This window comes from Halodurantibacterium daqingense, assembly GCF_042666235.1.
GTDB lineage: Bacteria > Pseudomonadota > Alphaproteobacteria > Rhodobacterales > Rhodobacteraceae > Halodurantibacterium > Halodurantibacterium daqingensis.
The window spans coordinates 222,345-279,158 of record NZ_JBHTFQ010000001.1 but is presented as its reverse complement, the minus strand read 5'-3'; the positions used below and the strand labels follow the sequence as shown (position 1 = coordinate 279,158).

The window sequence follows — 56,814 nt, the reverse complement described above, 5'->3', positions numbered from 1 at the left end:
ATCATCTTTCAGGACAACAACCTGTTCCCCCATCTGAGCGTGGCGCAGAATGTGGGGCTTGGGCTGCGGCCCGACCTGCGGCTTTCGCCCAGGCAGCGGGCAGAAGTTGCGCAGGTGCTGGAAAGGGTGGGCCTGGCCGCCTTCGCAACCCGCAAGCCTTCGGATCTGTCTGGGGGCCAGCAAAGCCGGGTCGCGCTTGCGCGCGTGCTGCTGCGCGCGCGTCCGATCCTGCTGCTGGACGAACCCTTTGCGGCGCTTGGCCCCGCGCTCAGGGCCGAGATGCTGACACTTGTCGAGGATCTGGCCGGCGACGGCGGGCTGACGGTGCTGATGGTCACCCATGACCCGCAGGATGCGCTTCGGCTCTGCCCGGAGACGATCCTGGTGGACGAGGGGCATGCCCTGCCCCCGGGGCCAACCGCGGTACTTCTTGCCGATCCGCCGCCGGCGCTGCGCCGCTACCTGGGAAAATGAAAAGCGCGCCCCGAAGGGCGCGCCCGTCAGAGGTTCAGTGTTGACTCACTTCGCCTCGGCCTTGGTTTCCCGCTTGATCTGCATCCAGAGCCGCTTGTTCGTGAGATAGAGCAGAACAGTCAGCACCGTCAGGAACAGCACTGCGGTAAAGCCGGCCTGCTTGCGCGCCATCATCTTGGGTTCGGCCGTCCACATCAGAAATGCAGCCACGTCCTTGGACAGGGCGCGCGCGTCATTGGGGCTGCCGTCGGCGAAGGTGACAGCCTCGTCGTAGATCGGCGGCGCCATGGCGATCCAGCCGCCGGGGAAGGCGGTGTTCTCATAGAAGACCGTGCCGGCCTCTTCCTTCTCTTCGCCGGTATAGCCGTAGAGCAGCGAGGCGATATATTCCGGCCCGCCGATGCCACGGAACAGCTGGTTGATCCCCAGGCCGTAGGGGCCGTGGAAGCCGGCACGCGACTTGGCCATGAGGCTCAGGTCCGGTGCGGTTTCCAGGCCCGATCCCGGGAAGTGGTCGGTCGCGGCGGCAGGGCGGAAGTCGTCGATTTCCGAATCGTAGACCTCGAAGTTGGCCGCATAGGCGCGCACCTGATCTTCCGGTAGCGCCGGCCCGCCTTCGTCACCCAAGGTGCGGAAGGGCACATGTTTCAGCCCGTGACAGGCGGCACAGACCTCGGTGTAGATCTGCAGGCCGCGCTGCAACTGGTTCCGGTCATAGGTGCCGAACGGGCCTTCGAAGGGGAAGTCGAAGTCGATGACATGGCCTTCCTCACCGGCAGCCTGGGCGCCGCCCGCCGTGAGGGCCAGCGCGGTCAGCGCGGTGAGTGCAAGTTTGCGGATCATCTCAGCGTGTCCTTTCTTTCACTCGGCCGGAGTGGCCCGGGCGGCAGAGGCACCCTTTTTCTTGGAGTTCGCGAGGATGAAGTCTTCCTCGATCGTGGCGGGCGGGGTCAGCGGTTTCTCGATGACACCAAGCAGCGGCAGGATGACAAGGAAGTAGGCGAACCAATAGGTCGCGCCGATCAGCGAAATCCAGGTATAGATCCCCTCGGCCGGCATCGCGCCGACCCAGGTCAGCACCACGAAATCGACCACCAGCAGCCAGAACCACCATTTGAACATCGGGCGATAGCGGCCCGACCGTACCGACGAGGTGTCAAGCCAGGGCGTCAGCGCCATCACCGCAATCGCGCCGAACATCGCCAGAACACCGAAGAACTTGGCGTCGACGAGCCCGAAGGTGATGAACTGGGTCAGCTGCACGATCCAGACGTCGCCGGTAAAGGCGCGCAGGATGGCGTAGAACGGCAGGAAGTACCATTCCGGCACGATATGCGACGGCGTGACCAGCGGGTTCGCCTCGATATAGTTGTCGGGGTGGCCAAGATAGTTCGGCATGAAGCCGACGATCACGAAGAAAACCACCAGGATAACGCCCAGCGCGAAGAAATCCTTGAGGATGTAGTAGGGCCAGAACGGCACGGTATCCTTCTCGGCCTCTTCCTTCGAGCTGCGCCGCACTTCGACACCGGTCGGGTTGTTGTTGCCGGTGTGGTGGAAGGCCCAGACGTGCACGATGACAAGCGCGGCGATCACGAAGGGCAGCAGATAATGCAGCGAGAAGAAGCGGTTCAGCGTGGCATTGTCCACCGCCGGTCCGCCCAGAAGCCAGGTCTGAAGGCTTTCACCGATCCCCGGAATCGCGCCGAACAGGCCGGTGATCACGGTCGCGCCCCAGAAGGACATCTGGCCCCACGGCAATACATAACCCATGAAGGCCGTTGCCATCATCAGCAGATAGATCAGCATGCCGATGATCCAGGTCACCTCGCGCGGGGTCTTGTACGACCCGTAGTAGAGGCCGCGGAAGATGTGCATGTAGACGGCAAAGAAGAACAGCATCGCGCCGTTCTGGTGCAGATAGCGGATCATGTGCCCGCCGTTGACGTTGCGCATGATGTGTTCGACGCTGGCAAAGGCCAGATCGACATGCGGCGTGTAATGCATCACCAGCACGATGCCGGTCACGATCTGCAGCGCGAGGCAGAACATCAGCACGATGCCCCAGATCCACATCCAGTTCAGGTTCTTGGGGGTGGGCAGCATGATCGTGTCGTAAAGCAGCGCCACGATCGGAAGGCGACGGTGGAGCCACTTTTCGCCGCGCGTCTTGGGCTCGTAATGGTCGTGGGGAATCCCGCTCATCTGTTTCTCCCTCAGCCCAGCTGGATGGTGGTATCGTCGACGAATTGCGCGACGGGAACATGCAGGTTCTCGGGCGCGGGACCGCGGCGGATACGGCCCGAGGTATCGTAGTGCGACCCGTGGCAGGGGCAGAACCAGCCACCGAAATCACCCGCGGCATTGCCCAGCGGCACGCAGCCAAGATGGGTGCAGACGCCCATCATCACCAGCCATTCGCCGGCTTCATCAAGCGACCGGTTGCGGTCATCGGCAGGGGCGTCGCCGATGTTGAAGTTCCTCGCATCACCATCCATCAGGTCGCCCAGCGGCACGCTGCGCGCATCGGCAATCTCGGCTTCGGTCCGACGGCGGATGAAAACCGGCTTGCCGAGCCACTTGACGGTGATCTGGCTTCCCACGGCGACGTCGCTTACATCGACGAAGATCGAGGCCAGCGCCTGAACGTCCGCCGACGGATTCATCTGATTGACAAGCGGCCAGACGGCGGCACCAACCGTCACGGCCGCCGCGCCTGCCGTGGCGTAATACAGGAAATCCCTGCGAGTGCCTGCGTTATCTTCTGCGTGGGACACGAGAATACTCCCTTCCATGACCTGATCCGTCGGCCAATACGATGATAAGGCCACAGTTGCCTGCCGCCTTCCCGCGCCGGTTCTAGCCTTGGGCGGCTAAGCCGTCCAGTGGACATTTCGTCTTTCCTGCCCATGTGTGGCAAGCCGATTGTCGCAGCGAAACCGGCATCGGGATCATTGCGGACGGGTTGCCTGCATCGCAGGCCGGCCCAGAAAGCCAGCGGCCCAATCCGCAAGCCCTTCGCGCCCGCTGCGCCAGACGCGGTCCGCGTGGCGCAGATCAAGATAGCCCAAGGCACAGCCCAGCGCGATCTGCCCGATATCCAGCGGCCCTGCCAGATGACTCAGCCAGCGACCTTCGAGCGTATCCAGTGCCCTGTCGATCTTGCGCCATTGCCCCTCGACCCAGTCGGGCATCCGAAGCGGCTCGGGGCGCAGGCGCGATTCGTAAACCATGAGCAACGCCGCATCCATGATCCCATCGGCTGTCGCCTCGATCGTTAAGCTGTCCCAAAGGCGCGGTGCGGCCGGGTAAAACCCGCTTCCCGCCCGATCATCCAGAAACCGGCAGATCACCCGGCTGTCGTAAAGCGCAGGGCCATCATCGCGCACCAGGGTCGGGATCTTGCCAAGCGGGTTTTCCGCCAGTGGCAGGTTGGCCGGATCCAGCGGGCTGCCACTGGCCCGCTGCAGGGTCATGTCCTGCTCCAGCCCAGCCTCTTTGGCCAGGACCAGCACCTTGCGCGCATAGGGGGAATTGTCCGAGAAGTAGAGGATCATGGCGCCGCTTTCCGAAAGCGGATACGGCCAAGACCTGCGGCGTCAATCTCCAGCCCGGGGCCCGACGTGCCGAGCCGAACCACCCGCCGAAAGCGCGCGGCAAGATTGATCTGATCCTCGTGCGGGGCCTGATGCAGGCTGACGCCCTCATCCACGCGGTCCAGCGCATCTTCGTTGCGCTGATCCAGATGTCCCGGTCGCACCGAGCGGGACACGGCATAGGCCGCAAGCACGACGGCGCCATAGCGCAGCGCGATCCCGGCAATAGGCAAGACAGGCAAAGGCATGGCGTTCCCCTTTCCGCGCCAGATTATGGCGCGGGCGCGGTGCTGTCCACTGATCTCACTCGGCGGCCATGACCCCAGCCGGTTCAACGCGGACCGCCGCGAACTTGAACTCGGGGATCTTGCCATAGGGGTCGAGCGCCGGGTTCGTCAGCACGTTGGCCGCGGCTTCGACATAGGCGAAGGGGACAAAGACCATATCCTCGGCCACGGCGCGGTCGGCCCGGGCCATGATCGTGATCTCGCCCCGCCGGGTGATCAGGCGCACCATGCCGCCCGCTTCCACCCCCAGACGCCGCAGCGTCGCGGGGTGAAGGGAGCAGTTCGCCTCGGGCTCCACCGCGTCGAGCACCCGCGACCGGCGGGTCATCGACCCGGTGTGCCAGTGTTCCAGCTGCCGCCCCGTGGTCATCACCATCGGGAATTCGCTATCCGGCACCTCATCCGGCGGAATGATGGCGGCGGGGGTAAAGCGCGCGCGCCCCTCGGCCCTCGGGAAGCCATCGCCAAAGACGATCGCCTGCCCCGGATCGCTGGGCGAGAGGCTGGGATAGGTCACCGCGCCGTCATTCACCAGCCGGTCCCAGGTGATGTTGTCGAGGCTGCGCATCCCCCGCGCCATCTCGGTATAGACCTCGGACGGGTCGGTGTACTGCCAGTCGAGGCCAAGCCGGCGCGCAAGTTCCACCGTGATCTGCCAATCCGGAAGGGCCTGCCCCGGCGGCCGCACCGCCGCCCGCGCGATCTGCACCTGCCGGTTGGTGTTGGTCACCGTCCCGGCCTTTTCATAAAACGCCGCCGCCGGCAGGATCACATCCGCATAGTTCGCGGTTTCCGTCAGGAAGATGTCCTGCACCACAAGATGGTCGAGCTTGGCCAGCGCCTCGCGTGCATGCGTCACGTCCGGGTCGGACATCGCCGGGTTCTCGCCAAGGATATACATGCCCCGGATCGTGCCTTCATGCACCGCATCAAGGATTTCCGTGACCGTCAGGCCCCTTTGCGCCGAAAAGTCGCCGCTGCCCCAGATTTCGGAGAACCGGGCCCGCACCGCGTCATCCGTCACCGTCTGATAATCCGGCAGGAACATGGGTATGAGGCCCGCGTCGGACGCGCCCTGCACGTTGTTCTGCCCCCGCAGCGGATGCAGCCCCGTCCCCGGCCGCCCCACATGCCCGCACATGAGCGCGAGGCTGATCAGGCAACGGGAATTGTCAGTGCCATGGATGTGCTGAGAAACGCCCATCCCCCAGAAGATCATTCCGGCCCGCGCGGTCGCAAAGTCCCGCGCCACCTGGCGGAGCGTTTCAGCCGGGATGCCGCAATGCTCGGCCATCTTTTCCGGCGCGAACTGCGCCAGATGCGCTTTCTCGGCCTCCCAGTTCTCGGTCCAGGCGTCGATGTATTGCTGGTCGTAGAGCCCTTCCTCGACGATCGTCGCCATGATCGCGTTCAGCATCGCCACGTCCGCGCCGGGGCGAAACTGGAGCATGTGCGTCGCGTGCCGCTTCAACGCCTGCCCGCGCGGGTCCATCACGATCAGCTTGCCGCCGCGCTTGGCGAACTGCTTGAAGAAGGTCGCGGCGACCGGGTGATTTTCGACCGGATTCGCGCCGATGACGATGGCGACGTCGGCGTTCTCGATCTCGTTGAAGGTGGCTGTCACGGCGGCGGAACCGACGTTTTCCATCAGCGCCGCGACCGAGGACGCATGGCAAAGCCGCGTGCAGTGGTCGACGTTGTTATGGCCGAAGCGCTGGCGGATCAGCTTCTGGAACAGATAGGCCTCTTCGTTCGTACATTTGGCGCTGCCAAAGCCCGCGACTGACTGGCCGCCATGGGTTGCATCCAGCCGGGCAAGGCCATTCGCGGCCAGGTCCAGCGCCTCTTGCCAGTTCGCCTCGCGGAAGTGGGTCCAGGGGTTGGCCGGATCGACGTCCAGCCCCTTGGGTGGCGCATCGGACCGCCGGATCAGCGGGACGGTCAGCCGGTGCGGGTGGTGGATGTAGTCAAAGCCAAAGCGGCCCTTGACGCAGAGGCGGCCTTCGTTCGCGGGGCCGTTGATGCCGTCCACGTGGGTGACGCGATCACCCTTGATCTTGAGGCTCACCTGACACCCCACGCCGCAGAAGGGGCAGACGCTTTGCACTTCGCGGTCGAAGTCGCGGCTGTCGCCACGTTCCTCGGCATCAAGGATGGCGGGCATCAGCGCGCCCGTCGGGCAGGCCTGCACGCATTCACCGCAGGCGACGCAGGTGCTGTCGCCCATGGGATCGTCGAAATCGAACACCGGAAAGGCGTCATGCCCGCGCCCGCCCATGCCGATCACGTCGTTCACCTGCACCTCGCGGCAGGCACGGACGCAGAGGTTGCACTGGATGCAGGCGTCAAGGTTCACCCGCATCGCCACATGGCTGTCATCAAGCAACGGGATCCGTTCGACCTCCAGCGTCGGGAATCGGGACGTGACAACCCCCTGCGCATCGGCCATGTCCCACAGGTGCGAGGACCGGTCATGCGCCATTTCCCGTTCGGGCTGATCGGCCAGCAGCAGTTCCATCACCAGCCGCCGAGAGGTTTCTGCCCGCGTGGACTGGCTGTTGACGACCATGCCATCCGCCGGCTTGCGGATGCAGCTGGGGGCAAGCACACGCTCGCCCTCGATCTCCACCATGCAGGCGCGGCAGTTTCCGTCGCTGCGATAGCCGGGCGCGTCCTTGTGGCAAAGGTGGGGGATCAGCGTGCCTTCGCGCTTTGCCACCTCCCAGATGGTTTCATCCTCGCGCGCCTGAACCTCGCGCCCGTCAAGCGTAAAGCGGATCATCTCAGACCTCATCGGGGAAGTGTTGCATGGTCAGCCGGATCGGGTTCGGGGCCGCCTGCCCCAGCCCGCAGATCGAGGCATCGGCCATCACCGTGCACAGGTCGTCCAGCAGCGCCCGGTCCCATTTGGGCGCCTGCATCAGCTTGACCGCCTTTTCACAGCCGACCCGGCAGGGGGAGCATTGACCACAGGATTCAGATTCAAAGAACCGCAGCATGTTGAGCGCGGCATCGCGGGCGCTGTCCTGATCCGACAGGACCACCACCGCGGCCGATCCGATGAAGGTGCCATGCGCCTGAAGCGTGTCGAAATCCAGCGGCACGTCATTCAGGCTGGCCGGCAAGAGGCCCGAGGATGGGCCACCCGGCTGGTACGCCTTGAACACATGGCCTTCCGCCATCCCGCCCGCAGCCTCGATCACATCGGTTATCGTCGACCCGGCCGGCAGCAGGTAGACACCCGGCCTGGCCACGCGCCCCGACACCGAATAACTGCGCATGCCCACGCGGCCGTTCCTTTCCACGTCGCGCAGGACCTCCGGCCCCTCGCGGCAGATGCGCGCGACCCAGTGCAGTGTTTCGACGTTGTGGACCAGCGTCGGCTGGTTGAATATCCCGACCTGCGCCACATAGGGCGGGCGGTTGCGGGGGATGCCCCGCTTGCCCTCGATCGATTCGATCATCGCGGATTCTTCGCCGCAGATATAGGCGCCCGCGCCGCGCCGCAGTTCGACATAGCCCGGCCGGATCAGATGCGCCGCCTCCAGCGCCGCGATTTCCCGCCGCAGGATCTCAAGGATCGCGGGGTATTCGTCGCGCATGTAGATATAGCAGCGATCCGCCTCGACCGCCCATGCGGCGATCAGCATCCCCTCAAGGAACAGATGCGGCGTGCGTTCCAGATAGTAGCGGTCCTTGAAGGTGCCCGGCTCGCCCTCGTCCCCGTTCACGGCAAGATAGCGCGGACCCTGCGCCGCGCGGACGAAGGACCATTTGCGGCCCGAGGGAAAGCCGGCGCCGCCAAGGCCGCGCAGACCGGAATGCAGCAAGGTCTCCTGCACCTCTTCGGGATTGCCGCCGGCGCGAAGCCGTTCCAGAACCTGATAGCCCCCGGCGTGGCGGTAGTGGGGCAGCGCCTCGTAGGGTGGCAGATGGGCGTGGGTATCGCCCGTGGCCACCGCCGCAGCGATCTTTTCAGCCGTTGCATGGGTGATGTGATTATGCCCGACCTCGGCAACCGGCGCCATGTCGCAACGGCCCATGCAGGGCGCACGCAACACCCGGACGCGGGCGGGATCATGCCCCGCCTCGAGCGCGGCCAGCAGAGCCTCGGACCCGGCGAGTTCGCAGGAAAGCGAGTCGCAGACCCGGATCGTCAGGTCGGGGGGCGGGGTGTCGCCTTCCTTGACCGGGTCGAAATGGGCATAGAAGGTGGCCACTTCCCACACCTCGGCCATCGACATCCGCAGCTCTTCGGCCAGGGCGCGCAGGTGGGCGGCAGGCAGATGACCCCGCGCATCCTGGATCAGATGCAGGAACTCGATCAGAAGGTCGCGCCGCCGCGGCCGGTCGCCCAGGAGGGCCTGCACTTCCGCCAGGGCGGCATCGTCAAGCTGGCGCCCCTTGGGCGTATGACGCCCGCGCCCCCTGCCCGATTTCCAGATACCCTTGTCGTCCAGCGCCATCTTCACCCCCTGTTGCATCGCCTGTCGGCGGCTGCCTGCAGAGGGTCATCGTGGGAAGGGCTTGATAGAAAATCAAGCGCGCAATTCCGTCTGTTGATAGCCTATGCCTATTGCGCGAGCCTGCGCCTATGCGCAGCGGACCAGTCGCGCGTTCTGGCCAGCGCCCATTGGGCCAGAAGCCCCCCTGCGATGACCGCGACGTCAAGGCCCATCGACGGCGGCAAGCCCAGCTTGAACGCCTGCATCAGGATGCACAGGACCGAGCCGAGCGCGAAGACCGGAAGCGCATGCCGGCCCATCAGCGCCAATGGCTGCATCACGCCGCTCGCGCAGACCTTGCGGACCAGGGGCACGGCGGACAGGAGGTAGAAAAGTGCAAGGACATGAAGAAGGCGAGGCAGGGAAACGAATGTCTTGTCGAACCCTGTCAAATAGAAGGGCAGCCCCCAGTCCCGCAACTGCCCCAGCACCGCGCGCCCCCCGCTGCCCACCGCCGGCAGCTTCATCCAGGCCAGGACGAACAGAAGAAACAGCCCGCAGGCCCAGACAAGCCCGGCCCGCACCGGCACGAGACGACGCCCATCCCGCATCGCGATCCCGGTGCAAAGGCCAATGATGAAAATGAGCTGCCAGGACAGCGGGTTGAAGAACCATCCACCCGGATTGGGATATGCCGGCAGGTTCAGCCGGAACTGCCCTGCCAGTGCCCAGAGACACACCGACCCCGCAATCAGCAGCCACGGCGCACGCAGCGCCAGCGGGAAGATCAGCGGCGTCGCCAGCAACAACGTGATGTAAAGCGGCAGGATGTTGAAATAGCCGATCTGATGGCCGAGCGTCGGCAGACCCACCAGAACCTCGAGCGGATTGCGGAACAGGGGGGCCAGGTTGTTGCGCTGGATCATGCCGTAAAGGCCGAAGTACTGCGCCGCCCCGGCAGCAATGGCGATGGCCATGAAGGTGATCGTCACATGGACAAGGTAAAGCGTCCAGGCCCGGCCCCAGACCCGCGCGACCGCCGGCCAGAGTGCCGGTTTCCGGAACTGCGCGGAATAGGCCAGCCCCGCCGCAATCCCTGACATCACCACGAATGCCTCGGCCGCATCGGAAAATCCGAAGTTTCGACTGGTGAACCGCTCGAAGACCGTGCCGGGAACATGGTTGATGTAGATCGTGACAAGGGCAAGCCCCCGCAGCACGTCCAGACGCAGATCACGCTCGGGCGCAAGCGGCGCGGTCAGTTCCGCAGGAACGGCGCTGACTGTGTCACGCATAGCTGGCGGTGCCCAGTGCCGCGGGGGCACCGCGGCTGTCCCGCGCGCTGGTCCACTGGTCAAGGATCTGGCGCTGATAAAGGATCACCCGATCCGGATCGGTTTCACTGGGCACGATGAATGCATCTCCCGACCACGCGCCGCAGGGCCGGGACGACAGGGTGATGACCACAGGTGCAAGGATCATCGGAATGCAGACCGGCAGCAGCCACAGCACAAGTTCCGGTGCCAGGCGCGAGGCGGTGAAAAGCCCCAGCACTCCGCACAGCACGATCCAGCGGCTTGCAGTCCATGCCGCGCCCCAGCCAAGCGTGCCGTCGCCGCGCCGGTTCGGCGGCCAGCCGCCATCGATCCCCATCAGCACCTGCAGGACCGAGCGCGTCTGGAACATCAGCATGATCGGTGCCATGACGCTCGAGGCCGCAAGCTCCCACAGCGTCGTCAGGAACACGCGCCCTGGTCCGCCGAAAGCGCGCGCGCGGCCTGTCATGGCGGCATGGGCGGCGATCGCCAGCTTGGGCAGGATCAGCAGGCCGAGGACACCGATGGCCAGTCCGATCGCCTTCGAGGTTTCGTTGCTCGGGAAGACCGGGAAAAGCTGGTAGGGCTCGGGGAAGTAGTTCGGTGCGTGCTGGAACAGCGGTTGCACCACGCTTGCCATCATGAACATCAGCCAGAACAGCGGCGCGATATAGGCAAGGATGCCCTGCAGGAAGACGAACCGGCTCCAGCCACGCAAGCCCGGAGCCCCGATGATGCGGCAGTGCTGAAGGTTACCCTGGCACCAGCGCCGATCCCGCTTGGCATAGTCGATGATGTTCTCAGGCCCTTCCTCGAACGACCCCTCCAGATCGGGATCGACGCGCACACGCCACCCGGCCCGGGCCAGCAGCGCCGCCTCGACGTAATCATGACTCAGGACATGGCCGCCAAAGGGCGGATTGCCGCTGAGCACCGGCAGGCCGCAGCTTTCGGCGAAGGCCCGGACGCGCACCAGAGCATTATGGCCCCAGAACGGCCCGCAGCGCCCCTGCATCAGCCCCTGTCCCCGCGCAAAGATCGGCGAATAGAAGCTCGCGGCGAACTGCATCGCCCGGCCGAACCGCGATCGGGCCTTGATGATCTTCGGCAGGGTCTGCAGCAGGCCCAGTTCGGGATCGGCCTCCATCCGGCGCACCATTTCGGCGATGGTCGCGCCCTCCATCAGGCTGTCGGCATCAAGGATCAGCGCGTAGTCATAAGCTGCGCCCGAGCGCTGGAAGAAATCCTCGATGTTCCCGGCCTTCTTGCCGGTGTTGACCGTCCGGCGCCGGTAGAACATCCGGCCCGCGCCGCCTCGTTCCGCCAGCAGGCGCGCGAACCAGATTTCCTCTTGCCGGGCGACCTCCTCGTTCCGGGTGTCGGACAGGATCGCGAAGTGGAACTGCTGCGACAGACCCAGCGCATCCAGCGACAGGTCGATCGCGGCAACGCGCGACAGGGTCTCGGCGGGATCCTCATTGCAAACCGGCACGAGGATCGCCGTCCGCCCCCGGATTGGCGCATCGGACCCGACCGGCGGCAGGCCCTCCAGATGGACCGCCAGCAGGCCCAGAAGGCCCTGCATCGCACCCCAGGCCAGCCACAATGTACTGATCCCGATCAAGCCCGCCCGAAGGATGTCGAGCCGGTCCAGCCCGTCGGCGGCGCCGAACTGCAGAAAAAGAAGCGCCGCACCGATGCCCAGGCCCAGCGTCGGCAGCAGCGCCGCCAGCCGCACTGCAAGAAGGGAAAGGCCATCCCGGGGCCGCATCGTGATCAGTGGCCTGCGCGGGCGGCAGGTCGCAGCGCGGCAAGCATCTGGATCAGGCGCTGAAGCGGCCCGACGGGGGCCTCAAGCACCTGTTTCGGCATGACAAGCGGCGCCTGCGGCAGGTCATGCACGGCAGACGAATGATGTTCCGCGGCAGATGTGTCGATCTGCGTCTGAAGGGTCATGGTCGCATCCATTGATAAAGCCAGGTCTCGGACAGCTTGCGGTCATAGCCGGCAATGTGGGCTACCAGTTCGATCGTGCTGCCGCGCGGCCCCTGCACGTCCAGCACCAGCCGCCACATGTCGTTCTGCGGCAGCTTGTAGAGGGTCTTCGAGACGATCTCGCCCTGCGAGATCCAGATCGCGGGTTCGACCTTGGCGTCCTCGGGCAGTCGGCCCAGCATGCCGCCCTTGAAGTCGATGACGAACTTGCGCTGATCCTCGGGGGCGGCCACGCCGGCGGCGCCCGCCGCGCCCGCGCGGGTTTCGTGCACCCAGGCGCGGTCGGCCTTCTCGTCGGGATCGATATTGCCCCAGCGAAGGCGATAGCGGTACTCGCGTTCGTCGCCGGCGCGCACCGGTGTGTCGGGCACCCAGAAAGCGACGATGTTGTCGTTCACCTCAAGATCGGTGGGGATCTCGACAAGTCGGACAGCCCCAAGCCCCCAATCCCCCAGCGGCTCCACGTTGAGCGAGGGGCGGGCCTCATAGCGGGCGCCCTTGTCCTGATAGAGATCGAAATCCCGGTCGCGCTGATGCAGGCCGAAACTCTGCGGATTGGCTTCGGTGAAATAGGAGCTTGCCAGCCGCGGCGGGTTGTTCAGCGGGCGCCAAAGGGTTTCGCCGTCGGCACGGGTGATGTGCAGACCGTTGCTGTCATGGACCTGCGGGCGGTAATCGTCAAAGCCGCTCCGGTTCTTTTCGTCGTAAAGGAACATCGAGGTCAGCGGCGCGATGCCCAGCTGTTCGACATCGGCCCGGAAGAACAGCCGCGCCGTTACCTCCATCACCGTTTCGACCCCCGGCGTGATGACAAAGCGGTATGCCCCGGTGACGCTGGGGCTTTCCAGCGCGGCATGAACCACGATCTCGCGCGCGCCCGGTGCCGGGCGCTCAAGCCAGAAATGCGAAAACCGCGGGAATTCCTCGCCCGAGGGCAGGCCGGTGTTGATCGCAAGCCCGCGGGCCGAGATGCCATAGCTGTTGCCCTGCCCCAGGGCGCGAAAATAGCTTGCGCCCACGAAGGCGACCACCTCGTCCAGAATGTCCGAGCGGTTGAGCGGGAAGTTCAGCCGGAATCCCGCCACCCCGGGCATCTCGGTATGCTCGGGCACACGTTCGGCCAGTTCATTGAAATACTCGAAGTCGTCGGTCGAGAAGACCAGTTCAGAGGCGCGGCCATCCACAACTTCGGCCACATGGACCGGCTCGTTGAACAGCCAGCCCAGATGGAAGGCATGCACGCGGAACAGGCCACGGTCATCTTCGGACCAGCGCGCCCGGTCGCGGCGGAACTGGATCAGCCGGTAATCGTCATACTGAAGGCCATCCAGAAAGCTGGGCGCGAGCGTTTCAACCTGATGAGGCTGACGCGCCTTGTCCCGCATTGCCTCGGTCAGAAGATCGAAAGAAAACGGCTGCCCCTGCGTCATCGCGCCGGCATCGGCGTCCTGCGCGAAAAGCAGCGAAGGACAGGCCACCGATCCCAGCAAAACCGCAGCCGCCGGCAGTCCGGCAAGCACGGAACGACGGGTGATCCCGGGAGATAGTTCTTGTGTGGAAGTCATCAGCCTGCACGATCCGCCGAATTGCCCTGGTTTCAATGCGGCCAGGGGCATTAGGTTCCCTTCGGATCCACGCCGCAGCAGGAAAACGCGCTCCGGGGGATAACTGCAGCATCATGTTGCCGAAGAATCCTCCGAACATCGCGCCCCGGCGTTTTTGCAGGCGCAGCATCCGCCGGCCGAAATGGCAAGTAAACGACTGCTTTGCAAGGGGTTCTCCGCGGCACCGCGACCATAGATGACGCTTATGTGACTGTTCGGCGGGGAATCGCCAGCGGGCACCCACTTCTGCAGCAAGCCGGCGCCGATCATATGCAGGCGGCCCGCCAGCCACCGGCACATGCCCGGCTCAGACTGTTCCCCCGGCACGCTCTGCATTGCGATCGACACCGGGTGGACGCAGCGCCGACACGGCCCAGATCCGGTGCGGGATCAGCATCCGATCCTGCGGGAAGCGGTCCCGCAGCATCTGCGCCAGCGCCTCGTCGAACGCCGCCACCCGCTCGGGCGTGAGGCTGGCCTGCACGCCGGCACTGGCGCGGATGCGGCCCCGCCAGGCTTCGTGGCTGTAGGGAACTGCGCAATCGAAACTGAAGGTCTCGATCTGCTCGAAGCCCGCCTCGGCAAGATCGCGCAGCCACCGCGGATAGATGCCGTTTCCGCCCGCCATGGTCCAGGATGGGTTGAAGGCCAGGATCAGCTGTTCCGTCGCCTGAACCACATTGCCTTCAAGGGGAAGCCAGTCGAAGTGAGCCAGCACGATTCGCCCGCCGGGTCGCAAGGCACGGGCGGCCTCTGCCGCCGCGATGCGACGGTCAAACCAGTGCCAGCACTGGCCCGCCGTCACGAGATCAACAGAGGCGGGTTCCAGGCCCGGCGCCTCGGCGCGCCCTTCCCGATAGGTCACCCGCACCCCGGCCTCACGGTCCAGGGCACGCGCGGTTTCAAGAAGCGGCGCCGCGGGATCGAGGCCAAGCACCTGCATCCCCGCCTTCGCAAGACCGCGCGCCACCGTGCCCGTGCCGGTGCCAAGATCCACGGCGGTGCCCCCCGGCGTGATCCAGCCGCGCCGCGATAACGCTGCAAAGAAGCTTTCGGGAAACCCCGCGCGGTGGCGGCCATAGTCGTCGGCGGTGCGGCCAAAATCGACCTGAACGCCAAAGGCGCGGGTGGCGGCGGGATCAGCTTCGGTCATGGAACTCCTTTCCGGACGGTCAGCCCTTCAGATGCGTCGCCCGGTTGCAACAGCCTGCCCGCGACGCTCTGGTCCTCGACCTCAAGCTGCGCTAAAGGAGGCCAGAACTCAGCCAGGGGACGCGCATGGCACGAATTCTTATCACCTCTGCCATCCCATACATCAACGGCATCAAGCATCTTGGCAACCTTGTCGGAAGCCAGCTGCCAGCCGATCTTTATGCCCGCTACAACCGGGCCCGCGGCAACGAGGTCATGTTCATCTGTGCAACCGACGAACATGGCACCCCCGCGGAACTGGCCGCCGCAAAGGCCGGCAAGCCCGTGGCCGAGTATTGCGCGGAAATGCACGAGGTTCAGAAGACGATCGCGGAAGGGTTCCGCCTGTCCTTCGATCACTTCGGTCGTTCCTCCAGTGCGCGCAACCATGTGCTGACCCAGCATTTCGCCGGCAAGCTCGCCGAAAACGGCTATATCGCGGAAGTGGCGGAAAAGCAGGTTTTTTCCCGCGCAGACAATCGCTTTCTGCCGGACCGCTATATCGAGGGCACCTGCCCGAACTGCGGCTATGACAAGGCCCGAGGGGATCAATGCGAGAACTGCACCAAGCAGCTTGACCCCACCGACCTGATCAATCCGCGCAGCGCGATCTCGGGCTCGACCGACCTTGAGGTGCGCGAAACCAAGCATCTCTACCTTCGCCAGTCGGCGCTGAAGGACCAGATCGACGCCTGGATCGACAGCAAGACCGACTGGCCGATCCTGACCACCTCGATCGCCAAGAAGTGGCTGCATGACGGCGATGGCCTGCAGGACCGGGGCATCACCCGCGATCTGCACTGGGGCGTTCCGGTGAAGAAGGGCGATCAGGACTGGCCGGGGATGGAGGGCAAGGTCTTCTACGTCTGGTTCGACGCGCCGGTCGAATATATCGCCGGCACAGCCGAATGGGCTGATGCGCAAGGTCTGGATGACAGCGCATGGCGCCGCTGGTGGCGTCTGGACGAAGGCGCCGAGGATGTCCGCTATGTCCAGTTCATGGGCAAGGACAACGTGCCGTTCCACACCTTGTCTTTCCCCGCCACGATCATGGGGTCGGGCGAGCCGTGGAAGCTGGTGGATTACATCAAGTCCTTCAACTACCTGAATTATGACGGCGGCCAGTTCTCTACCTCGCAGGGGCGCGGCGTCTTCATGGATCAGGCACTGTCGATCCTGCCGGCGGATTACTGGCGCTGGTGGCTTCTGTCCCATGCGCCCGAGAATTCCGACTCCGAATTCACGTGGGAGAACTTCCAGGCCTCGGTCAACAAGGATCTGGCCGATGTTCTGGGCAATCTTGTCAGCCGTGTCACCAAGTTCTGCCGCGCCAAGTTCGGCGAGGCCGTGCCCGAGGGTGGCACCTTCGGCCCGCAGGAAGCGGCGCTGATCCAGGAACTGAGCACCCGCCTGCGCGCCTACGAGGCGCATATGGAGGCGATGGAGGTGCGCAAGGCCGCCGGAGAGCTGCGCGCGATCTGGGTCGCGGGCAACGAATACCTGCAGGCCGCCGCGCCCTGGTCGGTGGTCAAGGAAGATCCGCTGCGCGCCGCGGCGCAGGTGCGGCTCGCGCTCAATCTGATCCGGGTCTATGCCGTGATCTCGGCGCCCTTCATCCCCGACGCTGCGACAACGATGATGCAGGCCATGGGCAGCAACGACTGGGCGTGGCCCGAGGATGTTTCCGAAGCATTGCAGACCCTGGCCGCCGGCCACGCCTTCAGCGTCCCCGAGGTCCTGTTCCGCAAGATCACCGACGAGGAACGCGCCGACTGGCAGCAACGTTTTTCCGGTATCCGCAGCTGACATTCCTGCCGTCCGACGCCGAATGGCGTTGCGGAGGCGCAGGGTCGGGTCCGTTGGGCAACTATAGAGGCCAGGCAGCATCACCCATGTGGATGATGCTGCGGCCTGTCCGGCGGCGGCGGCGTCTCGGCCTTGCGGCACGACAAGGACCTGAGCCCATCGCGCCGCCACCAGAGAATCAGGCAGCACCGCTTCTTCATCTGGTGCCCGCGGCCGGACTCGAACCGGCACGGCATGCGCCTGGGGAGTTTAAGTCCCCTGTGTCTACCATTCCACCACGCGGGCAAGCGCGGCGACCATAGCCAAGTTCTGTGCAAGGTAAAGGCGTCAGAACACCTCTTTCACCGCCTCCATCGCCACATAGGTCGAGGTCGAGGCGACATGCGGCAGGGTCGATATCCGTTCGGCCATGACGCGGCGATAGTCGCTGATGTCCCCGGTACGCACCTTGAGAAGATAGTCGAAGCCGCCGGCGATCATGTGGCATTGTTCGATCTCGGGGATGCCGAGGACAGCGCGGTTGAAGGCCTGCAGCGCGCCTTCGCGGGTATCTGAAAGCCGAACCTCGACAAAGGCCACATGCGCCTGATCCAGGCGGATCGGGTCCAGAAGGGCGCGATACCCCAGGATCACGCCCTCGTCCTCAAGCCGCTTGAGCCGCGCCTGGGTCGGGGATTTCGACAGGCTGATCCGCCGCGCAAGTTCGGTGGCGCTGATCCGACCCTCGGTGGAAAGCACCCGAAGGATGGCGCGATCGGTCCGGTCCAGATCTGCGGGTGTTTTGGGCATTCCGGAACCTTCTTTATGGTCTTTTCGACTGTCGCTGCCCTCAGAACGGGAAGAACGGCCTGCGCATTTCTCATATTATAGCCGAAACAGCAGGATGCGCAAATGACCCAGAAGCCCGCCGACCCCATGGATTTGATCCGCTTTCACGCCCTTGCGAATGAAGAACGCCTGATCGCCGATCTGGTGCGGGTCGCCGGGCTGGACACCACGGCACGGGCGCGCATCGCCGCATCCGGGGCCGAACTCGTGCGCCGGATCCGCAGCGAGGCCAAGCCGGGCCTGATGGAGGTGTTTCTGGCGGAATACGGACTTTCGACTGACGAAGGCATCGCGCTCATGTGTCTGGCCGAGGCGTTGTTGCGCGTGCCGGACCCGCTGACGATGGACGCGCTGATCGAGGACAAGATCGCACCCTCGGATTGGGGACGGCATCTGGGACGCTCGGCCTCGAGCCTCGTGAACGCCTCCACCTGGGCGCTGATGCTGACGGGGCGCGTTCTGGACGACCGCGGCACCGGAATGGCAGGCCATCTGCGCGCCGCCGTGCGCCGGCTGGGCGAGCCGATGATCCGCGCTGCCGTCGCACGTGCAATGAAGGAAATGGGCCGCCAGTTCGTGCTGGGCGAGACCATCGAAAAGGCCCTTGCCCGCGCCCGAAGCGAAGAGGCGCGCGGCTTTACCTATTCCTACGACATGCTGGGCGAGGCCGCGCGCACGGCCGAGGATGCCGCGCGCTACTTCCGCAGCTATGCCCAGGCCATTTCCGCGATTTCCCAAGCGGCCAATCAGGCCGATCTGCGGGACAACCCCGGCATATCGGTCAAGCTGTCGGCGCTGCATCCCCGATATGAAGTTGCCAAGCGCGACAGGGTCATGGCCGAACTGGTGCCGCGGGTGCGGGATCTGGCGCGGATGGCAAAGGGCGCCCGCCTCGGTTTCAACATCGACGCGGAAGAGGCCGACCGGCTTGAACTCTCGCTCGAGGTCATCGAGGCGGTGTTGCAGGACCCCGAGCTTGCCGGCTGGGACGGGTTCGGGATCGTCGTGCAGGCCTACGGCCGGCGAGCAAGCGCGGTGATCGACTGGCTGCATGCGCTGGCGACGCGGCTTGACCGGCGCATCATGGTGCGCCTTGTGAAGGGCGCCTATTGGGACACCGAGATCAAGCGCGCCCAGACCCTGGGCCTGCCCGGCTTCCCGGTCTTTACCCGCAAGGCCGCGACCGATGTGAGCTATATCGCCAATGCGCGCAAGCTTCTGGGGATGACCGACCGGATCTATCCGCAGTTCGCCACCCATAATGCGCATACCGTGGCAGCAATTCTGGACATGGCGACAGACATCACGGCCTTCGAATTCCAGCGCCTGCATGGAATGGGTGAACGGCTGCATGACATCGTGCACACGGATCGTGGCACGCGCTGCCGCATCTATGCCCCGGTGGGTGCCCATCGCGATCTGCTGGCCTATCTCGTGCGGCGGCTGCTTGAAAACGGCGCAAACTCCAGCTTCGTCAATCAGATTGTCGATGAAGCGGTGCCCGCTGAAGCAGTTGCCGCCTGCCCGTTCACGGAAATCGAAGCGGCTCGGCCGCTGGCGAACCCGGCGATTCCTGCCGGCGACGCCCTGTTTGCCCCCGAACGCCGCAATTCGCGGGGATTCGACCTGACCGACGCCGGCGATCTGGCCCGGGTCGAGGCGGCCCGAGCGGCGCACCATACCGCAACCTTTACCGCAGCGCCCCTGATCGCCGGACCCAGCGCACCGCAGGGACCAGATGCAGCCCGGAACCCGGCCGCGCCCGACGATCTGCCGGGCCAGGTCCTGCCGGCCAGCGCGGCCGATATAGAGACCGCGCTTGCTGCGGCCCGCCCCTGGGATGCCCCGGACGAAATACGTGCCCGGATTCTGTCGCGTGCCGCCGACCTTTATGAACAGGAGTTCGGCCAGATCTTTGCCCTTCTGGCCCGAGAGGCCGGCAAGACCGTGCCCGATGCGGTCGGTGAACTGCGTGAGGCGGTCGATTTTCTGCGCTATTATGCAGCGGGCGCTGCGTCGCTGGCGCAGCCGGCGCGCGGGGTCTTCGCCTGCATCAGCCCGTGGAACTTTCCGCTGGCGATCTTTACCGGTCAGGTTGCCGCGGCGCTGGCGGCTGGCAATGCGGTGCTTGCCAAACCGGCCGAGCAGTCACCCCTGATTGCGGCGCTTGCCGTGCGGCTTCTGCATCAGGCGGGTGTTCCGGCCAGCGCGCTTCAGTTCCTGCCGGGTGCGGGCGCGACCGTCGGTGCGGCGCTGACATCGGATCCGCGGGTGGATGGCGTGTGCTTTACCGGTTCAACGGAAACCGCCCAGACCATCCGCCGGGCCATGGCAGCGCATCTGGCACCCGGGGCGCCACTGATTGCCGAAACCGGCGGCCTGAACGTGATGATCGTGGACAGCACCGCACTGCCGGAACAGGCGGTGCGCGACATCATCGCAAGCGCCTTCCAGTCGGCGGGCCAGCGGTGTTCGGCCCTGCGGTGTCTCTATCTGCAGGAAGACATTGCCGCGCCGGTTCTGGAGATGCTGAAAGGCGCGATGGATGAGCTTTCGCTGGGCGATCCGTGGGAGCTTGCAACGGATATCGGGCCAGTCATCGACCAGGCCGCACACCAGGAAATTACCGCCCATGTCGAAACCGCACGCCGCGAGGGCCGGCTGCTCAAGCAGTTGACGGCACCGGCCGCAGGCACCTTCATCGGCCCCGCGCTGATCCGCGTGTCAGGAATCGAGGCGCTGGAGCGCGAGGTTTTCGGGCCGGTGCTGCATGTGGCGACCTTCGCTGCGGCCGAACTTGACCAGGTGATCGAGCGCGTGAACGCCACCGGCTATGGCCTGACCTTCGGGCTGCACAGCCGCATCGACGATCGGGTGCAGCAGGTGGTGAACCGCCTGCATGTCGGGAACATCTACGTCAACCGCAACCAGATTGGCGCGATCGTCGGCAGCCAGCCCTTCGGGGGCGAGGGGCTTTCAGGCACCGGCCCGAAGGCAGGCGGCCCGGCCTACCTGCCCCGCTTCACGCGGGCCGCACCGGCACCGGCTGATCCTGGTGCTGACAGCGCCGTCAGCGATCCCGCAGCGATCCAGGCGGCCCTGAACCGGCTGCGCCCGTCCGGCGTGGCAGTCTCGACTGAAACGCTGCCCGGCCCCACGGGCGAATCAAACCGGCTGTCGCTGTTCCAGCGTGAACCACTGCTGTGCCTTGGCCCGGATGCTGCGACTCAGGCGTGCCTTGTGCGCGACCTGGGGGGGCTTGCCGTGGAAGCCCCCGGCTTGCCGCCGGCCGCGCTGACGGGGCTTGTCGGGCTGTCGGGCGCCATCTGCTGGGGGGGGAGTGCCCGCGACCATGCCCTCGCCCTGGCAGAGCGCGACGGGCCGATCCTGCCACTTGTCACGGGGGTGCCGACGCTTGCCGATGTGTTGGTGGAACGCCATGTCTGTGTCGATACCACCGCATCGGGCGGCAATGCCCAGCTTCTGGCGGCCTTGGGGGCCTGAAAACCGGAGCCATCCCCTTGGCATGACCGGCTGCTCGCATCCAGGAGGCCCGCGGCATCGAGAACCGAGTCCGGGCCGCGCCGGCCGGGCGTTCATGTTGCTTGCGGGCTTGACGGGCCGGGCGGGATGGGGATGCTGGACGGATGTTTCCGATCCGCGATCACAATCCGTCCAACAAGACGCCGTTCGTCACCTACGCGCTGATCGCGATCAACGTCCTGGTGTTCCTGTCGTACCTGCCGCGCTTTGGCGACGACATGCAGATCATGTCGTTCTTCCTGCGCTGGGGAATGGTGCCGCAGCTTCTCACACAGGGCGACGGGGGCTGGCTTACGCTTGTCACCTCGATGTTCCTGCACGGGGGCTGGCTGCATCTGGGCGGGAACATGCTGTTCCTCTGGATCTTTGGCGACAACCTCGAGGAAGAGTTCGGCCACGGCGGCTTTCTGCTTTTCTACCTGGCCTGCGGTATCGGTGCGGCGCTATGGCAATATGCCACGGCGCCGATGTCGCCGGTTCCGGTGGTGGGGGCTTCGGGCGCAATTGCGGGCGTGATGGGCGGCTATCTGCTGCTGTTTCCCCGCGCGCGGGTCGATATTCTGCTGATCATCATCATCTTTTTCCGCATCATTACCGTGCCGGCCTGGGTAATGCTTGGCATCTGGTTCGGCCTGCAACTGATGAACGGCGTGATGAGCGACGCGACGATGGGCGGCATCGCCTATTGGGCACATGCGGGCGGGTTCATCGTCGGGTTTGCCGCCACGCTTCCGCTTTGGCTGCGCCGTGGCGGGCCAGGCTTCTGGCGCCGCACAAAAGGCCTGCCGCCCCACCCGGAGGCTCGTTACCGGCAGTCCGGCTTCCCGAGGATCCCGCGACGCTGAAGCGAGGGCGATCAGGCGTCGCGGATCAGCTTGGCGAAGGAAGCAAAGATCTGGTCATTGGCCGCGATCACGGCGCCCTTTCCCAGGATGTCATAACCTTCGCGCACCGGCCCGGTCAGGCCACCGGCCTCGCGCACCAGCAAGAGGCCGGCGGCAATATCCCAGGCATTGAGTTCGCGTTCCCAATAGCCGTCATAACGCCCCGCCGCCACATAGGCGAGATCGAGCGCGGCCGCGCCCCAGCGCCGCACGCCGGCACAGGCAGGCATGAGCCGCGCCAGATCCTGCAGCGTCGCGGGCAATGTCTGCTTGCCCGCGAAGGGCACACCCGTGGCAAAGATGCATTCGATCATGCTGCGACGGCCCGAAACGCGCAGCCGGCTTTCGTTCATCCAGGCGCCCGCACCCTTTTCCGCCCAGAACATCTCGTCCTTGGCCGGGTCATAGACCACACCCGAGACGATCTCGCCCTTGTGCTCCAGCGCGATCGAAACCGCCCAGTGCGGCAACCCGTGCAGGAAGTTGGTCGTGCCGTCCAGCGGATCGACGATCCAGCGGCGGGTCGGGTCAGCCCCCTCGGTGGCGCCGCTTTCCTCGCCCAGCCAGCCATAGGTGGGGCGCGCGCCCATCAACTCGTCGCGGATGATCTGTTCAGCCCCGATATCGGCGCGGCTGACGAAGTCGCCAGCGCCCTTGACCGAAACCTGAAGGTTCTCGACCTCGCGGAAGTCCTTGACCAGCGCACGTCCTGCCTTGCGCGCGGCCTTGATCATGATGTTGAGGTTAGCACTGCCTTGCATCGGGGCCTCCTGTTCAATCCGCGCGTATACGCAGCCCGAGCGAAGATTCCAAGAGGGCGCAGGCGTTGCATGGCACGGCAGCCCCAGCCCTCGCTACCGTTGCGATGCGATCGGCAAGAGCACCGGAACCGGCCGTTTGCGGCGGATCGCCTCGCCCGCGCTTGCCAGGGACTTGCCGCGGACGAGATCTGAGGGAATCTCTAATCCCTCTGCAACTTGACGGGTTCGGTCCTCGCCAGCCGCAGCACATGCGACATGTAGGGGCGGGCCGTGTCCTCGCGCCGGGTTGCCCCGTAAAGGCGCTTGGTCATGCCTTTTTCGGTCAGCGGCCGCGTGACATAATCGGAATTGTAGCGCACCTGACGCACAACCCAGTCGGGCAGAACCGCAACCCCTCGGTTCGCCGCGACCAGCATCAGGATCACGGCAGTCAGTTCAACCTGGCGGATGCCGCGGGGTTCGACCTTCGCTGGCGTGAGAAGTTCGGTGAACACATCCAGTCGTGTGCGATCCACGGGATAGGTGATCAGAAGCTGGTCCCGGAAATCCTGCGCCTCGACAAAGGGGCGCGCGGCCAGGGGGTTCTGGCTGGACGCCACGAAGACCGGTTCATAATCGAACAGCGGTGTGAAATCGACGCCGTCGAGGTTTTCCGGATCCGACGAGACAACCAGATCCACCTCTTCGCGCAGCAACGCCGGCAAGGCCCCGAAGGCGAGCCCCGGGCGGATATCCACATCGACATCGGGCCAGGCGTGACGGAACTGCTCCAGCACCGGGAACAGCCATTCGAAACAGGCGTGGCATTCGATGGCAATATGCAGGCGCCCCGATTTGCCCGAACGCAGCGCCCGGAAATCATCCTCGAGCGCCTCGATCTCGGGCAGGATCCGTTCGGCCAGCCGCAACAGCCGCACGCCGGCCGCGGACAGCCGCAGGGGCTTGGAACGACGCACAAAAAGCTCGACGCCCGCCTGTTCCTCAAGCCCCTTGACCTGATGCGACAACGCCGATTGCGTCATGTTCAGAACCTCGGCCGCCCGGGCCAGGCCCCCTGCCTCATGGATGGCGCGAATGGTGCGGAGGTGACGGAATTCCAGGTGCATCTTGCGATCAACCTCATATTGATCTTGAGAATTATGAATTTGTTTCACAAACTACCCCATGCGACAAGAGGCGACCGAGATCAGGAGTCCCGTCATGTCTGCACCGCGAATCTCATTCGAGTTCTTCCCGCCCCAAACCCTGGAGGCGAGCTTCCGGCTGTGGGAAACGGTCCAGATGCTTGCGCCGCTGAAGCCGTCGTTCGTGTCGGTCACCTATGGCGCGGGCGGCACCACCCGCAAGCTGACCCATGAGGCGGTGACCACGATCGGCCGAAACTATGGCCTGAACGTCGTGGCGCATCTGACCTGCGTTGACGCCTCGCGGCAGGAAACCCTTGCCATTGCGCAAACCTACGCCGATGCCGGTGTGTCCGAAATCGTGGCCCTGCGCGGCGACGCGCCCAAGGGCAGCAGCCGTTTCGTGCCTCACCCCGAAGGCTTCGCCGATTCGCTCGAACTGATCGAGGCGCTCGCGGCAACCGGTCAGTTCCGCATCCGGGTCGGCGCATACCCCGAACCGCATCCCGAGGCAGCCGACGATCTGGCCGATGTGCGCTGGCTGCGCCGCAAGATCGAGGCGGGCGCGCATTCGGCCATCACCCAGTTCTTCTTCGAGGCCGAAACCTTCCTGCGCTTCCGTGACCGCTGTGCCGCGAACGGAATCACCGCGCCGATCATCCCGGGAATTCTGCCGATCGAGAACTGGGCCGGGGCGCGCCGCTTTGCCCAGCGCTGCGGCACCCGGGTTCCGCAGTGGCTGGATGATGCCTTTGCCACGGCCGAACGTGACGGGCGCGCTGACCTGCTTGCGACGGCGCTGTGCACCGAGCTTTGCGACCGGCTTCTGCAGGAAGGTGTAGAGGATCTGCATTTCTACACGCTCAACCGCCCGCAACTTACCCGCGACGTGTGCCGCGCGCTTGGCATCGTTCCGGAGGTGGCCCTCGGCAACGTTGCCTGACGGTTGCAGGGCTTGGCAACTGGCGCTAGCGTCCGCCCGTCCGGGAGGTGCCAGATGTCAAGCCAGCGTATCGCGCGAAGCGCCGAAGACCTTATGCCGCGCGCGCGGATGCTGGCCCTGTCGGGGCTTGAGGCAATGCAGGAAATGCTGGCAGGCAGAATGCCGCAGCCGACCATCGCGGGCCTGCTGAACTACCACCTGCACAGCGTTGAACAGGACCGGGTGGCCTTCAGGGGTACACCCGGTTTTGAACATACCAATCCGTTCGGGACGGTGCATGGCGGCTGGTACGGAACGGTGCTGGACAGCGCGATGGGCTGCGCAGTGATGACCCGCGTGCCGCGCGGGCATTGGTACACGACGCTTGAATACAAGGTGAACATCACCCGCGCCCTGCCACTGGGCACCGAGATCGAGGCCGTGGCCGAGGTCTTGCACGCAGGCCGCAGCACAGCCGTGGCCGAAGCCACGATCCGCGATCTGGATGGCAAGCTTTTCGCAAGCGGCACCACCACCTGCATCATTCTTCCGGGCTGAGGGTCCGCCTTGGCAGCCCCCGGCCCGGAACGTGTCTGTTGCGTCAGCCGCGCAGGGCGAGAGTCGTGACGATGCTCAGGTCACCGAAACCGTTGAACCGCGTGTTGGTGGCAACGGAGTAGGCGCCAAGCCCGTGAAACAGCACAAAGTCGCCTTCGGCCATGTCGACGGGCAGCGAGAGTTCGCCCGGCAGGCGGTCCACGCTGTCACAGGTAGGCCCGAAGACGATGCAGGCCCGGCCTTCGCCTTCGCGCCGGATGCCTTCAGGGCTGCGCACTTCCACCCGATCAATTCCGCCGATCAGCGGCAATTCGGCCAGCGCCCCGTAGACGCCGTCGGTCAGGAACACATGATCGCCGTCGCGGATACCCCGCACCCGCGTCGCGAGTGTGAAGGCGTCGGCCACAAGGCCGCGCCCCGGTTCACACACCAGCGCCGGACGGGTATCCCCGAAGGCTTCCGTGGTCACCCGATCGATCAGCGCGAAGATCGCATCAAGCTGCGGCACGATCCCGTTCAGCCGGTGCGAGGGAAAGCCCCCGCCGACATTCAGCCGCGCAATCCTGACCTCTGCGGCACGCGCGATTTCGGCAGCAGTGCGGATATAGGATTCCCACGCCGCCGGATCGGTGCATTGCGTGCCGGGATGGAAGGTCAGCGACGGGATGAAGCCGGCCTCGGCGACCTCGCGCAGCAGGGCCGTCGCCTTCTCGACCGTCGCGCCGAACTTGGCACCAAAGTCATAGGCCGCGCCCTTGACCGGCAGCTTGAAGCGGACGGTGACCTCCTTGCCCGCCGCCGGGACCATCTCGATCAGCTTGGCCAGTTCGGAATGGCTGTCCACCGAATAGCTGTCCACGTCGAGTTCGACCGCGACGGCGATCTCGCTGCGCGACCGGACGGGGTTGTTGTAGTGCAGCGCCGCATCCGGGGCGATTCGACGGATCAGCCGGATTTCCTCGGGCGAGGCCACATCATAGCCGCGCACCCCCGCCGCCGCGAGGTTTTCGATCACGACATCGGCAGGGTTGGACTTGACCGCATAGGTCACAAGGCCCGGAAACCCGTCAAGAAACCGGCGTGCCATCGCCTGAAGAAGGCCCGGCGCAAAGAACATCACCGGCGCATCGCCATCGTGGATGCGGAGAAATTCGGACGGTTGCGTCCAGATCGTTTTCGAGAGCCCCATCGGCGGTTCCTTTCATCTGCCAACAGAGCGCAGCCTGACCCCACCCTGGCACTACCAGTTCGGAGCCGCTTACGCGTTCAACCAAACCAGGCCAGGTGCGTATGAGCCGCCCTTTTCCTGAAAACGAGGATGCCGCATATGGGGCACATTTTCATCGACGAAAAGAGTTGTTTTTACAGTTTTGCCCGTCATAATGACGAAAATCGCGACAAAGTGACATGGACGACCTGGATAGAAGCCTTCTTGCACAGCTTTCCGCCGATGCGCGGGTTTCGGTTGCCGTTCTTGCGCGGCGAATGAAGGTTGCACGGTCCACGATTCAGGCGCGACTGGAACGGCTCGAATCCTCGGGGGTCATTGCCGGATATACCGTGAAACTGGGTGAAGCGGCCCGCCAGGGACGAATCCGCGCCTCGGTTCTTCTGACGATCGAGCCACGGTCGCAGGCAAATGTGCTGACACGGCTGCGCGCGCTGCCACAGGTCGAGAAGATCCATACCACCTCGGGCCGGTTCGACCTTCTTCTGCAGGTTGCCGCACAGACAACAACGGCCCTGGACGAAGTTCTGGATGCGATCGGCGCGATCACGGGCGTCCGGTCGTCGGAAAGCCTGATCCATCTCTCCACCAAGATCGATCGCGCCGAGTGACGTAAACCCTTTCTAAATCCTTTGGCGCGATCCTGCGGGGATGACCGTTCCGGAGCCGCCCATGGCCAAGACCTTTCCCTCCCCCGGCCTGCCGCCCCTGCCCCAGGCAGATGATGAGGCGCTGCATGACGATCCCGAGCATCCGCAGTTCGACCTGACGCCCGGCCGGTTCACGATGATCGCGGGCCTCGCCTTTCTGCCCGCCTTCATCCTTCTTTTGCTGCGCAGCTTCGGCTGACCGTCGGCCTTCCCCTTGCACCAGTGTCGCGCTAAACACAGGCGCGATCAGAGTTGAAGGGGACCGCCGCAATGGCCATGGACAAGACATTCGACGCCGCCGAAGCCGAAGCCCGGCTTTACGCCGAATGGGAAGGGGCGAATGCCTTTGCCGCCGGGGCCAATGCCACGCGCGACGAGACATTCTGCATCATGATCCCGCCGCCGAATGTCACCGGCAGCCTTCACATGGGTCATGCCTTCAACAACACCCTGCAGGACATCCTGATCCGCTGGCACCGGATGCGCGGCTTCGACACGCTCTGGCAACCGGGCACCGACCATGCCGGCATCGCGACGCAGATGGTGACGGAACGAGAGATGGCCGCGAACGGCGAACCCGGCCGCCGCGAAATGGGGCGCGAGGCTTTCGTCAATCGCGTCTGGCAGCAGAAGGTCAAGTCCCGCGGCACGATCATCGGCCAGCTTAAGCGGCTTGGCGCCTCCTGCGACTGGTCGCGTGAGGCCTTCACCATGGGCGGTGCCAAGGGCGACCCCGACGCGGGCCATGGCCCGAACTTCCACGACGCGGTGATCAAGGTCTTTGTCGATCTCTACAACAAGGGCCTGATCTATCGCGGCAAGCGGCTGGTGAACTGGGACCCGCAGTTCGAGACCGCGATCTCCGACCTCGAGGTCGAGAATATCGAGGTCGCAGGCCATATGTGGCACTTCAAGTACCCGCTCGCCGGGGGTGAGACCTATACCTACGTGGAAAAGGACGCCGACGGGAATGTGGTGCTGGAGGAGGAGCGGGACTACATCTCCATCGCCACCACGCGCCCGGAAACCATGCTGGGCGACGGCGCGGTCGCGGTGCACCCGTCGGACGAGCGTTATGCCCCCATCGTCGGCAAGCTCTGCGAGATTCCGGTCGGCCCCAAGGAACATCGCCGCCTGATCCCGATCATCACCGATGAATATCCCGACCCGGCCTTCGGTTCGGGCGCGGTCAAGATCACCGGCGCGCATGACTTCAACGACTATGGCGTGGCCAAGCGCAACAACATCCCGCTTTACCGTCTGCTGGACACGCGGGCGCAGATGCGCAGCGACGGCGCGCCCTATGCGGAATGCGCCGCCCGTGCGCAGGAGATCGCGAACGGCGCCGCCTTCGACGAAGGTTCGGTCGATGCGCTGAACCTTGTCCCCGACGATCTGCGCGGCCTCGACCGGATGGAGGCGCGCAAGCGCGTGATCGAGCAGATCACCGCCGAGGGACTGGCCGTGATGACCACGGATGCCGAGGGCAACCCGATCCCGCTGGTCGAGAACAAGCCGATCATGCAGCCCTTCGGCGACCGGTCCAAAGTGGTGATCGAGCCGATGCTGACCGACCAGTGGTTCGTGGACACCGCGCAGATCGTGCAGCCCGCGATTGATGCCGTGCGCGAGGGGCGGACGAAAATCCTGCCCGAACAGCACGAAAAGGTCTATTTCCACTGGCTGGAGAATATCGAGCCCTGGTGCATTTCCCGCCAGCTCTGGTGGGGGCACCAGATCCCGGTTTGGTATGGTCCAAGCCTCAAGCCTGGGATGTCGCTCGCAGTAAATGGAGCCGACGCCATTGACGCACTCGACGGCAAATCCTTCTGTGGGCCTAGTTATGCTCATGTTCTTGAGCAGGCGCGCGCTTACTACGGCGAAACCGTAAGCATCCGCGAAGGATTTGGCCCCGATGCACCCGCACCCGAAGGAGTTAGAAGAACAGCTTACTCCTCGTATGGCGGAGGGGGACGCCCAGAGGACGGGCGCGTTGGTATAATTTGGCTGGAACGCGACCCCGACGTGCTCGACACCTGGTTCTCCTCCGGCCTCTGGCCCATCGGAACGCTGGGCTGGCCCGAGGATACCGAGGCGCTGCGCAAGTATTTCCCGACCGATGTTCTGATCACCGGGTTCGACATCATCTTCTTCTGGGTCGCCCGGATGATGATGATGCAGCTTGCCGTGGTCGATCAGGTGCCGTTCCACACGGTCTATGTCCACGCGCTTGTCCGCGACGAGAAGGGCAAGAAGATGTCCAAATCGCTGGGCAACGTGCTCGACCCGCTGGAACTGATCGACGAATACGGCGCGGATGCCGTGCGGTTCACGCTGACCTCGATGGCGGCGATGGGGCGTGATCTGAAACTCTCGACCGCGCGCATCCAGGGCTATCGCAACTTCGGCACCAAGATCTGGAACGCCGCGCGTTTTGCCGAGATGAACGGCGTCTGGGAAGGGCACGAAACCCGCGCCACCCCGCCCGAGGCCGCCGCCACCGTGAACCGCTGGATCATAGGTGAGGTCGCCCGCGTGCGCGAGGAGGTGGACGCAGCCCTTGGCGCCTTCCGCTTCAATGATGCAGCGAACGCCCTTTACGCCTTTGTCTGGGGCAAGGTCTGCGACTGGTATGTCGAATTCGCCAAGCCCCTGCTTGCCGACGAGGCCACGGCGGAGGAAACGCGCGCCACAATGGGTTGGGTGCTGGACCAGTGCCTGATCCTGCTGCACCCCGTCATGCCCTTCATCACCGAGGAGCTGTGGCAGACCACGGGCGCCCGGCACAAGATGCTCGTCCATGCCGACTGGCCGAGCTATGGCGCGGAACTGATCGATACTGATGCCGACCGCGAGATGAACTGGGTCATCGGCCTTATCGAGGAAATCCGCTCGGCCCGGGCGCAGATGCATGTGCCGGCGGGGCTGAAACTCACGCTGCTGCAAACGGCGCTCGACGCCGCCGGCCAGGCGGCACTGGCCCGCAACGAGGCGCTGATCCGGCGGCTCGCGCGGATCGAAACGCTGCAAGAGGCCGCGGCTGCCCCCAAGGGAGCGATCACCATCGCCGTGGAAGGCGGCAGCTTTGCCATCCCGCTGGACGGCGTCATCGACATCGCCGAGGAAAAGGCACGGCTGGCCAAGACGCTTGAAAAGCTTGAAAAGGAAATGGGCGGCCTTCGCGGGCGGTTGAACAATCCGAAGTTCGTGGCCTCTGCCCCCGAAGAGGTGGTCGAGGAAAGCCGCGAACTTCTGGCCCAGAAAGAGGATGAGGCTTCAAGGCTCAAGGCCGCGCTGAAGCGTCTGGCAGAAGTGGGCTGAAAGGGAAACACGATGGCGCCGCGCTACACGAGACTGGTTGAAAGCCTGCCCGCGTCAGTGCCCTTTGTCGGCCCGGAAACGCAGGAACGCGAACGGGGCCGTCCCTTCGCGGCGCGGCTGGGGGCGAATGAAAGTGTGTTCGGGCCCTCGCCCGGCGCCATCGCTGCGATGGAGCGCGCCGCCTCGGAGGTCTGGATGTATGGCGATGCGCAAAGCCACGCCCTGCGCACGGCACTTGCCGCACATCATGGCGTCACGCCTGCCCATATCATCGTGGGCGAAGGAATTGACGGGCTTCTCGGCTACCTTGTGCGGCTGCTGATCGCGCCCGGCGATGCGGTGGTGACCTCCGACGGGGCCTATCCGACCTTCAACTACCACGTCACCGGCTTTGGCGGCGTGTTGCACAAGGTTCCCTATCGTGGGGATCACGAAGATCCCGAGGCACTGCTTGCGCGCGCTGCCGAGGTTGATGCCAAGCTGATCTATCTTGCCAATCCCGACAACCCGATGGGCAGTTGGCACGACGCGCCGACCCTCCAGCGCATGATCGCGCAGGTGCCCGAAGGCGCGCTTCTGGTTCTGGACGAGGCCTATGTCGAGCTTGCGCCCGAAGGCACGGCACCGCCTGTTGTGGCGGATGACCCGCGTGTGATCCGGATGCGGACCTTTTCCAAGGGTCATGGTCTTGCAGGGGCGCGCGTCGGCTATGCAATTGCGGCGCCGGATCTGATTTCCGCCTTCGACAAGATCCGCAATCACTTCGGAATGTGCCGGATCAGCCAGGCCGGCGCCCTGGCCGCCCTGGCCGATCAGGACTGGCTGCACCATGTCCGGGATGAGGTGGCACAGGCACGCAATCGCATCGCGGCCATCGCCCGCGACAACGGGCTTGCGCCGCTGCCTTCGGCCACGAACTTCGTCGCAATCGACTGCGGCCGCGATGGCGCCTTTGCCCGACGCGTTCTGGCCGGGCTGCTTGAACGCGACGTGTTCGTCCGCATGCCCTTCGTCGCGCCGCAGGACCGCTGCATCAGGGTCAGCGCCGGGCGGCCGCAGGATCTGGATCGTCTGGCCGAGGCCCTGCCCGCCGCCCTTGCAGCCGCCCGTTCCCAGGGCAGCTAGGCCTTCATGCCTTGGCGATGATCCGTGTTGCCGCGGCGATGGCACCGGGGCCATGCGGAATGCCCAGCGCCACAAGCCCTGCCTCGATCACCCCCAGAACGCCCATCACCATATGGGCGTTGACATGGCCCATGTGGCCGATCCGGAAAAACCCATGCCAGGCCGGGTCGCCCGGAGGCGCCATACCGAGTCCGATCCCCAAGGTCACGCCGGCGCGCTGCTCGGTCCAGTCGCGCAGCGCGGTGGCATTGGGCGACTGCATCCGGATCGAGGTGACCGAGCGGGCACGGCAGGCGGGGTCTGGGATGTTGAGCGACATTGCCCCCTCGATCCCCCAGTGATCCACCGCCGCCCAGATCGCCTGCGCCAGCAGGTCATGCCGGGTCCAGACGGCCTCGAGCCCCTCTTCCTCGATCATGTTCAGCGCTTCGGCCAGACCCAGCAGATGATGGGTGGGCGCCGTGCCGCAGAACAGCTGGTAGAACGCCTCGGGCGCAGCACGCGGGGTCCAGTCCCAATAGGGGCTGCGCAAGTCCGCCGTGGCACCACGTTCGCGGGCGCGATCACTGAACCAGACAAAGCCCAGTCCGGGCGGCGTCATCAATCCCTTCTGGCTGGCGGAAACCATGACATCGGCGCCCCAGGCATCCATCAGGAACCTGTCGCAGGCAAGCGAGGCGATGCAATCCACCATCAGAAGCGCGGGATGGCCTGCGGCATCGATCGCCGCGCGCACCGCGGCCACGTCGTTACGCACCGACGTGGCCGTGTCCACATGGCTCAGCAGTACCGCCTTGATGCGGTGACTCCGGTCCGCCGCCAGTGCCTCGGAGACCCGCGCGGGATCGACCGGCCCGCGGCGGCCAAAGTCGATCTCCTGCACCTCCACACCCATGCGGCGGGCGGAATCGGCCCAGCCAAGGCCGAACTGCCCTGTCACCAGCGACAGCGCCAGATCGCCGCGAGAAAACACATTCGCATTTGCCGCTTCCCAGGCCCCGTGGCCATTGGCGATGTAGATGGCGACGTGGCCCGCTGTTCCCGCCAGATACCGAAGCCTCGGCAGCATGGCATCGACAAGATCATGCAGCGCACCGCCATAGATGTTGGGCGCCGGGCGGTGCATTGCGTTCAGCACCCGGTCGGGCATGACCGAAGGGCCGGGAATGGCCAGATAACTGCGACCGTAACCAAGGGTCATCTTGTTCTCTTCTCTGTTGGACATCCATGCGTAAGCACGTGGCGAATGGCCGTCAATCGGCGCCTTGGCCTTTCTTGCCTCACCCCCTAAATCCCGTTAGACCCGTCCCTCATGACCGGCGCGGTGAACCCGAAGGACGCAAGCTTGCCCAAGACGCCCCTGCGAAAACGCTTCAGCGCCGCCACGCGCCTGTTCCGCGAAACCTGGGGAACCGACATTTCCTCGGCCAGGGCGCGCCGGCGCGCCTGGTGGGACTTTCAGTTGATGGATCATGCCTTCCTGCGCCGCTGGTGGAGCAATTCCGCCGAAATCGCCCCCGGCGTCTGGCGGTCGAACCAACCTTCGCCGCAGCGGATCGCCCGGTATGCGAGGGCGGGGATCCGCAGTGTCCTGAACCTTCGCGGCCCGGGGCGCCACAGCCACTATCTGTTCGAAAAGGAGGCCTGCGAGGCGGCGGGCATCACGCTTGTGGACCGGCGTCTCTATGCGGCCGAGCTTCCCAGCCGGGACGAGCTTCTTGCCCTTTTTCAGGCTTTCGACGCGATCGAGAAACCGTTCGTGATGCATTGCAAATCGGGTGCCGACCGCTCGGGCTTCGGGGCCGCGCTCTACCTGATCGACACCGGCACCCCGGTCAGCGAGGCGCGCCGGCAGTTGCATTGGAAGCACCTGCATTTCAAGCGCGATGCGACCGGAATTCTGGACTTCTTCCTGGAATCCTACGCCGCGGCACAGGCACAATCCGGAACAAGCCTGCGCGACTGGATCGCGCGGGACTATGACCCTGAAGCCCTGACCCGGGCCTACCGCGCCGGGAGGACCGCACGATGAGCACCGCGCCCTCCGCCACCGAAGGCAGGATGCTGGGCTGGGTCTGGCGCAACTACCTCAAGCGACGGATGCCGTTTCTGGTCGTGGCGCTGCTGCTGATGACGGTTGAAGGCTCGATGCTCGGGGCGCTGTCGTACCTCATGCAGCCGATGTTCGACGACGTGTTCATCGCCGGTGACAGCGCGGCTGTCTACTGGGTTGCGATTGCGATTTCGGGCGTCTTCATCCTGCGCGCCTCGGCGGCCTTCTGCCACCGGGTGCTGATGTCATGGCTGGGCGAACGCGTCACGGCCGAGGTGCAGTCGGACCTCCTGCGCCATCTGATGACGCTGGACCAGTCGTTCTTTCAGGTCCATTCACCGGGCAACCTGATCGAGCGTGTGCGCGGCGACAGTGGTGCGATCCGCCAGATCTATTCCGGCGTCATCGCCGCCTTCGGACGTGATTTCGTGGCGCTTGTATCGCTTCTGGCGGTGACGCTTTACATCGACTGGCGCTGGACGCTTGTGGCCGCGATCGGCACGCCGCTTCTGATCATCCCGATCGTTGCCCTGCAACGGCTGGTGCGCCGCACAAGCCGCGCGGCACGCGCCGCCGCAGCCCAGAACTCGACCCGGCTGGACGAAATCTTTCACGGCATCACCACGATCCAGCTGACCGGTTCCGAGGACCGCGAGGCCGGGCGGTTCGGTCGTTCCGTCAATCAGTTTGTCCGGGCGCAGCTTCGGGCAGAGGCGGGTTCGGCCGGCATTCCGGCACTGATCGACCTGGTGGCGGCAATCGGCTTTGCCGGCGTCCTGACCTATGGCGGCATGCAGATCATCGGCGGCGAAAAGACGGTGGGCGAATTCATGGCCTTCTTCACCGCGATGGCGCTGGTCTTCGACCCGCTGCGCCGCCTGGGGGGCGTCAGCGCCGCGCTGCAGGCCGCGATGGCCAGCGTGGAGCGGATGTATGGCATCCTGCAGACCCCGCCCGCCATCACCAGCCCGCAGCCCCCGCGCGCGCCACTTCCGCTTCGCAGCGAAACCCGGATCGAGATCGACAATGTCACCTTCGCCTATGGGGTTGATCCGGTGCTGCGCGACACCCGCTTTATCGCCGAAGCCGGGCAAACCACGGCGCTTGTGGGACCTTCCGGCGCAGGCAAGACAACCATATTCACGCTGCTGACGCGGCTTGCCGATCCGCAGGCGGGCGCTGTCCGCATCGGCGGCCACGATATCCGCGACATGGATCTCAAGGGGCTGCGCGGGCTGTTTTCAGTCGTTTCGCAGGATGCGGCCCTGTTCGATGAAACCATCCGCGACAACATCCTTCTGGGGCGCAGCGACATTTCGCAGGCACGGCTGGAGGCAGTGCTTGAAGCCGCGCATGTATCGGAGTTCCTCTCGCACATGCCGCAGGGCCTTGATACGCCGGCCGGTCCGCGCGGTTCGGGCCTGTCGGGGGGGCAGCGGCAGCGTGTCGCCATCGCCCGCGCCCTGCTGCGCGACGCGCCGATCCTGCTGCTGGACGAAGCCACCTCGGCCCTGGATGCCCAATCCGAGGCGCTGGTTCAGTCGGCGCTTGACCGGCTGAGCGCTGGACGCACCACGCTTGTGATCGCGCACAGGCTTGCAACGGTGCGGGACGCGCACAAGATCGTGGTAATGGAGCGCGGTCAGGTGGTCCAGCAGGGCACCCACGCCGGCCTTCTGGCCGAGGGAGGGCTTTACGCCGACCTGCACCGTCTTCAGTTCAAGACCGAGGTCTGACCCACCCAAAAGAAAGGCACCGCGATGACAGGGGAACATGCCGACAACCGCCGCCTGCTCGAGGTCAAGGGGCCCGACCGGCGGGATTTTCTTCAGAACCTGGTGACGAACGATGTTGACCGCCTTGCACAGGGGCTGGTCTATGCGGCGCTGCTCAGCCCGCAGGGCAAGTATCTTGCCGATTTCTTCCTTGTTCCGGCCGAAGACAGCATCCTGATCGACGTGCATGCGGATCTGGCAGAACCGCTGTTGCGCAGGCTTGCGATGTACAAGCTGCGCGCCAACGTCACGATCACCCCAGGCGATCTTGCCGTTTCGCGGGGACGCGGGCCGGTGCCGGCGGGGGCATTTGCAGATCCGCGTCACGCCGAACTTGGCTGGCGCCTTTATGGCGCTGCGGGGGCATCGGCACCGGGCATCGACTGGGACACCCTCCGGGTGGCACATCTTGTGCCGGAAAGCGGGATCGAGCTGATCCCCGACGAGAGCTACATCCTTGAATGCGGTTTCGAGCGGCTGAACGGGGTGGATTTCCGCAAGGGCTGCTATGTCGGCCAAGAGGTCACCGCGCGCATGAAGCACAAGACCGAACTGCGCAAGGGCCTGGCGTTGGTGGCCCTTGAGAGCCCGGTGCCGGTTGGGACCGAGATCCTGGCCGAGGGCAAGCCGGCAGGGCGGGTGTTCACCCAGGCAGAGGGGCGCGGCATTGCCTATCTCCGCCATGATCGGGTGGGCCCGCAGATGTTCGCCGCCGGGGTGGCGGTCACGCCGGTCTGATAGGCTTTGCACTGCCCCGATGAGTGCGGGGGCTGCCGCCGCGCCCGCGCGACCCCCGCCGACAGTGTCTTGCATGCGGGCAGAGACGACGCGACCCGATGCCTTGCCTCCGTAGCCGCCTTGGCGACACCGGTAAAGTCGCGGCAACCGCACCGTCGCAAGGCATGGAACGCAGGACCCGCCAGGCGGGATCACGCCTTGGCAGGCCCTGGCAACTCAGGCGCGTTCGGAATATTCGCCAAGCTCGGTGTTGATGATGATGTCCTCATCCGTGCCGATGAAGGGCGGCACCATGATCCGGACGCCGTTGTCCAGAACAGCAGGCTTGTAGCTGTTGGCCGCCGTCTGCCCCTTCACGACCGGCTCGGTCTCGACCACCTTGCAGGTGACCTTCTGCGGCAGACGCACAGAGAGCGCCTCCTCACCGTAATACTCGACCGCGACCATCATCCCGTCCTGCAGGAACGGGCGCCGGTCGCCCAGAAGATCGGCCGGAAGCTCGATCTGTTCATAGGTTTCGCTGTCCATGAACACCAGCATCCCGTCCGTTTCGTAAAGGAACTGCTGATCCTTCGTCTCCAGTCGTACCTGTTCGACCTTGTCCTCCGAACGAAACCGTTCGTTCAGCTTGCGACCGTCGCGCAGGTTCTTCAGCTCGACCTGGGCAAAGGCACCGCCCTTGCCAGGCTTCACATGATTGACCTTGACCGCCGCCCAGAGGCCGCCGTCATGTTCGAGCACATTGCCCGGACGAATTTCGTTTCCGTTGATCTTCGGCATGCGGAAGCCTTGCAAAGGTTGATTGGAGGTTAGCCGTCCCTATATCTTTGCGGGCTACACCTGGCAAGCCGACTAGATACGGTAGATGCTGCGGGTAAGGCATGCGCTCAGTGCATGGCCGGTATGCGCGCAGGATGATATCGAATCGAGACCCGAAGGCCTAGACACACCAGACGCCAGAAAACGCAAGAGCAAGAATAAAAGGACGACATCATGGTCGATTTCGTTGACGGCACCGCATTCAACTATGAACAAGGCCAGAGGTCGCGCAAACTGTTCGCGGCAGTCGTGCTGGCTGCGTTGGATGACGCAATTGCCGATGACAAGAAATATGGAAACGGACCCGAGCAGATTGCCCGCTGGGCCCGGTCGCGCGACGGGCGCGAAGTTCTGTCCTGCGCTGGCATTGATCCGAACGAGCGGGTCGTGAAGGGTCTGATGGAATTCGTGTCGAAGGGAATCCGCACCTCGGTCGCGCTGTCGCGCGAGGAAAGCGAACGCCGTCACGCAATGGAAGAGGCAGCCGCAGCCTGACACGCCTGTGTCTGCTGTGGCCTGCACATGGAAAACGCGCCCTCCGGGGGCGCGTTTCCTTTTGAGGCAGTTGGGCCGGTGCTGTCAGGAGCCTGCCTGAATATCCAGTCGGACCAGGGTCTGATTGAGAAGAATGTAGGCAATTTCCCCGAACGTGACCGGGCCGGTAAAATCTCCGGTTGGGCGTCCCTCCAGATCGCCGTGGATATAGTTCAGGATGCAGTTGCAGGAAAACTGCGCAGCGCCTCGGCCGCCGGCATTCCGCGCAAAGGCTGCGGCATAGTCCGGCACCGGGCAGGCCAGACGGTATTCGACCCCCGGCACCACCGGCGCATAGAAGGACACCTCGCCGGTGCGGTGATCGATGTCGCGGATCGAGACATTCACGTGCGCGCCGGCGTAATTTGCGATCAGAGGCAGCCGCGTATCGGCTCCGCTTTCGACAAGGAAGGTGCCGAAACTCACCTCGGCCCCCTCCACGATCGCCCGACTGGCAGCGAAGCCGCCCACGGGGAAGCTGAAGGTCACGGCGTCGTCCGGCTCGAAGATGTTGACGATATCCAGTTCGGCCCGTTCCCCCGGCCAAAGCTCGAGATGAAGAAGCAGGGCGCCGTCCTCGTTCACCGCGCCGGTGGCTCCGTTCACCACCTTTGGCCTGCGTGACCCGAGTTCATCAAGGTGAACCCCCGTCACCCAACCCAGGAGCGGCTGATCGAACAGCCCGGGATAGCCGGGGCCGTTCACCGCGAAACGCGCATGCGCCGTGGAGAAGGCCGGCACAAGGATAAGTGTTGCCCCGCCGTCGATGTAACCCGCAGGAATCTCGGGCAGGGACAGGGTTGGAAGATAGCGCACCTCGGCGCGCCGTGCCTGAAGCGTGGTACAGAACAGCTTGTCGCGCAGCACCGCGCCGCCATCGGATGCCACGAAATAGACGGTGGTGCCACCGATCCAGCGCCCTTTCGGCAGTTGCAGCAGCAGCTGTTCGTCTCCGGCGATGCACATGATATCGCCACGCCCAATCCGTTCGGCCGCTTCGACAACGTCCAGTAGTTCGTTCTTCACGCTTTGTCTCCATGCGCCAGACTGGCCTCAAGATCCGCCTTTGCGTCGGGGTTCCGGTTCAGGTAATCCTTCAGTTCGTCAATCCTGCTGGACAAGAGCCCGGGGTTCGCGCGCACCTCGACCCGCATGCGACTGACCAGGATCCTGGTTGCAAGCCTGGCCTTCGGAAGTCGCAGACATCATTCAGAAGCCTTGCAAGGCGGTGTTCCGGCTCTGCAGTCACGGCTACTCTCCTCATTATGGAAGGAGCATCTGCCAGTTCGGCGCGCAGTCGCTGCGACGCCGTTTCCCTTGGCATATGATACTGTCCCTGTCCCCAAATCAGACTGCTAACGCCAAGGGCGCCGCCACAACAGAACCCCGTTGGTATGGTGGCAATCCCTTTTGGGGCTGCATTACGGGCGTCTTCGTCCCCATGCGGGATCTGGATACGCAGGCGCCCGGGCGGGATTACGGCATCTCTGCCTGCAGAGGGCCGGCGATAGTGCGTTACGAGCCTTTAAGCTCGCCGGAGCATGTGGGCCCGCCCGCGCCGCTACTCCGGGGTGCGGGGGGTATCGCGCACGGGAACTGATGCGGCCGCCAGCCCCAGCCGCCCGGCGAGATCATTCAGAACCACCTGCCCGTAATCGGCGTTCGCATGAAGAATGTCATCCTGCGCCTGCTTCAGACGGAGGTTGGTCAGCCTTGGCGCCCCCATCGTGAACTTTTCGCGCGTGAGCACCCATTTGAACACGGTTTCCTGAGGCTGGGGCAGATATAGGCCGCCAAGCTCCTCGACCACGGTCGCGGCAACCTCATTGTAGAGGCGGGCAAAGCGGGTCGCATCACCCTGGCGGATCTGGCGGCGGAAGGTCGCGAGCTTGGGGGAGTCGATATGCTTGGCCGCCGGGAAGGGCTGGGTCAGCACGTAGATCGGCTTGTCGGCCTGAAAAACCGCCCGCAGCTGCGCCAGCAGCCGCGCACCATTTGCCGCGCGCAGGCTGTCGGCAAGCGCTGCCCGCAGCACCTTTTCGCTGATCACCGGTCGCGCCAGGTCATTGGTGCGCCATCCGAAGATCTGATTGTCGCGCAGGATCGCAACCGACTTGAAGGGGCTGATCTCGCTGCCGACAACGGCAAGGAAATCATAGCCGGAGAGGTCAATCTCGTGGTGAAGACCGAGCTTTTCCAGCATGTCGCGAAAGTCGGGATCCTCGGCGCGGATCACCGGACCATCCAACCGATGGCCCTGCACGCCAACCCCGCTGCGCACGAAGAAATCCAGGCTCAGCCCGGGCCAAGCGCCCTCGTGTTCCCGCCAGGCCTTCAGAAGCGCGGCGCTGTGCGAATTGCCGAAGATACAGCCTTTCATGACGTTGCGGCATCCAGAAGAAGCTCATCGCAGAACGCGTCCATTTCGTCTTCGCCGGCGGGAATGTCGATGCGGGCGCATCCCGGGTGCGCGGCAAAGAACATATCCATGATCATCCGCACGATCTCGGGCCGGACGCTGCGCCTGTCGTCGCAGAAGGTATCCCGCAGGATCGGATGCGTCGTGGCCAGTTCGTACGAGGGGAAATAGTCGCAGCCGGAGTCACTGTCTACCACCTCGGCCACAGCCGCCCGCAACACCGATTTCGACCGCGTCGTCGCGGCAAGCACGTGGCCCCCCGTCGCCGTCGCGACGAGCGGAACCGGAGACACGGTGAAAAGGAAACGCAGCCCCGGATTGATCTGTCGCGCGGCGGCCATGAAGGCTTCAAGGTCGGCGATCACCTCGGCGGTCCGCAGGTTGCGGAAGCGATGCAGCTCCGGGTCAAAGACACCCGGAACCACGCTGGGACAGACTGGAAACACTGTCCCGGTTTCGGCATGCGCCCAGCACTCGGTCAGCCCGAGGGTAAAGAAGAAGACCGTTGCCTTTTCAATCATCTGTCGCACGCGATCCAGATGCGACACGCGGATACCGACCAATTCGTCCGCCGAAGCGAAGCCGCCCGGCTCGATCTGCGGGCGAAGCCCGTCGAACCAGGCGCCTCGGCTTTCCCAGACCGCTTCGGGGCGGATGCGGGTTGCCAGCACATCCTCGACCAGTTGCAGCAACTGCCGGGGGGTATAAATGTTGCCGTAGCGCGCCGAATAGATGCCAAAGCCGAAAGACTGCGCCGTGGCATGTGACATTCCTGGGGGGGGTGGCTCCAGATCAAGAAAATCGACCGTTGCGTGGCGCAGCTCCTGGCCGATCCGCTGAGCAAAGCAGCTTCCCGCCGTGGCGATCGCATCCTGCGCCCCGATCTGGAATCGGGGCTGATACAGATCGTTCAGCCGGAAGTCATCGCTGCGCAGGCAGCGTTTCCAGTAAGAACTTGCAGGAAGATTGGAATAGGGCATGGCGGGCTTTCACGCTGTCTTGCAACGATGCCTTTGGCCCGGGGCGATGTCAACCTGAGCTCAGAACAGCGGCGACAGATCGCCCGGATCGGGCAGGAACAGATCCGCAAGAAAGATGCTTTGCCCCTCCCCGATGCTCAGGAGCAACCCCTGCTCTGTCTGTTCGGCCTGAAGCGTCGCGACCCGCAGCGCGTCAGAAAACAGGAGACGGTCCACACCCAGCGTGAAATCACCGATGCGGTCATGGCCATCCCCCGTGGCAAAGACGAAGACATCCGCCCCCGCACCGCCGAACAGAGTATCGTTGCCTGGCCCTCCTTCCAGCCGGTCGTCGCCGGTTCCGCCAAACAACAGATCATCCCCCAGCCCGCCGAACAGCCGATCATCATCGGCGCCGCCATAGAGCGTGTCATTGCCTGCGGCGCCAAACAGGCTGTCGGCCCCCGACCCACCATAGAGCAGATCATCGCCATCGCCCCCGCCGATCATATCGCTGCCGGCGCCACCATCGATCGTGTCATTTCCAGCGTCGCCCAGCAGCAGGTCGTTTCCATCGCCACCAAACAACAGGTCGTGCCCGTCACCACCATAGAGCGTGTCGTGCCCAGCGGCGCCGTAGAGGGAATCGTTGCCGGACCCGCCATAAAGCAGGTCATCCCCGTCGCCCCCGCCAAGCAGATCATGGCCTGGCCCCCCATAGAGGCTGTCATTGCCCGCGTCGCCCAGAAGCACGTCGTTTCCGTCACCGCCGTAAAGCTGATCGTGACCCGTGCCCCCAGAGAGATGATCGTCGCCGTCCGCACCGTAAAGCTGATCATCGCCGGCGCCGCCGTACAGCAGGTCGTTGCCGGCGCCGCCGCCGATCACATCATTGCCGTCGCCGCCGTAAATCGTGTCGTTGCCGTCTTCGCCCAGCAGCAGATCGGCGCCATCTCCCCCGAACAGCAGGTCATGGCCCGCCCCGCCGTGAAGCGTGTCGGCGCCCGCCGCACCATAGAGAGAGTCATTGCCCGCCCCCCCGTACAGCAGGTCATTGCCCGCGCCGCCACCCAGAAGATCATCACCCGGCCCGCCGTCCAGAAGGTCGTCGCCGTCCTCGCCCAGAAGCACGTCATTGCCCGCGCCGCCATACAGCCGGTCCTTGCCCAGACCGCCGTAAAGCGTGTCGTCGCCATCGGCGCCATAAAGATCATCGTTGCCGGCGCCGCCCCAGAGTGCGTCGTTGCCGGCGCCCCCGCCAAGGGTGTCGTTGCCGTTGCCGCCATACAGGCTGTCATCCCCATCGTCGCCAAGGATCAGGTCGTGGCCATCGCCGCCATGGATGGTGTCCTGGCCGTCGCCTCCGGCCAGATGATTGTCACCGGCGTTTCCCTCGATCAGGTTACCCAGCGCGTTGCCCTCGACACGCAGGTTTCCGGCACCCGTGAGGCGGATGTTCTCCACATTCGGGGCGTTGCGCCACATCTGGTAACTGACCGAGGTGATGATCTGGTCGTGACTCGCCCCTGCGACTTCGAAGATGATCGTCGAGGAGTTCCGCACGTAATAGCTGTCATTGCCCAGCCCGCCCATGAGGATCGTCGGCGAGGTTTCTGCAGCCCGGCTGACCGTTCGGCCTGCGGCATCAAGCCAGTCATGCAGCTGGTCATCGCCCGGCGTCCCGATCGTGACCGGGTTCGAGGGCGTTTCCAGGAAGGGCACGCCCCCGCTGACCAGCGCCTGCGCAAGGACATCGGCAAGAATGCCGGCGATTCCCGGGGCATAATGCAGCGCGTCCTTGAACATTGACGTGCTGCCCACCCCGGCCCATTGCGCGATCAGATCGGGGCGCAACAAGGCGATATCGGGGCGGCTGGCCGCCAACGCCTCTTGCTGCGCGATAATCGTTCTCCAGGCATCCCGTTCGGCCATGGCCGGGGCATTTTCGGACAGGCCAAGGAGGATGTGCTTGGTATCGTCGGGCCAGACTGCCCGGCCGGGAAAGGCGCCCCTGACCTGCGATTCGATGGCGGAAAACAGATCTGCGGCGCGCCGGGCATATTCGGCACTGCGCGCCACGGCAAGCGTATCCGCCTCGCCCTGGACCCAGGCAATGCCGCCGAAAGTCATCTGGGGATTGTCCGTCAGGGCGGCGATGATTGCGCCGGCAAGTTCCTGTGGCAATTCGCGCGCCGAGAACCAGTCCTCGGCCGCGCGCCCGAAGGTCAGCGGTGCGCCCGGTGCCGCGACCGTGAGAACGATGCAGTCGGGATGGCTTGCCCGAAGCGCGGCGGCCGTTGCGCTGGACAAGAGGTTGGCATTGCTTTGCCCAGCGATGACGAAGATCTTCGACATTGGCGCGCTCCCGAGAAGCTTCCGATTTTCCTATCCCCGGGTTTCGGAACGGTAAAGGCGCACACCCTTTAAGCCTCAGTTTTAGTTAGATTTTTTACATTTCGTATGGTCTCCACCTCAAGGGATGCCCTCGAACAGCGAAAGGTTGGGACGGGCCCCCCGAAGGGCGGTCAGGGGCAAGGGGAGTTGAACATCCCCCGCTCCCGGGCCAGTGTGACGGCCTGTTCTGGGGGGATCATGAAAACCGGTCTGTTCTTCTTGCTGCTCGGCTATGTGCTGAGCCAGTTCTACCGCGCGTTCCTGGCCGTGCTTGCGCCGGCGCTTCTGACGGATCTGGGCGTTGGGGCCGATGACCTTGCCCGCGCCTCGGGCTACTGGTTCCTGGCCTTTGCCCTCATGCAGATACCTGTGGGCTGGGCGCTCGACCGCATGGGCCCGCGCCTGACGGCCTCGGTGCTGCTGGCGATCGGTGGGGGCGGCGGAGCGCTTTTATTCGCGCTTGCCCAATCAGCACTGGCCATCGACATCGCGATGGTGCTGATCGGCATCGGCTGCGCGCCGGTGCTCATGGCTTCCTATTATATCTTTGCGCGTGCCTATCCCCCGGCCGTCTTCGGCATGCTGGCGGGGATCATCGTCGGAGTCGGATCGCTCGGGAACATCGCCAGCGCCCTGCCCCTTGCCTGGTCAGCCGACTTTTTCGGCTGGCGCGAAACCGTGTTCGCGCTTGCCGCGATCACCTTTGCCGTTGCGATCGCCGCCGGGCGCTTCGTGCCGGACCTGCCGGCAGTTACCGCCGAAGGGGCGCCGCGGGGCTCGCTTCTGGATCTGCTGCGCATGCCGGCGTTGTGGTTCATCCTGCCGATGCTGCTGGTCGCCTACGCGCCTTCCGCGGGGATCAGGGGGCTCTGGATCGGGCCCTATTTCGCCGATGTGCATGGTGCGGGCGGCGCGGGCGTCGGGCAGGCGACGCTGGTGATGGGCTTCGCCATGGTCGCGGGCAGCATCCTCTACGGGCCACTGGACCGGTTGTTCCGCAGCCGCAAATGGGTGGTTTTCGGCGGCAATGCCCTCGGCCTCGTCTGTCTGGTGGCGCTGGCGCTCTGGCCCCAGGCCGGGTTCTGGAACGCGGCGCTGCTGCTGGCTGCGGTCGGGTTCTTTGGCGCCTCGTTCCCGACAATCATGGCCCATGGCCGAAGCTTCGTGCCGCCGCATCTGACGGGGCGCGGGGTCACACTGCTTAACCTGTTCAGCATCGGGGGCGTCGGCCTGTTGCAGATGCTGAGCGGGCGCATCCACGCCACCGCGCTCGCCAGCGGCGCAGGCCCGGCCGAGGCCTACCAGATGCTGTTCTGGTTCTTTGCGGCGGCGCAGATTGTCGGGCTTGCGGTCTATCTCTTCAGCAAGGACAGGCTGGACTAGTGAAAGACCCTTTCACTCGGGGGGGGGCTGCGGTATTGGGCGCTGTCATGTGACGTCATGCCAAGGAGGGTCCGATGGGCTACAGGGTCGTCGTCGTCGGCGCCACGGGTAACGTGGGCCGCGAAATGCTGAACATTCTGGCCGAGCGCCAGTTCCCGGTGGATGAGATCGCCGCGCTGGCCTCGCGCCGGTCGCTGGGCACCGAGGTGAGCTTTGGCGACAAGACCCTCAAGACCAAGGACCTGGAGCAGTTCGACTTCACCGGCTGGGACATCGCGCTTTTCGCGATCGGCTCGGACGCGACGAAGATCCACGCGCCCAAGGCGGCCCAGGCCGGCTGCGTGGTGATCGACAATTCATCGCTTTACCGCTACGATCCCGAGGTGCCGCTGGTCGTGCCCGAGGTGAACCCCGAGGCGGTCGAGCAGTACCGCAACAAGATGATCATCGCCAACCCGAACTGTTCGACGGCGCAGATGGTCGTGGCGCTCAAGCCGTTGCATGACCGGGCGCGGATCAAGCGGGTGGTCGTTTCGACTTACCAGTCGGTGTCGGGCGCCGGCAAGGAGGGGATGGACGAGTTGTGGAACCAGACCAAGGGCATGTATGTCCCCGGTCAGGAAGTGGCCCCGTCCAAGTTCACCAAGCAGATCGCCTTCAACGTGATTCCGCATATCGACGTCTTCATGGAGGACGGCACCACCAAGGAAGAATGGAAGATGGTGGCCGAGACCAAGAAGATCCTCGACCCCTCGATCAAGGTAACGGCAACCTGCGTGCGCGTGCCGGTCTTTGTCGGCCATTCCGAGGCTCTGAACATCGAGTTCGAGGAGTTCCTGGATGAGGACGAGGCCCGCGACATCCTGCGCGAGGCCCCCGGCATCATGGTGATCGACAAGCGCGAGAACGGCGGCTACGTCACGCCGATCGAATGTGTGGGCGACTATGCGACCTTCATCAGCCGCATCCGCACGGACAGCACCATCGAGAACGGGCTGAACATGTGGTGCGTCTCGGACAACCTGCGCAAGGGCGCGGCCCTGAACGCGGTGCAGATTGCGGAAACGCTTGGAAACCGCTGCCTGAAGAAGGGCTGACCAGATCACGACCCGAAAGCCCGGCACCCGCCGGGCTTTTGCCTTTCAGCCCCTTCATTGGCGGCTGCGGAATTCAGATCTTGTGCTGGCCCGTCCTGCGGAATCGCTGGCGCCCAGGGCGGCGTGAAGAATAATCAACTCCCAGATGCACCAGTTGCCGGGTTGCAGCGGCAGGGGCGCGCGGCGTGGCCTTTCGGGGCACCGCGCGCGACAGCCGCGCTCCGTGTCAGAACCGCTCTGCCCGCATCACCTCGCAATCGCTCACGCTGACCACGCCGATATGGCGCTCCACCACCGCGAAGGCGGCCTCGAGCAATGGCTCCACCCGCTCGGGGCGGATCAGGCAGACCACCGCCACCATGCCGCCGGCGCGGCTCACCTGGCCCTCGCGGCTCCAGTGGCCAGACCGGCCCGTCCCGCCGCTGACCGGAAGCACGGTAAAGCCCGTGACGCCCGCCTCGGCCAATGCGTCGGTCAGCCGGCGCTCCATCACCGCCTCGATGATGATCTCTACCCGTTTCGCCTTGTGGGTCTGCATGTCAGCCTCCGGTCAGGGTTGACGCAAGCGCAAGATAAAGCGGGATGCCAAGCGTCAGGTTGAAGGGGAAGGTCACGCCAAGCGCCAGCGTCAGATAAACCGCAGGATTGGCTTCGGGCAACGCCACCCGCATTGCCGCAGGCACTGCAATATACGAGGCCGAGGCGGACATCGTCATCAGAAGCATCACGCCCCCCGGCGACAGCCCCAGCACAAGGCCGGCGCCAAGCGCAAGCAGCGCCCCCAACACCGGCATCACCACCCCGAACCCGAGCGCGCCCAGCGAAAGAACCCCGCGGCTGTTGCGCAGCCCGCGCCCTGCCACCAGCCCCATGTCCAGCAGGAACAGGCACAACACGCCCTTGAAGGGGGCGACGATGAACGCCTGAATTTCGGACATGCCGGCCGGGCCGGTGATCCAGCCGATCACGAAGGCGCCGATCAGCAGCACGATCGAAGCATTGAGCAGGATTTCGCGCCACAGCTCGCCATCCATCCGGGCGCCCTTGCCGCTGCGCGACACAAGCCAGAGCGCCGAGAGGATTGCCGGTGCCTCCATTGCCGCGGCAACGGCCACCATGTAGCCCTCGAAGGCGATGCCCTGCCCGGTCAGGACAGAGCTTGCCGCAACGAAGGTGACGATCGAGATCGAGCCATAATGCGCCGCGACCGCCGCGGCATCGACCACCGACAGCCCGGTCATGACCCGCAAGAGAGCGAAGGCCCCGAAAGGGATCGCCGCCGAAAGCACGACACCCACCAGCATCGTCGCGATCAGGCCGCCGTCAACGCCATGCTCGGCAACGCTGACGCCACCCTTGAAACCGATCGAGAACAGCAGATAGATCGACATTGCCTTGGCCGCTGCCTCGGGCACCGAGAGATCGGAACGGGCAAGCGCGGCTGCAAGGCCAAGGGCGAAGGACAGGATGATCGGTGAAAGCAGGTTCTGGCCTGCCAGTGTGAATATACCTTCCAAGGTGCCATCCCTCTGAATTTTGCCGCAGATAGGGGAGCGCAGCACAAAAGAAAAGATCAGATGGGAAGGAAATCGTCGCTTTCCGGATCGTACTGCTCCAGCCCCCCGCTGCCGATATCGTTCCAGAGCCCGTGCAACGTCAGGCTTTCCTCCTCGACCGCCGCGCGCACGAAGGGGAAGGTCAGCAGATTCTCGAGCGAGATGATCACCGCCTGCTGCTCAAGCGCCCGCAGGCGCTGTTCGGTGCCTTCGCAGCCCGCCGTCCGCTCGTATCCCGGGCGCAGCAATTCCATCCAGCGGCCGATGAAGCTGGTTTCTTCTTCCAGCTCGGGCGCATGGCCCGAACACATGTCGAAGCAGCCCCGCACACCGCCGCAGCCCGAATGGCCCAGAACCACCAGATGCGCGACCTTGAGCGAGGTGACCGCATATTCCACCGCCGCCGACGTGCCGTGATAATCGCCATCGGGCCGGTAAGGCGGCACGAGGTTGGCGATGTTTCGGTGAATGAAGAACTCGCCCTGATCGGCCCCGAAGATCGACGTCACATGCACCCGGCTGTCGCAGCAGGAAATGACCATCGCCCGCGGATGCTGGCCGTCTTCGGCCAGGCGGCGATACCAGGATTTGTTCTCGGCAAAGGTCGTGGCCTTCCAGCCGTGATAGCGTTGGACGAGATAAGCGGGCAGGGGGCGCACCAGTTTCATCTTGTCTCCGTCGTCGTGCTGCAGCCCCTGATTAGAAGGCAATTGACCGAAGTTCGAGCGATTTCTGCGGGGCATCTCAACCTTTTGTTGACTGCTTGTCCGCAGTTTGGCCGGACGCGGGGGCGTGATAAGGGGTGATACGTGGAACTTGTGCATGTCACACGGGCTGATGAAGGCATCGGCCTTGATGGGGCGCGACTTGCGGCACTCTGGCAAGATCTGGGACCGGAAATGGCCCGAAAGGTGCTGGACCGCGCCCGCACGGAAATCTCGGCGCGACTGTCGGAGATCGCGCAGGCCGAGGCCAGCGCGGACATGACTTCCGTGCTGCGCGCGGCCCGCCGTCTGGGGCGGGTGGCCGAGCATGTCGGAATGTCGCGGATCGCGCGTGTCTCGGGCGATGTCGCCCAATGCGCGGTGCAGCGCGATCCGGTGGCGCTGAGCGCGACAGCGGCCCGCCTCTTCCGCCTGTGCGAGCGCGCCCTGGGCCGAGACGGAGCCCAGGGGTATCCCGGCTGGGTACCGCTGCTCTGAGCTGGCGTCGTCGGCGCTCGGCCGCGCCTTCCGCGCGGATAAGCCTTGACTGTTCTTCGCCCGAAACTTAATGAAAGCAGGCCTGAGGCGAGTGGGCAGGTAGGTTATGCAGCGGATTGCAAATCCGTGTAGACCGGTTCGATTCCGGTACTCGCCTCCACAAAATTGCATAGCGCATAGTTTTCCTTCGGATTTGTGGCCGTAGTCTCTAGATCCGCTTTCCTGAATTCATCAGGATGATTGTTTCTTACGGTACGCGATGGCTTGCAACCGCGTCCGGTTGATCGCGCTGAAGCGCATTCACTTTGGCCAACAGCATCCGCAGTTGGTACATCACGCTCAGGCACCGCCAGATCGTCACCAGACCGATAGCGGCGGATCAGATCCTCCGTCCATTTCCCGAACGTGGTCGGATCGAGGGTGCCGGAGGCCAGCTCGCTGGTTCCAGTCAGCCGAATCAACCGCTCTGCTCCGCCAAACTTCTGAGCGTAAGGATGAAGTCGGTACCGATCTCATCACGATCCGTCATGCTGCCTCCTCCGGCTTAGGCGCACAGAGCCCCCCACCACAGGAGGCAGGTGATCAGCATCTTTCCTGATCCGCACCGGATGAGCGTCGCCATGATCAGATGGAAGAGCGCCGGAGCTTGCCTCACGCCGCCGGGGCAAGTTCGGCAGGCGTATTATGGGCACATGGCGACGATATCGCACAGCTGTGCCGGCGCGATGCCCGGCCGTTACCGCGACCTTCGCCGATCTCGTGCAGTCGCTGGGGCAGGAAAGACCAGGCTGAAGGGTTCGCCTCTTCGATGCGGGGCAGCGTGATCAGCCGGTTGCCGAGGGGCCTGGAGCACCGGCTTGGGCCGCCCGTCGCGGAGCACGGGTGGCGCGGGTTGCCTTTCCGCCTCGTCGAGGGCACGGACACCCGGGCCATTCGGTCAGCACGGCGGACGGCGCTCTACCCGAGAGCCGGGTCATCCTGATCCGCGCCCGCCCCGCCCAGGTCTCGATGTCGTCGAAGTGTCGCATCGCGGTGAGGCGAGCGCCAACAATCTCGTGCGTCGGATGGTGAAGAAACGACAGATGCGGTGCTCGGAACCACGAAACAAGCTGCTCACTCCGGGGGGGGCGACCTGATAAGGGACAAGCCTGTAAACCGCCTTACGCACCAGCTTTCGGAACAACCACGACAGCCCATCTCGAACTGCCTGTGACACCTGTTTGGGCGGGCGGCGTGCGACACCGCGCCCTGAGATGCTCGCCCCGACCGTTGGCATGACGAGGGTTGAGGGTGCGGGTGGTCCTGAGATCCTTAGCGAGCCTTGTGCATATTCCATCGCCCTGAGGGATCGGTTGGTCTGCCTGTCCGCGGCGTAGAGAAAGGTTCGGAACGCCGGGCATACCCTGTGATCGAGATAACATCGAAAGCGGGAATGATGGCACAGGGGACAGCCGGGCCGCTCCGGCCACCGGGCCTGTATCAGGGCGCCTGCCACGGTTGCCGCAAGATCGCGGGTAAACTCCCCGGTCAGGCTGAAGAACATCTACCTTGCTTTCGGGATGTAAGTGGTATAATGAGTATAACACATGCAAGGGAGGGTTTGCGCGTGACGGAGGGATCAGATGCACCGACCTGCATTGAAGCATTCCCCCTTCACGCTGTTGTTCAAGAAGGGGCGCTGCGCAGGATCTGTTTTGCGGAACGGGAGGTGCTGCGGCTGATCGACTACCCCATCCGCGACGCCAACTGGGGAACCGTCCCAACGAGCACCGTTCGACAGGATCTCTCTGCTGACGGGGCGCGGTTTTCTCGGCGCTTTCACACCCAGGACGGGGCGATCGAAGGGTGTTTTTCGGCCGAGATCGTGCCGGATGACGCGGGTGTGCGCCTGGTGGCCGAGCTGTTGCTGCAGGTGCAGCGCGACTGTGTCGTGAACCGGGCGGGACTCGTCGTGCTGCACCCGCTCGACGGGGTGGTGGGTGAAGGGCTCACCATTCGTCATGCGAGCGGCGAATTAACCGAGACCAGCTTTCCGCGTCTCATCTCGGCCCGCCAGCCGGTTCTGGACATTGTGGGCCTGACGCACCGGGTCGATGACGTCGTCATGTCGATCGCCTTTGAGGGCGAGATCTTCGAGATGGAGGACCAGCGCAACTGGACCGACGCCTCGTTCAAAACCTATTGCCGTCCGCTTGCCCTGCCACGACCCTACAGTCTGACAAGAGGCCAGGAGGTGCGGCAGAAAATTACTGCAATCTTGGCAGGCGGAGCACGGGCAACCACATCCCCCGCATCATCCACCTGTGGCAGGCAGGCGCGCGCGTCGGTCCAGGAGGCGGCTGTCATGCCCGATATACTTCTGGCGCATGAGACAGCGATAAGCGGGCCGCCGCATCCACAGGTGCCGACACTGGCTGCCCAGGGGATCCTGCTGCGGGCCGATGCGACCATGTTAGCGGTGGAACAGGCCCCGCCGGGGCCGGTCACGCTGGAACTTGTCATCGGGCAGGATCCCGTGGAGGATTTGCACGCCGCCGCGTGCGCGCTGCGGCAGGCGGGGCTGACCGCCACACGGGTCATCGCCCTGCCGCGCGGCTACCTGCAAAGCCATCAGCCGTCAGGACCATGGCCAGAAGGCCCCACGCCTGCCGAGATCGTGCCACTGGTCCGGCAGATCTTTCCGGATGCCGAGGTCGGCGGCGGAATGCTGACCTTCTTTCCCGAATTCAACCGGTGCCCGCCCCGGCCCGCGCTGGTGGATTTCACGACTTTCGGGACCTCGGCCATTGTTCACGCAGCCGACGACATGTCGGTTTCAGAAACACTCGAGGCGATCCCGCAGGTGATCGAAAGCGGCCGTGCGCTGTCGGGGGGCCGTCCGTTGCGGCTTGGGCTGATGTCGATCGGGATGCGGTCAAATCCCTACGGCGCCGCGGTGATCGCCAATCCGGAGGGCAGAAGGCTGCCGATGGCGATGGAGGATCCACGCCAGCGAACACCCTTCGCCGCCGCCTTTGCTGTCGCGCTTGGCGCCGCCTGCGCGCGGGGCGGGGTGGCGGCCTTTGCACCCGCGATGACGGCAGGACCGCTGGGCATGGCCGATCAGGCCGGACCCTGGCCGATCTGGCATGTGGTAGCAGCCCTCGCAGCCCTTTCAGGTGAAATGGTGCTGGTGGAAGGAGGGCCAGCCACAGGACTTGTGACATTGCGCGCAAGCGATCCCACGCAGAGCATGCGTCGCGGTGGCCTTCGGGGGCTCGCTGTGAACCTTGGACCCGGCGATGTGCAGCTGGAAGGCTTCGCCGTCAGGATCCCCGACCGCGGGGACTGGACCTGGATCGATGCGCCGGGCCCTGCCGGCCCCCTGACGCTGCCGCCCATGACCGCCGCCATCCTGACAGGAGAAAGAGCATGACCTACCGCGGCGTCCTCATCGGCTGTGGCTTCTTTGCCCAGAACCACATGCATGCCTGGCAATCGACCCCGGGCGCAGAGATCGTGGCGGTCTGCGACCGCGATCCGGCCCGGGCCGAGCAGTTCCGGCGCGATTTCGGCGTCGCCGAGAGCTTTTCCGATGCCGCCGTCATGATGGCCACCCTGCGTCCGGATTTTGCGGATATCGTCACCACCGTGGAGACACATCCCGAACTCGTCAAGTTGTGCCTGTCCCACGGCGCGCTGACGATCTGCCAGAAACCCTTCGCCGAAAGCTATGCTGCCGGGCTCGAGATGGTGAAGGCGGCCGAGGCGGCGGGACGTCAACTCCTGGTGCATGAAAACTTCCGCTGGCAAAAGCCGTTCCGGCACATTCGTGCGGCGGTCGAAACCGGCGAGATCGGGCGACCGCATTTCCTGCGCCTGTCGTTCAGACATGGCCATGACATCTACGCCAACCAGCCCTATCTAGCCCGGGTCGAGGAGCTCGCACTGATGGATGTAGGGCTCCATTTGTTCGATGTGGCGCGCTTCCTGATGGGCGATGTGGACAGCATCAGCTGCACCACACAGCGCCTGAACCAACGGGTGCGCGGTGAGGATGCCTTTGTCGCGTTGCTGCGTCACAAGGACGGTGCCGTCACCAGTGTCGAATGCAGCTTTGACAGCCGGTTCGGCGAAGAACGCTTCCCACAGACGCTTGCGCAGGTCGAGGGCGACGGCGGCAGTCTTGAGCTTTTGGCGGGATACCGGCTGCGCAGGCATGGTCCCGATGTGATCGCCGAAGAAGATGTGGAACCGCCGGTGCCCCTCTGGGGCACGCGACCCTGGCATCTGATCCAGGAGTCGGTCGCCGCATTCGAAGCGCATGTGGTCGAGGTGCTGGACGGGCGCGCGGTGCCACAGCCTTCGGGCGCGCATAACCTTGAAACCCTTGCTCTGACACGCGCGGCTTACCGTTCGGCCAGGCAGGGCGAAACGATCCACATGGCCCCGTTCATTGCCGCGGGCGCCGAACGATGAGCCGCGAAATGGGCGCCTGCCCTGGAAGGAGAGGACGATGACGAAGATCGCGCTGATGGGTGCCGGGGGCAAGATGGGTGTCCGGCTGGCCACGAACCTGAAGGGCACGCGCTTCGATGTGGCACCGGTCGAACTGGCCGAGGAGGGGCGGGCACGGCTTCGGGCCGCGACCGGGCTCGAATGCGTTGAACCGGGGCAGGCGCTGTCACGGGCCAAGGTTGTCGTGCTCGCAGTGCCCGACCGTGCCATTGGTGCCGTCGCACATGAGATCGTCCCCCGACTTGATCCCGGCACGGCGGTGATCGTTCTGGACGCTGCCGCCCCCCATGCGGGCGAAATGCCGGCGCGTGCAGATGTCACCTATTTCGTGACCCATCCCTGTCACCCGCCGATCTTCAACGATGAAATCGGCACGGCGCGGCTGGACTTCTTCGGTGGCGTAGAGGCCAAGCAGCATATCGTCTGCGCACTGATGCAGGGGCCAGAGGAGCATTATTCCCTGTGCGAGGAGGTGGCCCGCACGATCTACGCGCCTGTCATGCGCGCGCATCGCTGCACGGTCGAGCAAATTGCCCTGCTTGAGCCGGCGCTGTCGGAAACGGTGGGCGCGACACTGGCGCTGGCGCTGCGCGAAGCGACGGATGAGGCCGTGCGCCGAGGTGTCCCGGAACAGGCCGCCCACGATTTCATGCTGGGACATCTGAATATCGAACTGGCCATCGCCTTCGGGATTTTCCCCGATGGCAAGTTTTCCGACGGGGCGCTGCATGCCATCGCCCGGGCCCGCCCGCAGATCTTTCGCGAGGGCTGGCTCGAACGTGTGTTTGCGCCCGAGGCGGTCCTGCAATCGGTGCGCGACATCTGCCATCCCGACGGCCAGGGCTGAGCCCCGGGATCACACATCGTCAGCCATATGGGAGGAAACCACATGAAACACACCATTCGCACCGCTGCAGCAGTTGCGGCGCTTTCGCTGGCGGGTGGGCTTGCTGCGCCCACCCAGGCAGCCACCATCTGCCTGGCGTTCCAGGATCTCGAGACCGAGTTCTGGGTTGCCGGTCACATGGCCATTACAACCACCCTGGCCGAGGCCGGCCATACGGTGCTTGAACGCAATGCAAATGAGGATGCGAACCGGCAGTTCGAACAGGTCAACGATTGCATCGCGCAGGGTGTGGACGGAGTCATCCTGATCCCGCAGGACGGTGAAAGCGCCACGACCATCGTGGCCACGGCGCAGGAAAACGACGTGCCTGTGGCTGTGTTCAACCGCCCGCCGTCGGACCTGTCGCGCGGCATCGTTGTTGTCGCCGACAACGCAACGATCGCCGAACAGGCCGTGGATCATATCGTCGAAAAGGCCTTGGCCTCTGCCCCCGATGACAAGACCCTGAACGCGATCATCGTTGTGGGCGATCTGGGTGATCCGAACGCGGTGGGCCGCCGCGACGGATTTCACGCCGCCATCAGAAAGCAGGCCGACCGTTTCAACGTGATCGAGGTGGCGTCAAACTGGGATGCTGCGACGGCGCTGGCCAACCTCGAGGCGGCAGTAACGGCCAATCCTCAGATCGATCTGCTGTTCACATCGTCGGACTTCCTGTTTCCGACCATCCGCTCGGTGCTGGAACCGCGCGGTCTGTGGAAACCCCGCGGCGAGGCGGGGCATGTCTGGATGGCCGGATTGGACGGCGACGCGACCGCATGCCAGCTTATCAAGGACGGACATGTCGATGCGACGGGTGTGCAGGATCTCTATTTCGAGGCCGAGGCGGCGCTTGAGGCGATCCTTGCGGCGATCGACGCCGGAGACACGGATCCGAACCAGGTGATCGAGGATCCGGGCTTTGCCTTGACTGCCGACAATCTGGCAGAGCGGGAGATGGACATGTGGGGCTGTGTGCTTCTGGCCGAGGGGTTTCTGGACAAATGAGCGCGCCTGACCCGGCCGGGGCATCCCCCCGGCCGGCCGCGATGCAGGGCGCGCGCCAGCGCCCGCAGGTCGCGGCCGGGGACGGCATGCCCCCCCAGCATTCCCGGCATGACGGCATGCCGGAGTCGAGACGCCTGTCCACGCGCCTGAGGGAGCGCGCCGGTGCCCTTCTCTTGTCAGACTTCTTCGTGCTTTACCTGTCTCTGGCCTATGTGTTGGTGCTGATCCCGTTCCTTCCCACACTTGCCACGCCGGCGAACCTGTCGAATGTGCTGTCCAACATGTGGCCGCTTCTGGTGGTGGCGATCGGGCAGACCTTCGTGCTGACCATCGCCGGGATCGACCTGAGCCAGGGCGCGGTCGCAGGATTGTGCAGCATCCTTGTTGCCATGCTGATCGCCACGTCGGCACCCGCGCAGGTTCTGGGGCACACACCCGTTTGGGGCCTGGTGCTGACCGAAGCCGGTGGCCCCCTTGGCGCCGCGCCCTTCGGAACCTGGATGGCCATCGCGATCGTCCTTGCCGTTGCCGCGCTGATCGGGTTTGCGAACGGCGTTGCAGTGGCGGTACTGAGAATGCCCGCCTTCATGGTGACTCTCGTCGGCCTGATCGCCCTTGGTGCCTTCGCGATCTGGCTGACCCAGTCGAACAATATCCGCGGCCTGCCCTCGGACTTCATCGCCCTTGGCAAGGGAACGCTGGTGTCGCTTTATTTCGGCGATCAGTATGCGCCGCAGCTGCCACGGCGAGAAGTTCACGCCTTCATCACCTGGCCAATGATCGTCGCGCTCCTGGTCGCGCTCTGCGCCCATGTCGCGCTCAGCCATACCGTGTTCGGGCGCCGGATCTTCGCGATCGGCCTGAACCGGCGCACAGCCGAAATATCGGGCGTTCCCGTCGTGCGCGTCATCATTGCTGTCTTTGCGATCTCGGCGATCTGCGCAGCCATCGGGGGCCTGCTTTACACTGCGCGGCTCGAGACGGGGCGGCCGACGCTGGGCGGTGGCAACTTCCTGCTGGATGTCATTGGCGCCACGGTGATCGGCGGCACAAGCCTTTTCGGCGGCAAGGCCAAGATCCTCTGGACGGTCTGGGGGGTGCTGTTCTTCGTCTTGCTGGGCAACACGCTGAACCTCATGAACCTGTCCGCCTTCCACATCGACATGGTGAAGGGCGGGGTGATCCTGGCCGCGGCTTTCCTTGACGTGGCACGGCAACGGCTGAGGAGGGGACGAACATGACCGAGGCACTGCTGCAACTTGACTCCATCACCAAGGAATGGTTCGGCGTGCCGGCCGTGCGAGATCTGACGCTGACGGTGCCGCGCGGACAGGTTTTGGGCCTGATCGGCGAGAACGGCGCCGGCAAATCGACGCTGATGAACATGATCGGAGGGGTGGTTCCCCCGTCTCGGGGAACGATGCACCTGAAAGGCGCGCCCTATGCGCCAGCGGGGCCCATTGATGCGACCCGCGCCGGCATTGCCTTCATTCATCAGGAACTCAACCTGTTCACAAACCTGTCCATCCTCGACAATATCTTCATCACGGGGTTTCCGCGTCGCTTCGGTCTGACCGATCGGCGAACTGCATCACGGGAGACGAAGGCACTTCTGGACCGGCTGGAGATACGCCACGCACCCGAAACGCTGGTGGAGGAGCTTGCGCCCGGCGAACGGCAGTTGATCGAGATTGCGAAGGCGCTGCATCGGTCGGCTGATCTCATCATCTTTGACGAACCGACCACATCGCTGACCCCCCGCGAAACCGCACGCCTCTTCGAAGTCATCGCGCAGCTGCGCAACGAGGGGCGCACGGTGATCTACATTTCGCATAT

At 64.7% G+C, this 56,814-nt stretch carries 48 protein-coding genes and 2 tRNA genes (2 of these 50 running past the window's edge); 24 read left to right on the top strand and 26 right to left on the bottom strand.

What is annotated here, in order from left to right; genetic code table 11:
* A protein-coding gene (locus ACFQXB_RS01340) for a thiamine ABC transporter ATP-binding protein (protein ID WP_377397944.1) crosses the window boundary here: on the top strand, positions 1–474 show its 3' portion. Its footprint begins 222 nt before the window's first position; 474 of the gene's 696 nt are visible here — the last part of the coding sequence; the start codon falls outside the window, past its left edge; it ends in the stop codon at positions 472–474.
* 45 nt (positions 475–519) lie between these two features.
* Here ACFQXB_RS01340 and ACFQXB_RS01335 read toward each other — a convergent pair whose 3' ends face one another.
* The 12 genes from ACFQXB_RS01335 to ACFQXB_RS01280 all read right to left on the bottom strand — a co-directional run bounded on the left by ACFQXB_RS01335 (position 520) and on the right by ACFQXB_RS01280 (position 14,870).
* Positions 520–1,317, bottom strand: coding sequence for a cytochrome c1 (locus ACFQXB_RS01335; protein WP_377397941.1), 798 nt, complete (start codon positions 1,315–1,317; stop codon positions 520–522).
* 18 nt (positions 1,318–1,335) lie between these two features.
* Positions 1,336–2,679, bottom strand: a complete 1,344-nt coding sequence (gene petB / locus ACFQXB_RS01330; RefSeq protein ID WP_377397938.1) for a cytochrome b — start codon at positions 2,677–2,679, stop codon at positions 1,336–1,338.
* An 11-nt stretch (positions 2,680–2,690) separates the two neighbouring features.
* The gene (petA, locus tag ACFQXB_RS01325) at positions 2,691–3,251 is read right to left on the bottom strand and encodes a ubiquinol-cytochrome c reductase iron-sulfur subunit (protein ID WP_377399123.1); all 561 of its coding nucleotides are present in this window, start codon (positions 3,249–3,251) and stop codon (positions 2,691–2,693) included.
* Between the two features lie 174 nt (positions 3,252–3,425).
* On the bottom strand, positions 3,426–4,031 hold the full coding sequence (locus ACFQXB_RS01320) for a glutathione S-transferase (RefSeq protein ID WP_377397935.1): 606 nt from the start codon (positions 4,029–4,031) through the stop codon (positions 3,426–3,428).
* On the bottom strand, positions 4,028–4,318 hold the full coding sequence (locus tag ACFQXB_RS01315; RefSeq protein WP_377397931.1) for a hypothetical protein: 291 nt from the start codon (positions 4,316–4,318) through the stop codon (positions 4,028–4,030). The genes ACFQXB_RS01320 and ACFQXB_RS01315 overlap by 4 nt, the downstream gene beginning before the upstream one ends.
* 55 nt (positions 4,319–4,373) lie before the next feature.
* A complete protein-coding gene (fdhF, locus tag ACFQXB_RS01310) occupies positions 4,374–7,139 on the bottom strand; it encodes a formate dehydrogenase subunit alpha (protein ID WP_377397929.1) in 2,766 nt (921 codons plus the stop codon).
* 1 nt (position 7,140) lies between these two features.
* Positions 7,141–8,823 (bottom strand): NAD(P)H-dependent oxidoreductase subunit E, encoded by a 1,683-nt coding sequence (locus tag ACFQXB_RS01305; RefSeq protein ID WP_377397926.1) that lies wholly within the window; start codon positions 8,821–8,823, stop codon positions 7,141–7,143.
* Positions 8,824–8,930: 107 nt separating this feature from the next.
* Entirely contained in the window at positions 8,931–10,097 is a 1,167-nt protein-coding gene (locus tag ACFQXB_RS01300) for an OpgC family protein (protein WP_377397922.1), read from the bottom strand.
* Positions 10,090–11,889 (bottom strand): glucans biosynthesis glucosyltransferase MdoH, encoded by a 1,800-nt coding sequence (mdoH, locus tag ACFQXB_RS01295; protein WP_377397919.1) that lies wholly within the window; start codon positions 11,887–11,889, stop codon positions 10,090–10,092. The genes ACFQXB_RS01300 and mdoH overlap by 8 nt, the downstream gene beginning before the upstream one ends.
* A gap of 5 nt (positions 11,890–11,894) precedes the next feature.
* Positions 11,895–12,074 carry a hypothetical protein gene (locus ACFQXB_RS01290; RefSeq protein WP_377397916.1) on the bottom strand — a complete coding sequence of 60 codons (180 nt, stop codon included), beginning with the start codon at positions 12,072–12,074 and terminating at the stop codon, positions 11,895–11,897.
* Positions 12,071–13,678, bottom strand: a complete 1,608-nt coding sequence (locus ACFQXB_RS01285; RefSeq protein ID WP_377397913.1) for a glucan biosynthesis protein — start codon at positions 13,676–13,678, stop codon at positions 12,071–12,073. Before ACFQXB_RS01285 ends, ACFQXB_RS01290 begins: the two co-directional genes overlap by 4 nt.
* A 346-nt stretch (positions 13,679–14,024) precedes the next feature.
* Positions 14,025–14,870, bottom strand: a complete 846-nt coding sequence (locus ACFQXB_RS01280) for a class I SAM-dependent methyltransferase (RefSeq protein ID WP_377397910.1) — start codon at positions 14,868–14,870, stop codon at positions 14,025–14,027.
* A 125-nt stretch (positions 14,871–14,995) separates the two neighbouring features.
* Between ACFQXB_RS01280 and metG the strand changes: the two genes are divergently transcribed.
* Positions 14,996–16,714: a methionine--tRNA ligase gene (metG, locus tag ACFQXB_RS01275; protein ID WP_377397907.1), complete on the top strand. Its 1,719-nt coding sequence runs from the start codon at positions 14,996–14,998 to the stop codon at positions 16,712–16,714.
* Positions 16,715–16,915: 201 nt separating this feature from the next.
* Here the strand turns inward: metG and ACFQXB_RS01270 are convergent.
* A tRNA-Leu gene (locus ACFQXB_RS01270) sits at positions 16,916–16,999 on the bottom strand.
* A 42-nt stretch (positions 17,000–17,041) separates the two neighbouring features.
* Complete coding sequence (locus ACFQXB_RS01265; RefSeq protein WP_377397904.1) at positions 17,042–17,503, bottom strand: Lrp/AsnC family transcriptional regulator; 462 nt, start codon at positions 17,501–17,503, stop codon at positions 17,042–17,044.
* A gap of 102 nt (positions 17,504–17,605) precedes the next feature.
* Here ACFQXB_RS01265 and putA point away from each other — a divergent pair, with 102 nt between their 5' ends.
* The gene (gene putA, locus ACFQXB_RS01260; protein WP_377397901.1) at positions 17,606–21,046 is read left to right on the top strand and encodes a bifunctional proline dehydrogenase/L-glutamate gamma-semialdehyde dehydrogenase PutA; all 3,441 of its coding nucleotides are present in this window, start codon (positions 17,606–17,608) and stop codon (positions 21,044–21,046) included.
* Positions 21,047–21,189: 143 nt separating this feature from the next.
* Complete coding sequence (locus tag ACFQXB_RS01255; protein ID WP_377397898.1) at positions 21,190–21,930, top strand: rhomboid family intramembrane serine protease; 741 nt, start codon at positions 21,190–21,192, stop codon at positions 21,928–21,930.
* An 11-nt stretch (positions 21,931–21,941) separates the two neighbouring features.
* On the opposite strand, the gene ACFQXB_RS01250 is transcribed toward ACFQXB_RS01255, so the two are convergent.
* Positions 21,942–22,730, bottom strand: coding sequence for an inositol monophosphatase family protein (locus ACFQXB_RS01250; protein ID WP_377397895.1), 789 nt, complete (start codon positions 22,728–22,730; stop codon positions 21,942–21,944).
* A 200-nt stretch (positions 22,731–22,930) separates the two neighbouring features.
* Entirely contained in the window at positions 22,931–23,836 is a 906-nt protein-coding gene (locus ACFQXB_RS01245; RefSeq protein ID WP_377397892.1) for a LysR family transcriptional regulator, read from the bottom strand.
* Positions 23,837–23,930: 94 nt separating this feature from the next.
* Between ACFQXB_RS01245 and metF the strand changes: the two genes are divergently transcribed.
* Both metF and ACFQXB_RS01235 read left to right on the top strand, forming a co-directional pair.
* Positions 23,931–24,797 carry a methylenetetrahydrofolate reductase [NAD(P)H] gene (metF, locus tag ACFQXB_RS01240; protein ID WP_377397889.1) on the top strand — a complete coding sequence of 289 codons (867 nt, stop codon included), beginning with the start codon at positions 23,931–23,933 and terminating at the stop codon, positions 24,795–24,797.
* A gap of 54 nt (positions 24,798–24,851) precedes the next feature.
* Positions 24,852–25,334 carry a PaaI family thioesterase gene (locus tag ACFQXB_RS01235; protein ID WP_377397886.1) on the top strand — a complete coding sequence of 161 codons (483 nt, stop codon included), beginning with the start codon at positions 24,852–24,854 and terminating at the stop codon, positions 25,332–25,334.
* A gap of 43 nt (positions 25,335–25,377) precedes the next feature.
* Here the strand turns inward: ACFQXB_RS01235 and ACFQXB_RS01230 are convergent, their stop codons facing one another.
* On the bottom strand, positions 25,378–26,523 hold the full coding sequence (locus tag ACFQXB_RS01230) for a type III PLP-dependent enzyme (RefSeq protein ID WP_377397883.1): 1,146 nt from the start codon (positions 26,521–26,523) through the stop codon (positions 25,378–25,380).
* 218 nt (positions 26,524–26,741) lie between these two features.
* Between ACFQXB_RS01230 and ACFQXB_RS01225 the strand changes: the two genes are divergently transcribed.
* From ACFQXB_RS01225 to ACFQXB_RS01210, 4 genes are all read left to right on the top strand, one after another.
* Complete coding sequence (locus tag ACFQXB_RS01225) at positions 26,742–27,173, top strand: Lrp/AsnC family transcriptional regulator (RefSeq protein WP_377397880.1); 432 nt, start codon at positions 26,742–26,744, stop codon at positions 27,171–27,173.
* Between the two features lie 61 nt (positions 27,174–27,234).
* On the top strand, positions 27,235–27,411 hold the full coding sequence (locus tag ACFQXB_RS01220; protein WP_377397877.1) for a hypothetical protein: 177 nt from the start codon (positions 27,235–27,237) through the stop codon (positions 27,409–27,411).
* Between the two features lie 71 nt (positions 27,412–27,482).
* Positions 27,483–30,533 carry a valine--tRNA ligase gene (locus tag ACFQXB_RS01215; RefSeq protein ID WP_377397874.1) on the top strand — a complete coding sequence of 1,017 codons (3,051 nt, stop codon included), beginning with the start codon at positions 27,483–27,485 and terminating at the stop codon, positions 30,531–30,533.
* 12 nt (positions 30,534–30,545) lie between these two features.
* On the top strand, positions 30,546–31,658 hold the full coding sequence (locus ACFQXB_RS01210) for a pyridoxal phosphate-dependent aminotransferase (RefSeq protein ID WP_377397871.1): 1,113 nt from the start codon (positions 30,546–30,548) through the stop codon (positions 31,656–31,658).
* Positions 31,659–31,662: 4 nt separating this feature from the next.
* Here the strand turns inward: ACFQXB_RS01210 and ACFQXB_RS01205 are convergent, their stop codons facing one another.
* Positions 31,663–32,859: a pyridoxal-phosphate-dependent aminotransferase family protein gene (locus ACFQXB_RS01205; protein WP_377397868.1), complete on the bottom strand. Its 1,197-nt coding sequence runs from the start codon at positions 32,857–32,859 to the stop codon at positions 31,663–31,665.
* Positions 32,860–33,003: 144 nt separating this feature from the next.
* Here ACFQXB_RS01205 and ACFQXB_RS01200 point away from each other — a divergent pair, with 144 nt between their 5' ends.
* Genes ACFQXB_RS01200 through ygfZ form a run of 3 tightly spaced genes read left to right on the top strand, consistent with a single transcriptional unit; the run spans position 33,004 to position 36,224 of the window.
* Positions 33,004–33,690: a phosphatase domain-containing putative toxin gene (locus ACFQXB_RS01200; RefSeq protein ID WP_377397865.1), complete on the top strand. Its 687-nt coding sequence runs from the start codon at positions 33,004–33,006 to the stop codon at positions 33,688–33,690.
* Positions 33,687–35,447, top strand: a complete 1,761-nt coding sequence (locus ACFQXB_RS01195) for an ABC transporter ATP-binding protein (RefSeq protein WP_377397862.1) — start codon at positions 33,687–33,689, stop codon at positions 35,445–35,447. Before ACFQXB_RS01200 ends, ACFQXB_RS01195 begins: the two co-directional genes overlap by 4 nt.
* 24 nt (positions 35,448–35,471) lie before the next feature.
* Positions 35,472–36,224 (top strand): CAF17-like 4Fe-4S cluster assembly/insertion protein YgfZ, encoded by a 753-nt coding sequence (ygfZ, locus tag ACFQXB_RS01190; protein WP_377397858.1) that lies wholly within the window; start codon positions 35,472–35,474, stop codon positions 36,222–36,224.
* Positions 36,225–36,440: 216 nt separating this feature from the next.
* On the opposite strand, the gene efp is transcribed toward ygfZ, so the two are convergent.
* Positions 36,441–37,004, bottom strand: a complete 564-nt coding sequence (gene efp / locus ACFQXB_RS01185) for an elongation factor P (protein WP_377397855.1) — start codon at positions 37,002–37,004, stop codon at positions 36,441–36,443.
* A 213-nt stretch (positions 37,005–37,217) separates the two neighbouring features.
* Here efp and ACFQXB_RS01180 point away from each other — a divergent pair, with 213 nt between their 5' ends.
* Complete coding sequence (locus ACFQXB_RS01180; RefSeq protein ID WP_377397852.1) at positions 37,218–37,538, top strand: DUF6280 family protein; 321 nt, start codon at positions 37,218–37,220, stop codon at positions 37,536–37,538.
* A gap of 84 nt (positions 37,539–37,622) precedes the next feature.
* On the opposite strand, the gene ACFQXB_RS01175 is transcribed toward ACFQXB_RS01180, so the two are convergent.
* The 4 genes from ACFQXB_RS01175 to ACFQXB_RS01160 all read right to left on the bottom strand — a co-directional run bounded on the left by ACFQXB_RS01175 (position 37,623) and on the right by ACFQXB_RS01160 (position 43,310).
* Complete coding sequence (locus tag ACFQXB_RS01175) at positions 37,623–38,603, bottom strand: DUF6976 family protein (protein WP_377397850.1); 981 nt, start codon at positions 38,601–38,603, stop codon at positions 37,623–37,625.
* A 535-nt stretch (positions 38,604–39,138) separates the two neighbouring features.
* Positions 39,139–39,957, bottom strand: a complete 819-nt coding sequence (locus ACFQXB_RS01170; protein ID WP_377397847.1) for a hypothetical protein — start codon at positions 39,955–39,957, stop codon at positions 39,139–39,141.
* A complete protein-coding gene (locus tag ACFQXB_RS01165) occupies positions 39,954–40,976 on the bottom strand; it encodes a GSCFA domain-containing protein (protein WP_377397845.1) in 1,023 nt (340 codons plus the stop codon). The genes ACFQXB_RS01170 and ACFQXB_RS01165 overlap by 4 nt, the downstream gene beginning before the upstream one ends.
* Before the next feature lie 60 nt (positions 40,977–41,036).
* Entirely contained in the window at positions 41,037–43,310 is a 2,274-nt protein-coding gene (locus ACFQXB_RS01160; RefSeq protein WP_377397842.1) for a calcium-binding protein, read from the bottom strand.
* 237 nt (positions 43,311–43,547) lie between these two features.
* On the opposite strand from ACFQXB_RS01160, the gene ACFQXB_RS01155 reads away from it, so the two are divergent.
* Together ACFQXB_RS01155 and ACFQXB_RS01150 are read left to right on the top strand one after the other, a co-directional pair.
* Positions 43,548–44,732 carry an MFS transporter gene (locus ACFQXB_RS01155; protein ID WP_377397839.1) on the top strand — a complete coding sequence of 395 codons (1,185 nt, stop codon included), beginning with the start codon at positions 43,548–43,550 and terminating at the stop codon, positions 44,730–44,732.
* A gap of 74 nt (positions 44,733–44,806) precedes the next feature.
* Complete coding sequence (locus tag ACFQXB_RS01150) at positions 44,807–45,829, top strand: aspartate-semialdehyde dehydrogenase (protein ID WP_377397836.1); 1,023 nt, start codon at positions 44,807–44,809, stop codon at positions 45,827–45,829.
* A 226-nt stretch (positions 45,830–46,055) separates the two neighbouring features.
* On the opposite strand, the gene ACFQXB_RS01145 is transcribed toward ACFQXB_RS01150, so the two are convergent.
* Genes ACFQXB_RS01145 through ACFQXB_RS01135 form a run of 3 tightly spaced genes read right to left on the bottom strand, consistent with a single transcriptional unit; the run spans position 46,056 to position 48,053 of the window.
* Positions 46,056–46,367, bottom strand: a complete 312-nt coding sequence (locus tag ACFQXB_RS01145; protein WP_377397833.1) for a DUF3240 family protein — start codon at positions 46,365–46,367, stop codon at positions 46,056–46,058.
* Between the two features lies 1 nt (position 46,368).
* On the bottom strand, positions 46,369–47,346 hold the full coding sequence (locus ACFQXB_RS01140; protein ID WP_377397830.1) for a sodium-dependent bicarbonate transport family permease: 978 nt from the start codon (positions 47,344–47,346) through the stop codon (positions 46,369–46,371).
* 56 nt (positions 47,347–47,402) lie between these two features.
* Positions 47,403–48,053: a carbonic anhydrase gene (locus ACFQXB_RS01135; RefSeq protein ID WP_377397827.1), complete on the bottom strand. Its 651-nt coding sequence runs from the start codon at positions 48,051–48,053 to the stop codon at positions 47,403–47,405.
* A gap of 141 nt (positions 48,054–48,194) precedes the next feature.
* Here ACFQXB_RS01135 and ACFQXB_RS01130 point away from each other — a divergent pair, with 141 nt between their 5' ends.
* The 8 genes from ACFQXB_RS01130 to ACFQXB_RS01095 all read left to right on the top strand — a co-directional run.
* Positions 48,195–48,587 (top strand): hypothetical protein, encoded by a 393-nt coding sequence (locus tag ACFQXB_RS01130; RefSeq protein ID WP_377397824.1) that lies wholly within the window; start codon positions 48,195–48,197, stop codon positions 48,585–48,587.
* A gap of 86 nt (positions 48,588–48,673) precedes the next feature.
* Positions 48,674–48,747, top strand: a tRNA-Cys gene (locus ACFQXB_RS01125).
* A gap of 1,548 nt (positions 48,748–50,295) precedes the next feature.
* On the top strand, positions 50,296–52,002 hold the full coding sequence (locus tag ACFQXB_RS01120) for a hypothetical protein (protein WP_377397821.1): 1,707 nt from the start codon (positions 50,296–50,298) through the stop codon (positions 52,000–52,002).
* Positions 51,999–53,045 (top strand): Gfo/Idh/MocA family protein, encoded by a 1,047-nt coding sequence (locus tag ACFQXB_RS01115; RefSeq protein WP_377397819.1) that lies wholly within the window; start codon positions 51,999–52,001, stop codon positions 53,043–53,045. The genes ACFQXB_RS01120 and ACFQXB_RS01115 overlap by 4 nt, the downstream gene beginning before the upstream one ends.
* Before the next feature lie 37 nt (positions 53,046–53,082).
* Positions 53,083–53,931, top strand: coding sequence for a phosphogluconate dehydrogenase C-terminal domain-containing protein (locus ACFQXB_RS01110; protein ID WP_377397816.1), 849 nt, complete (start codon positions 53,083–53,085; stop codon positions 53,929–53,931).
* A 42-nt stretch (positions 53,932–53,973) separates the two neighbouring features.
* Positions 53,974–54,978 (top strand): sugar ABC transporter substrate-binding protein, encoded by a 1,005-nt coding sequence (locus ACFQXB_RS01105; protein WP_377397813.1) that lies wholly within the window; start codon positions 53,974–53,976, stop codon positions 54,976–54,978.
* Positions 54,979–55,094: 116 nt separating this feature from the next.
* Entirely contained in the window at positions 55,095–56,219 is a 1,125-nt protein-coding gene (locus ACFQXB_RS01100; protein ID WP_377397810.1) for an ABC transporter permease, read from the top strand.
* Positions 56,216–56,814 carry the beginning of a sugar ABC transporter ATP-binding protein gene (locus ACFQXB_RS01095; protein ID WP_377397807.1) on the top strand. Its footprint extends 916 nt past the window's final position, so 599 of the gene's 1,515 nt are visible here — the first part of the coding sequence; it begins with the start codon at positions 56,216–56,218; its stop codon lies off the right edge, out of view. The genes ACFQXB_RS01100 and ACFQXB_RS01095 overlap by 4 nt, the downstream gene beginning before the upstream one ends.

Bases quoted from the DNA above. Each gene is read 5' to 3' on its own strand.
- ACFQXB_RS01335 (WP_377397941.1), bottom strand. From the start codon at position 1,317: ATGATCCGCAAACTTGCACTCACCGCGCTGACCGCGCTGGCCCTCACG.
- petB (WP_377397938.1), bottom strand. From the start codon at position 2,679: ATGAGCGGGATTCCCCACGACCATTACGAGCCCAAGACGCGCGGCGAA.
- ACFQXB_RS01320 (WP_377397935.1), bottom strand. From the start codon at position 4,031: ATGATCCTCTACTTCTCGGACAATTCCCCCTATGCGCGCAAGGTGCTG.
- ACFQXB_RS01315 (WP_377397931.1), bottom strand. From the start codon at position 4,318: ATGCCTTTGCCTGTCTTGCCTATTGCCGGGATCGCGCTGCGCTATGGC.
- fdhF (WP_377397929.1), bottom strand. From the start codon at position 7,139: ATGATCCGCTTTACGCTTGACGGGCGCGAGGTTCAGGCGCGCGAGGAT.
- ACFQXB_RS01305 (WP_377397926.1), bottom strand. From the start codon at position 8,823: ATGGCGCTGGACGACAAGGGTATCTGGAAATCGGGCAGGGGGCGCGGG.
- ACFQXB_RS01300 (WP_377397922.1), bottom strand. From the start codon at position 10,097: ATGCGTGACACAGTCAGCGCCGTTCCTGCGGAACTGACCGCGCCGCTT.
- mdoH (WP_377397919.1), bottom strand. From the start codon at position 11,889: ATGCGGCCCCGGGATGGCCTTTCCCTTCTTGCAGTGCGGCTGGCGGCG.
- ACFQXB_RS01290 (WP_377397916.1), bottom strand. From the start codon at position 12,074: ATGACCCTTCAGACGCAGATCGACACATCTGCCGCGGAACATCATTCG.
- ACFQXB_RS01285 (WP_377397913.1), bottom strand. From the start codon at position 13,678: ATGACTTCCACACAAGAACTATCTCCCGGGATCACCCGTCGTTCCGTG.
- ACFQXB_RS01280 (WP_377397910.1), bottom strand. From the start codon at position 14,870: ATGACCGAAGCTGATCCCGCCGCCACCCGCGCCTTTGGCGTTCAGGTC.
- metG (WP_377397907.1), top strand. From the start codon at position 14,996: ATGGCACGAATTCTTATCACCTCTGCCATCCCATACATCAACGGCATC.
- ACFQXB_RS01265 (WP_377397904.1), bottom strand. From the start codon at position 17,503: ATGCCCAAAACACCCGCAGATCTGGACCGGACCGATCGCGCCATCCTT.
- putA (WP_377397901.1), top strand. From the start codon at position 17,606: ATGACCCAGAAGCCCGCCGACCCCATGGATTTGATCCGCTTTCACGCC.
- ACFQXB_RS01255 (WP_377397898.1), top strand. From the start codon at position 21,190: ATGTTTCCGATCCGCGATCACAATCCGTCCAACAAGACGCCGTTCGTC.
- ACFQXB_RS01250 (WP_377397895.1), bottom strand. From the start codon at position 22,730: ATGCAAGGCAGTGCTAACCTCAACATCATGATCAAGGCCGCGCGCAAG.
- ACFQXB_RS01245 (WP_377397892.1), bottom strand. From the start codon at position 23,836: ATGCACCTGGAATTCCGTCACCTCCGCACCATTCGCGCCATCCATGAG.
- metF (WP_377397889.1), top strand. From the start codon at position 23,931: ATGTCTGCACCGCGAATCTCATTCGAGTTCTTCCCGCCCCAAACCCTG.
- ACFQXB_RS01235 (WP_377397886.1), top strand. From the start codon at position 24,852: ATGTCAAGCCAGCGTATCGCGCGAAGCGCCGAAGACCTTATGCCGCGC.
- ACFQXB_RS01230 (WP_377397883.1), bottom strand. From the start codon at position 26,523: ATGGGGCTCTCGAAAACGATCTGGACGCAACCGTCCGAATTTCTCCGC.
- ACFQXB_RS01225 (WP_377397880.1), top strand. From the start codon at position 26,742: ATGGACGACCTGGATAGAAGCCTTCTTGCACAGCTTTCCGCCGATGCG.
- ACFQXB_RS01220 (WP_377397877.1), top strand. From the start codon at position 27,235: ATGGCCAAGACCTTTCCCTCCCCCGGCCTGCCGCCCCTGCCCCAGGCA.
- ACFQXB_RS01215 (WP_377397874.1), top strand. From the start codon at position 27,483: ATGGCCATGGACAAGACATTCGACGCCGCCGAAGCCGAAGCCCGGCTT.
- ACFQXB_RS01210 (WP_377397871.1), top strand. From the start codon at position 30,546: ATGGCGCCGCGCTACACGAGACTGGTTGAAAGCCTGCCCGCGTCAGTG.
- ACFQXB_RS01205 (WP_377397868.1), bottom strand. From the start codon at position 32,859: ATGACCCTTGGTTACGGTCGCAGTTATCTGGCCATTCCCGGCCCTTCG.
- ACFQXB_RS01195 (WP_377397862.1), top strand. From the start codon at position 33,687: ATGAGCACCGCGCCCTCCGCCACCGAAGGCAGGATGCTGGGCTGGGTC.
- ygfZ (WP_377397858.1), top strand. From the start codon at position 35,472: ATGACAGGGGAACATGCCGACAACCGCCGCCTGCTCGAGGTCAAGGGG.
- efp (WP_377397855.1), bottom strand. From the start codon at position 37,004: ATGCCGAAGATCAACGGAAACGAAATTCGTCCGGGCAATGTGCTCGAA.
- ACFQXB_RS01180 (WP_377397852.1), top strand. From the start codon at position 37,218: ATGGTCGATTTCGTTGACGGCACCGCATTCAACTATGAACAAGGCCAG.
- ACFQXB_RS01170 (WP_377397847.1), bottom strand. From the start codon at position 39,957: ATGAAAGGCTGTATCTTCGGCAATTCGCACAGCGCCGCGCTTCTGAAG.
- ACFQXB_RS01165 (WP_377397845.1), bottom strand. From the start codon at position 40,976: ATGCCCTATTCCAATCTTCCTGCAAGTTCTTACTGGAAACGCTGCCTG.
- ACFQXB_RS01160 (WP_377397842.1), bottom strand. From the start codon at position 43,310: ATGTCGAAGATCTTCGTCATCGCTGGGCAAAGCAATGCCAACCTCTTG.
- ACFQXB_RS01155 (WP_377397839.1), top strand. From the start codon at position 43,548: ATGAAAACCGGTCTGTTCTTCTTGCTGCTCGGCTATGTGCTGAGCCAG.
- ACFQXB_RS01150 (WP_377397836.1), top strand. From the start codon at position 44,807: ATGGGCTACAGGGTCGTCGTCGTCGGCGCCACGGGTAACGTGGGCCGC.
- ACFQXB_RS01145 (WP_377397833.1), bottom strand. From the start codon at position 46,367: ATGCAGACCCACAAGGCGAAACGGGTAGAGATCATCATCGAGGCGGTG.
- ACFQXB_RS01135 (WP_377397827.1), bottom strand. From the start codon at position 48,053: ATGAAACTGGTGCGCCCCCTGCCCGCTTATCTCGTCCAACGCTATCAC.
- ACFQXB_RS01115 (WP_377397819.1), top strand. From the start codon at position 51,999: ATGACCTACCGCGGCGTCCTCATCGGCTGTGGCTTCTTTGCCCAGAAC.
- ACFQXB_RS01110 (WP_377397816.1), top strand. From the start codon at position 53,083: ATGACGAAGATCGCGCTGATGGGTGCCGGGGGCAAGATGGGTGTCCGG.
- ACFQXB_RS01105 (WP_377397813.1), top strand. From the start codon at position 53,974: ATGAAACACACCATTCGCACCGCTGCAGCAGTTGCGGCGCTTTCGCTG.
- ACFQXB_RS01100 (WP_377397810.1), top strand. From the start codon at position 55,095: ATGCCGGAGTCGAGACGCCTGTCCACGCGCCTGAGGGAGCGCGCCGGT.